Source organism: Pseudomonas sp. Irchel s3f7, assembly GCF_900187615.1.
GTDB lineage: Bacteria > Pseudomonadota > Gammaproteobacteria > Pseudomonadales > Pseudomonadaceae > Aquipseudomonas.
Genome location: NZ_FYDO01000002.1, coordinates 114,522 through 172,192, shown reverse-complemented (window position 1 = coordinate 172,192; position 57,671 = coordinate 114,522). Strand labels below are relative to the sequence as shown.

Annotated in this window: 48 protein-coding genes, 2 tRNA genes and 2 pseudogenes (2 of these 52 cut by a window edge); 39 read left to right on the top strand and 13 right to left on the bottom strand. The window is 59.9% G+C overall.

Going from position 1 to position 57,671, the window contains the following annotated elements; genetic code table 11:
- Positions 1-1,643, top strand: partial view of a phosphomethylpyrimidine synthase ThiC gene (thiC, locus tag CKW19_RS02335; RefSeq protein ID WP_095056397.1) — the 3' portion only. 247 nt of this gene lie to the left of the window's left edge; 1,643 of the gene's 1,890 nt are visible here — the last part of the coding sequence; the start codon falls outside the window, past its left edge; the stop codon is at positions 1,641-1,643.
- Between the two features lie 132 nt (positions 1,644-1,775).
- Positions 1,776-3,068, top strand: a complete 1,293-nt coding sequence (cytX, locus tag CKW19_RS02330) for a putative hydroxymethylpyrimidine transporter CytX (protein ID WP_095056396.1) — start codon at positions 1,776-1,778, stop codon at positions 3,066-3,068.
- On the opposite strand, the gene CKW19_RS02325 is transcribed toward cytX, so the two are convergent.
- Entirely contained in the window at positions 3,037-3,783 is a 747-nt protein-coding gene (locus CKW19_RS02325) for an RsiV family protein (protein WP_095056395.1), read from the bottom strand. The two genes, cytX and CKW19_RS02325, sit on opposite strands and share 32 nt — an antisense overlap.
- A 223-nt stretch (positions 3,784-4,006) precedes the next feature.
- On the opposite strand from CKW19_RS02325, the gene CKW19_RS02320 reads away from it, so the two are divergent.
- The 9 genes from CKW19_RS02320 to CKW19_RS02280 all read left to right on the top strand — a co-directional run bounded on the left by CKW19_RS02320 (position 4,007) and on the right by CKW19_RS02280 (position 13,386).
- Positions 4,007-4,624 carry an NUDIX domain-containing protein gene (locus CKW19_RS02320; protein ID WP_095056394.1) on the top strand — a complete coding sequence of 206 codons (618 nt, stop codon included), beginning with the start codon at positions 4,007-4,009 and terminating at the stop codon, positions 4,622-4,624.
- The gene (locus tag CKW19_RS02315) at positions 4,615-5,067 is read left to right on the top strand and encodes a DUF1249 domain-containing protein (RefSeq protein WP_045061863.1); all 453 of its coding nucleotides are present in this window, start codon (positions 4,615-4,617) and stop codon (positions 5,065-5,067) included. Before CKW19_RS02320 ends, CKW19_RS02315 begins: the two co-directional genes overlap by 10 nt.
- Before the next feature lie 112 nt (positions 5,068-5,179).
- Positions 5,180-5,995, top strand: a complete 816-nt coding sequence (gene cpdA, locus CKW19_RS02310; protein ID WP_095056393.1) for a 3',5'-cyclic-AMP phosphodiesterase — start codon at positions 5,180-5,182, stop codon at positions 5,993-5,995.
- Positions 5,996-6,141: 146 nt separating this feature from the next.
- Positions 6,142-6,750, top strand: a complete 609-nt coding sequence (locus CKW19_RS02305; protein WP_095056392.1) for a YqiA/YcfP family alpha/beta fold hydrolase — start codon at positions 6,142-6,144, stop codon at positions 6,748-6,750.
- 56 nt (positions 6,751-6,806) lie between these two features.
- Positions 6,807-8,711, top strand: a complete 1,905-nt coding sequence (gene parE, locus CKW19_RS02300) for a DNA topoisomerase IV subunit B (protein WP_095056391.1) — start codon at positions 6,807-6,809, stop codon at positions 8,709-8,711.
- Entirely contained in the window at positions 8,711-9,700 is a 990-nt protein-coding gene (locus CKW19_RS02295; RefSeq protein ID WP_095056390.1) for an esterase-like activity of phytase family protein, read from the top strand. The genes parE and CKW19_RS02295 overlap by 1 nt, the downstream gene beginning before the upstream one ends.
- On the top strand, positions 9,697-10,221 hold the full coding sequence (locus CKW19_RS02290) for a TIGR02281 family clan AA aspartic protease (protein WP_095056389.1): 525 nt from the start codon (positions 9,697-9,699) through the stop codon (positions 10,219-10,221). Before CKW19_RS02295 ends, CKW19_RS02290 begins: the two co-directional genes overlap by 4 nt.
- A 7-nt stretch (positions 10,222-10,228) precedes the next feature.
- Positions 10,229-12,496, top strand: coding sequence for a DNA topoisomerase IV subunit A (parC, locus tag CKW19_RS02285; protein ID WP_095056388.1), 2,268 nt, complete (start codon positions 10,229-10,231; stop codon positions 12,494-12,496).
- Between the two features lie 176 nt (positions 12,497-12,672).
- Complete coding sequence (locus CKW19_RS02280; RefSeq protein WP_095056387.1) at positions 12,673-13,386, top strand: membrane integrity-associated transporter subunit PqiC; 714 nt, start codon at positions 12,673-12,675, stop codon at positions 13,384-13,386.
- Positions 13,387-13,632: 246 nt separating this feature from the next.
- Here CKW19_RS02280 and CKW19_RS02275 read toward each other — a convergent pair whose 3' ends face one another.
- Positions 13,633-15,147, bottom strand: a complete 1,515-nt coding sequence (locus CKW19_RS02275) for an AhpA/YtjB family protein (protein ID WP_095056386.1) — start codon at positions 15,145-15,147, stop codon at positions 13,633-13,635.
- Positions 15,148-15,281: 134 nt separating this feature from the next.
- Here CKW19_RS02275 and serB point away from each other — a divergent pair, with 134 nt between their 5' ends.
- Complete coding sequence (gene serB / locus CKW19_RS02270) at positions 15,282-16,496, top strand: phosphoserine phosphatase SerB (protein WP_095056385.1); 1,215 nt, start codon at positions 15,282-15,284, stop codon at positions 16,494-16,496.
- 95 nt (positions 16,497-16,591) lie between these two features.
- Here the strand turns inward: serB and asd are convergent, their stop codons facing one another.
- The 3 genes from asd to CKW19_RS02255 are packed head-to-tail and all read right to left on the bottom strand — an operon-like array spanning position 16,592 to position 19,866.
- Entirely contained in the window at positions 16,592-17,452 is an 861-nt protein-coding gene (asd, locus tag CKW19_RS02265) for an archaetidylserine decarboxylase (RefSeq protein WP_095056384.1), read from the bottom strand.
- 18 nt (positions 17,453-17,470) lie between these two features.
- The gene (locus tag CKW19_RS02260; protein ID WP_095056383.1) at positions 17,471-18,286 is read right to left on the bottom strand and encodes a rhodanese-like domain-containing protein; all 816 of its coding nucleotides are present in this window, start codon (positions 18,284-18,286) and stop codon (positions 17,471-17,473) included.
- A gap of 41 nt (positions 18,287-18,327) precedes the next feature.
- Complete coding sequence (locus tag CKW19_RS02255) at positions 18,328-19,866, bottom strand: HDOD domain-containing protein (protein ID WP_095056382.1); 1,539 nt, start codon at positions 19,864-19,866, stop codon at positions 18,328-18,330.
- Between the two features lie 165 nt (positions 19,867-20,031).
- Here CKW19_RS02255 and motA point away from each other — a divergent pair, with 165 nt between their 5' ends.
- A complete protein-coding gene (gene motA / locus CKW19_RS02250) occupies positions 20,032-20,883 on the top strand; it encodes a flagellar motor stator protein MotA (RefSeq protein WP_095056381.1) in 852 nt (283 codons plus the stop codon).
- A gap of 162 nt (positions 20,884-21,045) precedes the next feature.
- Positions 21,046-22,074 (top strand): flagellar motor protein MotB, encoded by a 1,029-nt coding sequence (gene motB, locus CKW19_RS02240; protein WP_095056380.1) that lies wholly within the window; start codon positions 21,046-21,048, stop codon positions 22,072-22,074.
- Between the two features lie 219 nt (positions 22,075-22,293).
- On the opposite strand, the gene CKW19_RS02230 is transcribed toward motB, so the two are convergent.
- From CKW19_RS02230 to rsgA, 3 genes and pseudogenes are all read right to left on the bottom strand, one after another.
- Positions 22,294-22,785 carry a toll/interleukin-1 receptor domain-containing protein gene (locus CKW19_RS02230; RefSeq protein WP_095056378.1) on the bottom strand — a complete coding sequence of 164 codons (492 nt, stop codon included), beginning with the start codon at positions 22,783-22,785 and terminating at the stop codon, positions 22,294-22,296.
- Positions 22,785-23,306: pseudogene (locus CKW19_RS02225) on the bottom strand (caspase family protein); the annotation flags it as partial. The gene CKW19_RS02230 and the pseudogene CKW19_RS02225, both read right to left, overlap by 1 nt.
- Positions 23,307-23,548: 242 nt before the next feature.
- Positions 23,549-24,580 carry a small ribosomal subunit biogenesis GTPase RsgA gene (gene rsgA, locus CKW19_RS02220; RefSeq protein ID WP_095056377.1) on the bottom strand — a complete coding sequence of 344 codons (1,032 nt, stop codon included), beginning with the start codon at positions 24,578-24,580 and terminating at the stop codon, positions 23,549-23,551.
- 107 nt (positions 24,581-24,687) lie between these two features.
- On the opposite strand from rsgA, the gene orn reads away from it, so the two are divergent.
- From orn to CKW19_RS02205, 5 genes and pseudogenes are all read left to right on the top strand, one after another.
- Entirely contained in the window at positions 24,688-25,230 is a 543-nt protein-coding gene (orn, locus tag CKW19_RS02215; protein WP_095056376.1) for an oligoribonuclease, read from the top strand.
- Between the two features lie 154 nt (positions 25,231-25,384).
- A complete protein-coding gene (locus CKW19_RS02210; RefSeq protein ID WP_095056375.1) occupies positions 25,385-25,996 on the top strand; it encodes a trimeric intracellular cation channel family protein in 612 nt (203 codons plus the stop codon).
- A gap of 110 nt (positions 25,997-26,106) precedes the next feature.
- Positions 26,107-28,188 carry a dermonecrotic toxin domain-containing protein gene (locus tag CKW19_RS28970; RefSeq protein ID WP_256580286.1) on the top strand — a complete coding sequence of 694 codons (2,082 nt, stop codon included), beginning with the start codon at positions 26,107-26,109 and terminating at the stop codon, positions 28,186-28,188.
- Between the two features lie 5 nt (positions 28,189-28,193).
- Positions 28,194-28,286 (top strand): annotated as a pseudogene (locus CKW19_RS28965) (hypothetical protein); the annotation flags it as partial.
- Positions 28,287-29,159, top strand: a complete 873-nt coding sequence (locus CKW19_RS02205; protein WP_256580290.1) for a hypothetical protein — start codon at positions 28,287-28,289, stop codon at positions 29,157-29,159.
- Between the two features lie 33 nt (positions 29,160-29,192).
- Here the strand turns inward: CKW19_RS02205 and queG are convergent, their stop codons facing one another.
- A complete protein-coding gene (gene queG, locus CKW19_RS02200; RefSeq protein ID WP_095056512.1) occupies positions 29,193-30,263 on the bottom strand; it encodes a tRNA epoxyqueuosine(34) reductase QueG in 1,071 nt (356 codons plus the stop codon).
- A 63-nt stretch (positions 30,264-30,326) separates the two neighbouring features.
- On the opposite strand from queG, the gene CKW19_RS02195 reads away from it, so the two are divergent.
- The 12 genes from CKW19_RS02195 (at position 30,327) to CKW19_RS02140 (ending at position 45,329) form a co-directional block, all read left to right on the top strand.
- A complete protein-coding gene (locus CKW19_RS02195; protein WP_095056373.1) occupies positions 30,327-31,826 on the top strand; it encodes an NAD(P)H-hydrate dehydratase in 1,500 nt (499 codons plus the stop codon).
- Positions 31,814-32,284: a tRNA (adenosine(37)-N6)-threonylcarbamoyltransferase complex ATPase subunit type 1 TsaE gene (gene tsaE / locus CKW19_RS02190; protein WP_095056372.1), complete on the top strand. Its 471-nt coding sequence runs from the start codon at positions 31,814-31,816 to the stop codon at positions 32,282-32,284. The genes CKW19_RS02195 and tsaE overlap by 13 nt, the downstream gene beginning before the upstream one ends.
- Before the next feature lie 48 nt (positions 32,285-32,332).
- Positions 32,333-33,715, top strand: coding sequence for an N-acetylmuramoyl-L-alanine amidase (locus tag CKW19_RS02185; RefSeq protein ID WP_371856323.1), 1,383 nt, complete (start codon positions 32,333-32,335; stop codon positions 33,713-33,715).
- Positions 33,712-35,622: a DNA mismatch repair endonuclease MutL gene (gene mutL, locus CKW19_RS02180; protein ID WP_095056370.1), complete on the top strand. Its 1,911-nt coding sequence runs from the start codon at positions 33,712-33,714 to the stop codon at positions 35,620-35,622. Before CKW19_RS02185 ends, mutL begins: the two co-directional genes overlap by 4 nt.
- Positions 35,622-36,593 (top strand): tRNA (adenosine(37)-N6)-dimethylallyltransferase MiaA, encoded by a 972-nt coding sequence (miaA, locus tag CKW19_RS02175; RefSeq protein WP_095056369.1) that lies wholly within the window; start codon positions 35,622-35,624, stop codon positions 36,591-36,593. Before mutL ends, miaA begins: the two co-directional genes overlap by 1 nt.
- Before the next feature lie 93 nt (positions 36,594-36,686).
- Complete coding sequence (gene hfq / locus CKW19_RS02170; RefSeq protein ID WP_007902656.1) at positions 36,687-36,947, top strand: RNA chaperone Hfq; 261 nt, start codon at positions 36,687-36,689, stop codon at positions 36,945-36,947.
- Between the two features lie 12 nt (positions 36,948-36,959).
- The gene (hflX, locus tag CKW19_RS02165; RefSeq protein WP_095056368.1) at positions 36,960-38,261 is read left to right on the top strand and encodes a ribosome rescue GTPase HflX; all 1,302 of its coding nucleotides are present in this window, start codon (positions 36,960-36,962) and stop codon (positions 38,259-38,261) included.
- A 96-nt stretch (positions 38,262-38,357) separates the two neighbouring features.
- The gene (gene hflK, locus CKW19_RS02160; RefSeq protein ID WP_095056367.1) at positions 38,358-39,533 is read left to right on the top strand and encodes an FtsH protease activity modulator HflK; all 1,176 of its coding nucleotides are present in this window, start codon (positions 38,358-38,360) and stop codon (positions 39,531-39,533) included.
- Positions 39,533-40,402 (top strand): protease modulator HflC, encoded by an 870-nt coding sequence (gene hflC / locus CKW19_RS02155; protein WP_095056366.1) that lies wholly within the window; start codon positions 39,533-39,535, stop codon positions 40,400-40,402. The genes hflK and hflC overlap by 1 nt, the downstream gene beginning before the upstream one ends.
- Before the next feature lie 311 nt (positions 40,403-40,713).
- Positions 40,714-41,901, top strand: coding sequence for an ATP phosphoribosyltransferase regulatory subunit (locus tag CKW19_RS02150; RefSeq protein WP_095056365.1), 1,188 nt, complete (start codon positions 40,714-40,716; stop codon positions 41,899-41,901).
- Between the two features lie 54 nt (positions 41,902-41,955).
- The gene (locus CKW19_RS02145) at positions 41,956-43,245 is read left to right on the top strand and encodes an adenylosuccinate synthase (protein ID WP_095056364.1); all 1,290 of its coding nucleotides are present in this window, start codon (positions 41,956-41,958) and stop codon (positions 43,243-43,245) included.
- A gap of 149 nt (positions 43,246-43,394) precedes the next feature.
- On the top strand, positions 43,395-45,329 hold the full coding sequence (locus CKW19_RS02140) for a methyl-accepting chemotaxis protein (RefSeq protein WP_095056363.1): 1,935 nt from the start codon (positions 43,395-43,397) through the stop codon (positions 45,327-45,329).
- Positions 45,330-45,360: 31 nt separating this feature from the next.
- Here CKW19_RS02140 and CKW19_RS02135 read toward each other — a convergent pair whose 3' ends face one another.
- From CKW19_RS02135 to CKW19_RS02120, 4 genes are all read right to left on the bottom strand, one after another.
- The gene (locus tag CKW19_RS02135) at positions 45,361-46,917 is read right to left on the bottom strand and encodes an iron ABC transporter permease (RefSeq protein ID WP_095056362.1); all 1,557 of its coding nucleotides are present in this window, start codon (positions 46,915-46,917) and stop codon (positions 45,361-45,363) included.
- The gene (locus tag CKW19_RS02130; RefSeq protein WP_095056361.1) at positions 46,917-47,927 is read right to left on the bottom strand and encodes an extracellular solute-binding protein; all 1,011 of its coding nucleotides are present in this window, start codon (positions 47,925-47,927) and stop codon (positions 46,917-46,919) included. Before CKW19_RS02130 ends, CKW19_RS02135 begins: the two co-directional genes overlap by 1 nt.
- Positions 47,928-48,202: 275 nt before the next feature.
- Positions 48,203-48,289 (bottom strand) — tRNA-Leu (locus CKW19_RS02125).
- 168 nt (positions 48,290-48,457) lie between these two features.
- Positions 48,458-48,544: transfer RNA gene (locus tag CKW19_RS02120), tRNA-Leu, on the bottom strand.
- Between the two features lie 224 nt (positions 48,545-48,768).
- Between CKW19_RS02120 and rnr the strand changes: the two genes are divergently transcribed.
- From rnr to CKW19_RS02080, 8 genes are all read left to right on the top strand, one after another.
- Entirely contained in the window at positions 48,769-51,396 is a 2,628-nt protein-coding gene (gene rnr, locus CKW19_RS02115; RefSeq protein ID WP_095056360.1) for a ribonuclease R, read from the top strand.
- Complete coding sequence (rlmB, locus tag CKW19_RS02110; protein WP_095056359.1) at positions 51,393-52,160, top strand: 23S rRNA (guanosine(2251)-2'-O)-methyltransferase RlmB; 768 nt, start codon at positions 51,393-51,395, stop codon at positions 52,158-52,160. Before rnr ends, rlmB begins: the two co-directional genes overlap by 4 nt.
- Positions 52,161-52,444: 284 nt before the next feature.
- Positions 52,445-52,867 (top strand): 30S ribosomal protein S6, encoded by a 423-nt coding sequence (rpsF, locus tag CKW19_RS02105; protein ID WP_003217491.1) that lies wholly within the window; start codon positions 52,445-52,447, stop codon positions 52,865-52,867.
- Between the two features lie 28 nt (positions 52,868-52,895).
- Positions 52,896-53,126, top strand: coding sequence for a 30S ribosomal protein S18 (rpsR, locus tag CKW19_RS02100; protein WP_002551829.1), 231 nt, complete (start codon positions 52,896-52,898; stop codon positions 53,124-53,126).
- Positions 53,127-53,162: 36 nt separating this feature from the next.
- Positions 53,163-54,056: a hypothetical protein gene (locus CKW19_RS02095; protein WP_053153717.1), complete on the top strand. Its 894-nt coding sequence runs from the start codon at positions 53,163-53,165 to the stop codon at positions 54,054-54,056.
- A 19-nt stretch (positions 54,057-54,075) separates the two neighbouring features.
- On the top strand, positions 54,076-54,522 hold the full coding sequence (gene rplI / locus CKW19_RS02090) for a 50S ribosomal protein L9 (RefSeq protein WP_034149636.1): 447 nt from the start codon (positions 54,076-54,078) through the stop codon (positions 54,520-54,522).
- Positions 54,523-54,630: 108 nt separating this feature from the next.
- The gene (dnaB, locus tag CKW19_RS02085) at positions 54,631-56,028 is read left to right on the top strand and encodes a replicative DNA helicase (protein ID WP_095056358.1); all 1,398 of its coding nucleotides are present in this window, start codon (positions 54,631-54,633) and stop codon (positions 56,026-56,028) included.
- A gap of 190 nt (positions 56,029-56,218) precedes the next feature.
- On the top strand, positions 56,219-57,671 hold the 5' portion of the coding sequence (locus CKW19_RS02080; protein WP_095056357.1) for a YgiQ family radical SAM protein. 851 nt of this gene lie beyond the right edge of the window; only the first 1,453 of its 2,304 coding nucleotides appear in the window; it begins with the start codon at positions 56,219-56,221; the stop codon falls past the right edge of the window.

The window sequence follows — 57,671 nt, the reverse complement described above, 5'->3', positions numbered from 1 at the left end:
GCAAAGGCCTGGCCGACGTGCGTTCGCCATGGATCGAGTCCCGCGGCGACACCGAGCGCCTGAGCGGTCTGAGCTCGAACTTCGGCCAGGAACGCCTCGCCGATGCCGAGCTGACCAAGCTGCGCTTCGCCCACGTCAACAACCCGCGCCGCGCCAAGCCGGGTGCCAACGTCAGCCAGATGCACTACGCGCGCCAGGGCATCATCACCGCCGAGATGGAATACGTCGCCATCCGCGAAAACATGAAGCTGGAAGTGGCCCGCGCTGCCGGCCTGCTGGACCAGCAACATGCCGGCCACAGCTTCGGTGCCAGCGTGCCGAAAATCATTACCCCTGAATTTGTCCGTGACGAAATCGCCCGTGGCCGCGCGATCATTCCGGCCAACATCAACCACACCGAACTGGAACCGATGATCATCGGCCGTAACTTCCTGGTGAAGATCAACGGCAACATCGGCAACAGCGCTCTGGGTTCGTCCATTGAAGAAGAAGTGGCGAAACTGACCTGGGGCATTCGCTGGGGTTCGGACACGGTCATGGACCTGTCCACCGGCAAACACATCCACGAAACCCGCGAGTGGATCATCCGTAACTCGCCGGTGCCGATCGGTACCGTGCCGATCTACCAGGCCCTGGAAAAAGTCGGCGGTGCGGCCGAAGACCTGACCTGGGAACTGTTCCGCGACACGCTGATCGAGCAGGCCGAGCAGGGCGTCGACTACTTCACCATCCACGCCGGCGTGCTGTTGCGCTACGTGCCGATGACCGCCAAGCGTGTGACCGGCATCGTCTCCCGTGGCGGTTCGATCATGGCCAAGTGGTGCCTGGCGCACCACAAAGAGAACTTCCTCTATACCCATTTCGAAGACATCTGCGAAATCATGAAGGCCTACGACGTCAGCTTCTCGCTGGGCGATGGCCTGCGTCCGGGCTCGATTGCCGACGCCAACGACGAAGCGCAGTTCGGCGAGCTGGAAACCCTCGGCGAGCTGACCAAGATTGCGTGGAAGCATGACGTGCAGTGCATGATCGAAGGCCCTGGCCACGTGCCGATGCAGTTGATCAAAGAGAACATGGACAAGCAGCTGGAATGCTGTGACGAGGCGCCGTTCTACACCCTCGGCCCGCTGACCACCGACATCGCGCCGGGCTACGACCACATCACCTCCGGCATTGGTGCGGCGATGATCGGCTGGTTCGGTTGCGCCATGCTTTGCTACGTCACGCCGAAGGAACACTTGGGCCTGCCGAACAAGGATGACGTGAAGACCGGCATCATCACCTACAAGATTGCCGCCCACGCCGCCGATCTGGCGAAGGGGCATCCGGGCGCGCAAATCCGCGACAATGCCTTGAGCAAGGCGCGTTTCGAATTCCGTTGGGAAGACCAGTTCAACCTGGGCCTCGATCCGGACACCGCCCGTTCGTATCACGATGAAACCCTGCCGAAGGATTCGGCCAAGGTCGCGCACTTCTGTTCCATGTGCGGGCCGAAATTCTGCTCGATGAAAATCACCCAGGAAGTCCGCGAATACGCGGCCAACCAGCGGATCGAAGCGGTCGACGTGGAGGTCGCCCAAGGCATGGCCGAACAGGCCGAGCGCTTCAAGCAGGAAGGCAGTCAGCTTTACCAGAAAGTTTGATGCCAACTGTAGGAGCCGGCTTGCTGGCGATTGCGGCGCCTCTGATGCACCGCGTCGCCTTTGATCCTGGCAAGCCAGCTCCTACAGGACTGTGCAGACCACAACAACAAATGTCCCTCTGAGATAACACCCTTGAGCATTCAACCCAGCACTTACTCCCCCGATATCGCGGTGCCGAGCGACAAACGCGTCTTCGGCGGGCGCGATCTGTTTTCCCTGTGGTTCTCCCTCGGCATCGGCCTGATGGTCCTGCAGACCGGCGCATTGCTCGCGCCGGGCCTTGGCCTGTCCGGCTCGTTGCTGGCAATTTTCCTCGGCACGCTGGTTGGCGTTCTGCTGTTGGCCGCGGTTGGCGTGATCGGCAGCGACACAGGCCTGTCGTCGATGGCGGCGCTCAAACTCAGCCTCGGGACCAAAGGTGCGAGCCTGCCGGCGGTGCTGAACCTGCTGCAACTGATCGGTTGGGGCTCGTTCGAAATCATCGTCATGCGCGATGCGGCCAGCCTGCTGGGTGCAAAGGCGTTCAGCGACGGTAGCTGGCTGTCCAGTCCGATCATGTGGGCGCTGTTCTTCGGTGCGCTGGCGACGCTGCTGGCGGTGAGCGGTCCGTTGACGTTCGTGCGCCAGATCCTGCGTAAATGGGGCATCTGGCTGCTGCTGGCCGCGTGTGTCTGGCTGACCTGGAACCTGTTCGCCAAGGCCGATCTGGCCACGTTGTGGGCTCAGGCCGGTGATGGTTCGATGCCGTTCGCCGTGGGCTTCGACATCGCGATTGCCATGCCGCTGTCGTGGTTGCCATTGATTGCTGACTACTCGCGTTTCGGCAAACGGGCGAAAAACGTCTTCGGCGGCACGGCCATCGGCTTCTTTATCGGTAATTTCTGGCTGATGAGCCTGGGCGTGGCCTACACCCTGGCGTTTGCGCCGAGCGGTGAAGTCAATGCGTTGCTGTTGGCGCTGGCGGGTGCCGGCCTGGGGATTCCGTTGCTGCTGATTCTGCTGGATGAGTCGGAAAACGCCTTTGCCGATATTCATTCGGCGGCGGTGTCGAGCGGGATTCTGTTGCGCTTGAAAGTCGAGCACCTGGCGTTGGTCATCGGTGTGATCTGCACCTTGATCGCCTTGCTGGCGCCATTGGCCCAGTACCAGAACTTCCTGCTGTTGATCGGTTCGGTGTTTGCGCCGTTGTTCGGCGTGGTGCTGGTGGATCACTTCATCCTGCGCAAACGCAGCGGCCAGGTGGCGTCAGCCGCGTTGCGCTGGCCGGCGCTGCTCGCCTGGCTGGGCGGGGTCAGCACCTATCATCTGCTGGCCAACCTGTATCCGGACGTCGGCGCAACCCTGCCGGCGTTGGTCCTGGCAGGGTTGCTGCAACTCGTGCTGGGCCGGGCCTTCAGTTACGGCCGGGAAACAGCTCGGGCTTGATGATGCCGTTGAGGCGAGGGTAGGGGATCTTCAGTTCGACATGGCCCAGCGCGTAAGGCGCGATGCTGCTGGTTTCGTACTTGAGGATCACCCCGCCATAGGTCAGCGCCACGTTCTGGGTTTTCTGGAACGGCCAGCTCTTCACGAACTCCGGTTCCTGATCGAGCTTGGTGCTGATCAACCAGCTGTTGTGCGCGACCTGCGCCGCTTTCCAGAACGCGTCTTCCTGACCCGGAACCAGCATGTCCGACAGCGTCAGCACTTTCTGCTGCTGGCGTGAATAGTTGATGAAGCCGCGACCCGGCGTGCCATGGGCACCGCCTGTGTCCAGGTAGCTGGACAATTCGATGATCACCAAGCCGTCATGCTGCTCACGTACTTTCGCTTGCAGGTAGATGCTGTTGCGCGGACCGGCGGTGCGCAAAAACTGTTCGCGATAGGCCGCCAGCGTCGGTGCTACCGGCGCGTCGGGCGAGGTGCGGGTCATCTGCAACAGGCGCTTTTCGACGATGCCGTCCAGCGCAGGCTCGTCCGGAAAGTGCAGGGTGTCGATGTTGACCAGCGGGCAATCCGCGTTGGCGCAACCCGGTTGCAGTTGTTCCGACGCGTCGCGGGTAGTTTCCAGCGGCGCCCGGTAGTTGGGTTGGAACAGGCTCTGGCAGGCGCCCAGGGTCAGGGCGATGGCGGCCACGGAGGCAGTTTTGAAAAGCGACATGGACGTCCTTTCTGAAACAAGGGAAGACAAAAAGTTACCGCTTCGACTCTAAACGAAGCAGTCAGTTCGCCACTAAGCTAATTAGAGTGGGTTTCGCCCTCACCGTCCATCCCGATGACGGTAAAGGGGCTGCATCAAACGTCACGGGCGCGTTAGGATGGCGCGAAGTCGAGGCTCCAGGAAAAAAAGGAACCTCGTATAGGATTGCAGCAAGAGGATAGTCATGACCGATTTCACCACCGCCATTCCGACCGCCGTAGAGATCGTTCGGCGCGAAAAGTGCTTCGAGGGCTTCTACAAACTCGACCGCGTGCACTTGCGCCACGAATTGTTCGCCGGGGGCATGAGTCGGGAAATCAATCGTGAATTGTTCGTACGCCACGATGCGGTGTGCATGCTGCCGTACGATCCACAGCGTGACGAAGTGGTGTTGATCGAGCAGTTCCGCGTCGGCGCCCTGGGCAAGACCGAAAACCCTTGGCTGATCGAACTGGTCGCTGGTCTGATCGACAAGGATGAACAACCGGAAGAAGTTGCTCACCGCGAAGCGCAGGAGGAAGCTGGGCTTGAAATCGGGGCGCTCTGGCCGATGACCAAATACTTTCCATCGCCGGGCGGCAGCAACGAATTCGTGCATCTATACCTGGGGCGTTGCGACACCACCGGCGTTGGCGGCCTGCATGGGCTGGAGGAAGAGGCAGAAGATATCCGCGTCACGGTCTGGGCCTTCGAAGATGCTCTGCAAGCCGTACGCGACGGACGTATTGCCAACGCGGCCACCATCATTGCCTTGCAATGGCTGGCTTTGAACCGCGTTGAAGTGAGGGGGTTATGGTCGTAAACAAGCTGCGCGATCGCTATCGGGTAGACCTGGCAGGGCTGCAAGCGTCCTGCGAGGCCAACTATGCACGCCTGATGCGACTGCTGCCGGACATGCGCAGCGAGCCGGCCGCCAGGCGCATCGCCGTGACCCATGGCGACCAGATGCTTGGCGTCCTGGCGCTGGAAGTGCTGCAGGTCTGTCCCTACACCACCACCTTGCAAGTGCGGCAGGAGCACAGTCTGCCGTGGCTGCCGGTGCCGCAACTGGAAGTGCAGGTCTATCATGATGCCTGCATGGCCGAAGTGGTCAGCGCCGAACATGCACGACGCTTTCGCGGCATCTATCCTTACCCGAACGCCTCGATGCATCAGCCGGACGAAAAGGCCCAGCTGAATATGTTTCTGGGCGAATGGCTGAGCCATTGCCTGGCGCTGGGGCATGAGTACGAAGTGGTACGGTAACTCTGATCAGCAGTTGTGAACTGCGTCAGGTTCACAGATTTCCTCTTTCGATCGTCCCCCAGCATAATTGCGCCACCTATCCATTCCCGTGATCACGCCCTGGGAGATTACCTTGCCGAGCGTATCTACCTTGACCACCGCCGATCCGGCGCTGCTGGTGCAACTCTCCGACAGTCATCTGTTCGCCGAAGCGGACGGGACGTTGTTGGGCATGAACACCCGCGACAGCCTGCAAAAGGTCATTGAGCTGGTGCGCACGCAACAGCCGCGAGTCGATTTGATCATCGCCAGCGGTGATCTGTCCCAGGACGGTACGCTGGAGTCTTACCAGCAGTTTCGCGACATGACGCGCCAGCTCGATGCCCCGGCACGCTGGATCCCCGGCAATCACGATGAGCCGCTGATCATGGCCGAAGCGGCGGTGCAGAGCGCTTTGCTCGAACCGGTGGTGGATATCGGCAACTGGCGCATTACATTGCTCGATTCGGCGGTGCCAGGCTCGGTGCCGGGGTATTTGCAGGATGAACAGTTGCAGTTGCTGGCCCGTTCGTTGAGCGAAGCGCCCGAGCGCCATCATCTGGTGTGTTTCCATCATCATCCGGTGTCCATCGGCTGTGCCTGGATGGAACCCATTGGCTTGCGCAATCCCGACGCGCTGTTTGCCGTGCTGGATCGTTTTGAGCAGGTGCGAGCCGTGTTGTGGGGGCATGTGCACCAGGAAATCGATCAGTCGCGCAACGGCGTGCGCTTGATCGCCTCGCCGTCGACCTGCATTCAGTTCGAACCCCGGAGCGAGGATTTCAAAGTCGGGGAGCAGGCGCCGGGTTATCGCTGGCTGCGTTTGCTACCCGATGGGCGGCTGGAAACCGGGGTGGAACGGGTGACCGGGTTCGCATTTACCGTGGATTACGGCTCCAACGGCTACTGACAACGCCATTCCGCCGTAGGAGCTGCCGAAGGCTGCGATCTTTTGATTTCGTTTTATAAATGCAAGATCAAAAGATCGCAGCCTCGTTGCACTCGACAGCTCCTACAGTAAACTCCGCTTCTTTAGCCGACGCTCAGGGAGCTCAAATGTCCGGTTCGATCCTTTATATCCACGGCTTCAACAGCTCGCCATTGTCGAAAAAGGCCTGCCAGTTGATCTCTGTGATGGAGCGTCTGGGTCTGAGCGATTATCTGCGTGTGCCGGCCTTGCATCACCATCCCCGCGAGGCTATTGGCCAGCTGGAACAAGCGATTGCCGAGCTGGGTCGGCCGCTGCTGGTCGGCAGCTCGCTCGGCGGCTACTATGCGACTCACTTGGCCGAACGCCTTGGCCTGAAGGCATTGTTGATCAACCCAGCCGTCAGCCCGCACAAACTGTTCGACGGGTATCTGGGGACGCAGAAAAACCTGTATACCGATGAAGCCTGGGAACTGACCCACGACCACGTGACGGCCCTGGCCGAGCTGGAAGTGCCGGCCCCCCAGGACTCGCAGCGCTATCAGGTATGGTTGCAGACCGCTGACGAAACGCTGGACTATCGCCTCGCCCAGCAGTATTACCGGGCCTGCGCCTTGCGCATCCAGGCCGGTGGCGACCATAGTTTCCAGGGTTTTGCCGCGCAATTGCCGGCCATGTTGAGCTTTGCCGGTATCGGCGCAGATTTGTATCAGGCCATTGATTTCACCACATTGTGATTCATTGCCTTTTTTCGCAGATTTCCTTTTTCACTGAACACTGACGACGAGACCCCATGGCCACTCCCAGCGCTAGCTCTTATAACGCAGACGCCATCGAAGTCCTCTCGGGCCTCGACCCGGTGCGCAAACGCCCCGGCATGTACACCGACACCAGTCGGCCGAACCACCTTGCCCAGGAAGTCATCGACAACAGCGTCGACGAAGCCTTGGCCGGGCATGCCAAATCGGTACAGGTCATTCTGCATGCCGACCACTCCCTGGAAGTCAGCGACGATGGTCGCGGCATGCCGGTGGACATTCACCCCGAAGAAGGTGTTTCGGGCGTAGAGCTGATCCTCACCAAACTCCACGCGGGCGGCAAGTTTTCCAACAAGAACTACCAGTTCTCCGGCGGTTTGCACGGGGTAGGTATTTCGGTGGTCAACGCCTTGTCGACCGAAGTCCGGGTACGCGTCAAGCGTGACGGCAACGAATACCAGATGACCTTTGCCGATGGCTACAAGGCCACCGAGCTGGAAATCGTCGGCACCGTCGGCAAGCGCAACACCGGGACCAGCGTGTTCTTCGCGCCGGACCCGAAATACTTCGATTCACCGAAATTCTCCATCAGTCGCCTCAAGCACGTGCTCAAGGCCAAGGCCGTTCTGTGCCCGGGGTTGCTGGTCAGTTTTGAAGACAAGGCCACCGGCGAGAAAGTCGAATGGCACTACGAAGACGGCCTGCGCTCCTATCTGGTCGACGCGGTCACCGAATTCGAGCGCCTGCCGGACGAACCGTTCTGCGGTGCTTTTGCAGGTAACAAGGAAGCCGTGGACTGGGCGCTGCTGTGGTTGCCGGAAGGTGGCGACGCGGTGCAGGAAAGTTACGTCAACCTGATCCCGACTGCCCAGGGCGGTACTCACGTCAACGGCCTGCGCCAAGGCCTGCTCGACGCCATGCGCGAATTCTGCGAGTTCCGCAGTCTGCTGCCGCGGGGCGTGAAGCTGGCTCCGGAAGACGTCTGGGAGCGCATCGCCTTCGTCCTGTCGATGAAGATGCAGGAACCGCAATTCTCCGGCCAGACCAAAGAGCGCCTGTCGTCCCGTGAAGCGGCGGCGTTCGTCTCCGGCGTGGTCAAGGACGCGTTCAGCCTGTGGCTCAACGCCAACCCTGAAACCGGGATGCTCCTGGCGGAACTGGCGATCAACAACGCCGGCCGTCGCCTGAAGGCCAGCAAGAAGGTCGAGCGCAAGCGCATCACCCAGGGGCCGGCGCTGCCGGGCAAACTGGCTGACTGCGCCGGGCAGGACCCGATGCGTTCCGAGCTGTTCCTGGTGGAAGGTGACTCCGCTGGCGGTTCGGCCAAGCAGGCGCGGGACAAAGAGTTTCAGGCGATCCTGCCGTTGCGCGGCAAGATCCTGAACACCTGGGAAGTTGACGGCAGCGAAGTACTGGCCAGCCAGGAAGTGCACAACATCGCCGTGGCCATCGGTGTCGACCCGGGCGCGGCGGACATCAGCCAGCTGCGCTACGGCAAGATCTGCATCCTCGCCGACGCCGACTCCGACGGTCTGCACATCGCCACGTTGCTGTGTGCGTTGTTCGTCCAGCATTTCCGCGCGCTGGTGGATGCCGGTCACGTCTACGTCGCCATGCCGCCGCTGTACCGCATCGACTTGGGCAAAGAGATCTATTACGCCCTCGACGAAGCCGAGCGCGACGGCATCCTCGACCGACTGGTGGCCGAGAAGAAACGCGGCAAGCCGCAGGTCACCCGATTCAAAGGCCTGGGTGAAATGAACCCGCCGCAACTGCGTGAAACCACCATGGATCCAAACACCCGGCGCCTGGTGCAACTGACGCTGGATGATTTCGAAGCGACCTCGGAAATGATGGACATGCTGCTGGCGAAGAAACGCGCCGGCGACCGCAAGAGCTGGCTCGAATCCAAGGGCAACCTCGCCGAGGTGCTGGGCTGATGCGTCTGGGCTTTGCCCTGGCCTGTGCATTGCTGCTGACCTCGAACACGGTGTCTGCCGAGCCGGCACCGGAGTTGCGCCTGTTGTCCGGGCATGTCGTCGATGGCATGCGCGGCGGCAACCTCTCGGGGCTGGCCCGTTGTGGCGATGAATTGTGGACGGTGTCCGATCGCGATGACGATCAGATTTACCGTCTCGATACTCGCGAGAGCGTCTGGAAGGCCGAAGCCGTGGCTATCGATGTGCCGACGGTGCCTGAAAGCGGTTTGCCGTGGGGACTGAAGTCCCGCGTCTGGGGGGCGTCGTTCATACGTGGCGGCGATCTGGATTTCGAGGGCATCACGTGCGACAGCGTGGGCAATCGCTACGTGGTCAGCGAAGGTCATGCCGCGGTGCTGCAAATACCGCTCGTCGGGCCTGCAACCTGGTTGAAGATTTCGCCTCTGATGGTGCGCGAAGCGCGGGCCAGTGGTCTGTTACTGAACTTCAATGCCTTGTTCGAAGGGATTGCGATCAATCCGGCCGGTGATCAATTGTGGCTGGCGGCCGAGCGCGAACGCCGCGGTTTGTTGCTGATCAAGCGTCAGCAAACGGTCTGGGACTGCGATGGGGGCTGCGTGCTGTTGAGTGAAGGCGGTGTGGAAATGCAGCCGGAGCAATTCCCCAACGCCAGAGCGGTTTCCCGGGATTTTGCCGATGTTTCGCTGTTCAACGGCAAACTGTTCACGCTTGAGCGCAATGCCTACCAGATCTGTCGCCGTGATGCGCAGACGGCCAAGGTCGAGCGCTGCTGGTCGTACGCCGCCGAGTTACTGCGCAAAGAACGCCGTTACCCACAGAACTATGGACTTGAAGAGGGGCTGATCGTGGAGGCCGATGGCGCCTGGATCGGTGTCGATAACAACAATGGTGACCGCGCCGATGGCGAGGGACGGCCGGTTGTCTGGCGCTTTGCCGCGCCGGACGGTGGCTGGAGCGCCAAGCCATGAGTCAGCAAACGCCGGGGCGGCGCGCCGGTCGGGTGTTGATGATTTTGGCGTGGTGCGCTGGGTTGTTTCTGGCCACGCGATTTTTCGGCCAGTGGGAAGCGCGTCAGCAAAACCCGAACGTGGTGGTCAGCTCGGAGCAGGGCGCGGGTTTCGTAGAAGTGAAACTGGTCAGCAACGTGCAGGGGCATTTCGTCGCCAGCGGCCAGATCAACGGCCAGCCAGTGGAGTTCATGCTCGACACCGGCGCGACCGATGTGTCGATTCCGGCGGATCTGGCCAAACGATTGAAGCTGGAGGAAGGTTTTGGGGTAACCCTGAGCACGGCCAATGGCCTGAGCCAGGGCTATCGCACCCGTATCGAACGCCTGCAACTGGGTGACATTGTGCTGCGCGATGTGCGCGCACTGGTGGCGCCGGGGCTGCATGGCGATCAGGTGTTGCTCGGCATGAGCGCACTGAACAAACTTGAATTTACCCAGCGCGGTGGCACCATGCTGTTGCGCCAGACAACGAACCGATGAGGCCCGCATGAGCGACTCCCTTGATCTCAGCCTGGACGGTGTAGAACGCCGGTCACTGGCTGACTTCACCGAAAATGCCTACCTCAACTACTCCATGTACGTGATCATGGACCGAGCCTTGCCGCATATCGGCGACGGCCTGAAACCGGTACAGCGCCGCATCATTTATGCGATGAGCGAGTTGGGGCTGGACGCTGATTCCAAGCACAAGAAATCGGCGCGTACCGTCGGTGACGTGCTCGGCAAGTTTCACCCCCACGGCGACTCGGCCTGCTACGAAGCGATGGTGCTGATGGCCCAGCCGTTCAGCTACCGCTACACGCTGGTCGACGGCCAGGGTAACTGGGGTGCGCCGGACGATCCCAAGTCTTTCGCCGCCATGCGTTACACCGAAGCGCGGCTGTCGCGCTATTCCGAAGTGCTGCTCAGCGAGTTGGGCCAGGGCACGGCGGACTGGGGGCCGAACTTCGACGGTACGCTCGACGAGCCATTGGTGTTGCCGGCACGTTTGCCGAATATCCTGCTCAACGGCACCACCGGTATCGCCGTGGGCATGGCCACCGACGTGCCGCCACACAATCTGCGCGAAGTCGCCACGGCGTGCGTGCGTTTGCTCGATGAGCCAAAAGCCACGGTCGAACAGCTCTGTGAACACATTCAGGGCCCGGATTACCCGACCGAAGCGGAAATCATCACCCCGCGCGCCGATCTGCTGAAAATGTATGAAACCGGCAAGGGCTCGGTCCGCATGCGCGCCGTGTATCACATCGAAGACGGCGACATCATCGTTACCGCGCTACCGCATCAGGTTTCGGGCGCCAAGGTGCTGGAACAGATCGCGGCAATGATGCAGGCCAAGCCGTCCAAGGCCCCGCAAATCGCCGACCTGCGCGACGAATCCGACCACGAGAACCCATGCCGGATCGTGATCATTCCGGGCGCCCGCAAGAATTTTGACCACGACGCGCTGATGCAGCACCTGTTCGCCAGCACCGAGCTGGAGTCGAGCTACCGGGTCAACGTCAACATCATCGGCCTGGATGGCAAGCCGCAGCTGAAAAACCTGCGTGCGTTGCTGGTCGAATGGCTGGAATTCCGGGTTCAGACCGTTCGTCGTCGCCTGCAATTCCGCCTCGACAAGGTCGAGCGTCGTCTGCACCTGTTGGACGGCTTGTTGATCGCTTACCTCAACCTGGATGAAGTGATTCACATCATTCGTACCGAGGAGCATCCGAAAGCTGCGCTGATCGCGCGTTTCGCCCTGAGCGAAATCCAGGCCGACTACATCCTCGACACCCGTCTGCGTCAGTTGGCGCGACTGGAAGAAATGAAGCTGCGCGCCGAACAGGATGAACTGCTCAAGGAACAAGCCAAGCTGCAAGCCCTGCTGAGCAGCGAAGCCAAACTGAAGAAACTGGTGCGTAGCGAGCTGATCAAGGACGCTGAAACCTACGGCGATGACCGTCGTTCGCCTATCGTCGAGCGTACAGAGGCCAAGGCCCTGACCGAGCACGATCTGCTGCCGAACGAAAAAGTCACCGTCGTGCTGTCGGAAAAAGGCTGGATTCGCTCTGCCAAAGGGCATGAAATCGACGCCACCGGGCTTTCCTACAAGGCAGGGGACGGCTTCAAGGCCCTGGCGGCCGGGCGTTCCAACCAGTTTGCGGTGTTTATCGACTCCACCGGGCGCAGTTATTCGGTGGCCGCGCACACCTTGCCGTCGGCCCGTGGCCAGGGCGAACCGCTGACCGGTCGCTTGACGCCGCCGCCAGGTGCGACGTTCGAGTGCGTGTTGATGCCCGAGGACGATGCGCTGTACGTGATCGCATCCGACGCCGGTTACGGTTTCGTGGTCAAGGGTGAAGACCTGCAAGCCAAGAACAAGGCGGGCAAGGCGCTGTTGAGCCTGCCGAACAACGCCAAAGTGATCCTGCCGCGTCCGGTGGCCGACCGCGAGCAGAACTGGCTCGCCTCGGTGACGACCGAAGGTCGCCTGCTGATCTTCAAGATCAGCGACCTGCCACAATTAGGTAAGGGCAAAGGCAACAAGATCATCGGGATTTCCGGTGAGCGCGTGGCCAGTCGCGAAGAGTATGTGACGGACATCGCCGTGATCCCGGACGGTGCAACGCTGGTGTTGCAGGCCGGGAAACGTACCTTGTCCTTGAAGGCGGACGACCTCGAACACTACAAAGGTGAGCGTGGGCGTCGGGGTAACAAGCTGCCGCGGGGCTTCCAGAGGGTAGATGCGCTGCTCGTCGAAAACCTCAATTAAGCGTCCTAGAGCGCCAGGTCTACGATTTAACGCGTAGATCGGCGCTTTCGCGCTGGAGTCGGAGCGCATATTCACGGATGATATGCCCTTTCAAGCGCCGGCGTGGCCGCGCGTTCTTCATATTTATTGAGTATTTTCACTGTGATCAGCCTTGTGGCGATCACCTGGATGGGACGATGACTGCTCTGCGCCTTCCTTTTTTTCTGATGCTCGCCGGCTTTTTTGGCCTGACGGGCTGCAGCGTTCACCAGCCGGTGTCGCTGTATCAACTGGACAGCGGAAGTCCGGTTCAGCCTGCGCAAAGCGCAGGCATGGCTGTTTTGTTGGGCCCGGTCACCGTGGCCGACTATCTGCAACGCGAAACCCTGTTGCAGCGTCAGCCTGATGGCAGCCTGCAAGCCGCGACCGACGGTCGTTGGGCGGGCAGCCTGTCTTCGGACATCGATCAGCTGTTATTGCGTCGGGTCGCCGGTAATCTGGACAGCCAACGCGTGGTGTTGGCCCCGGCAACCGCTGGCTTCACCCCGGATGTTCAAGTATTGCTGACCATCACGCGCCTGGACTCGGGTGAAAAGCAGCCGGCGATCCTTGATGCGCAATGGCGCCTGATCGACCGACGTGGACAGGTGCGTGACAACCGCATCATTCATCTGCAGGAACAGCACGCCGGTACCACGGCGGCACAGGTTCACGCTCAGGGTGTGTTGTTGCAGAAACTGGCCGAACAGCTGTCGACGGCGCTCAAGCCGCTGGCCAACCAGCCACCGATCGCCGAAGCGCCGCGTAAAGCAGCCGCCAAGCCTGCTACGCCAGCAGCAGGGCAGGAAAAACAGCCGAAAATCCCGATGGCTTCGCCGATCCGGACCGATATGGAAGTGTTCCGCTTCTAAGATTGGATCGAGTCAAACCAAAGCCCGCCTTGTGCGGGCTTTGTTGTTTCTGCGGGATGGAGCGTTCTAGTGCCTGTCCTGGCCTCATCGCTGACAAGCCAGCTCCTACGAGGAATGCGTACACCTGCAGGAGCTGGCTTGCCAGCGATGAGGCCGGCACAGGCAACAAAAAGCCCGCAGACGATCGCTCATCTGCGGGCTTCAATGTTTAAAGGCTAAATCGCAGCCTTCGGCAGCTCCTGCGGCTTACGCCCGACGCTCATGCATCCGCGCCAGTTGCCGCTCCAGCATCGACGGGTAAGGCTCCATCAAGCGCTCCACGCAGCAAGCGCCTTCAGGGCTGGCAATCGGGCGGATCCGTGCACGCTGGCGGATCAGCGCGTCATCACTGATCTTGCGCTCAACCAGCAACAGGTTGCGGCTGTGCTGAGACAGGGCCAGTGCATCCTGAGCGGGGTCAGTCAGCAGCAGGTCGATCTGACTCAGGCCGAACAGTTCGTCGCCGAGGGTCAAACCCAATTGCAATTGCAGGGTGATGCCGCTGTCGGCGACTTCGATCTGCAACTGATGGCCCAGTGCTCGCAATAGTTCGCCGCAGCAGATCGCGTTGGTCAGGTAGTCGTCGCCGCTGTCTTCGGTGTGGAACAGCATCAAGGTGCTGCCGTCGTTCAAGGTCTGCACTTCGCCTTGATACAGCGAAGCGGCCTGGTCCAGGCAATCACGGTAGCGTTTGAGCAGTTCTTCCAGTCGAGTGCGCGGCAAGCGTCGCAGTTGTTCCTGGGAGCCCAGTTGCACGGCCAGTACGGCGCTGTGCTGCGGCACGTTGGATACCACGGGTTTGGCGACAGGTTTTGCTGCGCTGTCTGGCGAATCATCGAGCAAGTCGGCAAAGGCATCGTCGTCATCGTCTTCAGCGGTGCTGACAACGCGTCGTGGCGCAGCCTTCATCGCGGCCATCGGACGGCTTTCATCGAAGCTCGGATCGCGCAGGTTACGCACTTCGAACTCGGGCTCGGCATCGTCGTAATCGCTGTCATCAAGCTCGGGTTCAGGTTCCGGCTCGGCGGGTTCCGGTGCGAAACTGGCGTGCAGCTGGCGCGCCAGGTCACCGATCTCATCATTACGTTCGGTGGCCGGGGTGTGTTCATCGATATTGCGCAGCCATACCCGCAGTTGCAGCAGTGGCGTGGAGAGGTAGCGGCCCATGCGCAGGCTCAAGGCCAGGGACAAGGCCAGCAGGATCGCGCTCAGAATGCCCATGCTTTGCAGGCTGATGGTCATCGGCTGCTGGAACTGATCCATGTCCAGGCTGATGCGCAGTTGCCCGGCGGTCACGTCCTGGAAGGTGATCTTGCTCTGGTAGATGCCCTCGGCTTCGCCCAGCAGGCCATGTTTTGGACGCTGACCGGCTTCGGCGAGGATGCGGTTATCCATGCTGTAGATGGCAGCGTGGGCCACCAGCTTGTTCTTGGTCAGGTTGTTGAGCAGCACGTTGAGGCTGAGGATGTCATTGGACACCAACAGCTCGGTGGCCGAGGTGGCCGTCTGCGTCGTCAGGCTTTCGCCCAGCGCATCCGCCTGCTCGTGCATGGCCTGCTTGAACTGCAAACCCATCACACCGGCATAGATGACCAGGGCCAGGGCGACCAGGATCACGTTATGGCTGGCAATGCGTAATGCAATCGGTACACGGCGATGGCGCAGTGCCCGGAAGATCAGCAGAAAGAAGTTATCGGTTTTTACTGGCGTAGGCCGGTTCACTTGAGCTCGGCTCTTTGTCCGTGAAGTTGACGCGCAGTATAGCGACAGGCCCTAGGCCGTCAAAGCGCTCACGGTGCCCGATGGTCACTGAAAGTGGGTAGAATGCGGTTTTTTTCCACCTGCGGGGGTGCGCCTTGCGCGAAATCGTCCTGATAAACATCACGGGAGTCGACCGTCCGGGTCTGACTGCGGCCATTACCGGCGTTCTGGCCCAGGGTGGTGTGAACATTCTCGACATCGGTCAGGCGGTGATCCACGACACCTTGTCGTTCGGCATCCTGGTCGAAATTCCCGACACCGAACAAGGCAAGTCCGTGCTCAAGGACATCCTGTTCAAAGGCTATGAGCTCGACCAACAGGTGCGTTTCACGCCGGTGTCCGAAGAGGATTACCAGCAGTGGGTCGGCAATCAGGGCAAAAAACGCCACATCGTGACCCTGTTGACCCGCAAGGTAACGGCCGGTCAGTTGCAGGCCGTGAGTTCGATCACCGCCAAATATGGCCTGAACATCGACCACATCGATCGTCTGTCCGGGCGCATGCCGCTGGACACGCCGGCCGACAAGGGCAAGGGCTGCATCGAGTTTTCCGTGCGTGGCGAAGCGGCTGACCCCCAGGCGTTGCGGGCCGAATTCCTCAGCGTTGCTCAAGAATTGAACGTCGACATCGCCTTCCAGGAGGATTCGCTGTTCCGTCGTAACCGTCGTCTGGCGGTGTTCGACATGGATTCGACCCTGATCGAAGCCGAAGTCATCGATGAACTGGCCAAAGCGGCAGGTGTCGGCGACAAGGTCTCGGAAATCACCGAACGGGCGATGGCCGGTGAACTGGACTTCCGCGCCAGCTTCAAAGAGCGCCTGGCCTTGCTCAAAGGGCTGGACGTCAATGTGCTCGACTCTATCGGTGCCTCGTTGCGCCTGACCGAAGGTGCCGAAACCCTGTTCGCCGAACTCAAGCGCCTGGGTTACAAAACAGCGATCTTGTCGGGCGGCTTCACCTACTTCGCCAAGCAATTGCAGGCCAAGCTGGGGATCGACTATGTGTTCGCCAACGAACTGGAAGTGGTCGACGGCAAAGTCACCGGTGTCGCCATTGAGCCGATTGTCGATGCGCAGCGTAAAGCTGATTTGCTGAAAGAACTGGCACACAAGGAAGGGTTGCGTCTGGAGCAGACCATTGCGGTCGGTGACGGTGCGAACGATCTGCCGATGCTGGCGATTGCCGGGTTGGGTGTGGCGTTCCGTGCCAAGCCGCTGGTCAAGCAGTCGGCGAAACAGGCGATCTCCACCCTTGGGCTGGATGGCGTGCTGTATCTGCTGGGCTTCCGCGATCGCGACGGCCAGCTGTAACACGTAAATCCACTGTAGGAGCCGGCTTGCTGGCGATGGCGTCCTCAATGGCCCCATCGCCAGCAAGCCGGCTCCTACAGGTTTAGCGCATGGGTTTATGCTTTTGGCGAGCCCATGCCTTGGCCCATCTGCACCGCAGTGCCAGCGGTCATGTCTTCAGCCCACTTCACTTGATCCGGCCCGAACAGTACGACAGCGGTCGAACCCAACTTGAAACGACCCAGCTCTGCACCCTTTTCCAAATGGATCGGCGCGCGGGCGGCTTCGTCGTAGCGGAAGGTTTTCAGCTCGCGCTTCGGCGGCGTCACCAGGCCGGCCCACACGGTTTCGATCGAGGCAACGATCATCGCACCCACCAGCACCACGGCCATCGGCCCGCGCTCGGTGTCGAAAATGCACGCCACGCGCTCGTTGCGGGCGAACAGTTCCGGGACGTTTTCAGCCGTGGTCTGGTTGACCGAGAACAGGCGGCCAGGGATGTAGACCATCTCGCGCAGGGTGCCGGCCAGCGGCATGTGCACGCGATGGTAGTCCTTCGGCGACAGGTAGATAGTCGCGAAATCACCGCCCATGAACGGCGCAGCATTGGCGGTATCGCCACCCAGCAGTTCCAGCACGCTGAAGCTGTGGCCCTTGGCCTGGAACACGCGACCGTGTTCGATCGGGCCCAGTTGGCTGATGGCGCCATCGGCCGGGCTGAGGATTGCGCCCGGTGTTTCGTCCAGTGGGCGCGCACCGTCTTTCAAGGCACGGGTGAAAAACGCATTGAAGTGCTCGTAGGCAGTCAGGTCTTCGACCAGTGCCTGGGACATGTCCACCTGATAACGCTTGGCGAACCATGCAGTGAAGGCATTTTTGAACCAGCGCACGCGGCATTCGGCGATGCAGCCGGCCAGTCGCGAGAGCAAGTTGTGGGGCAGCAGGTACTGGCTGAGGATAAACAGACGCTTGTTCATTAACGGTCCTTAAAAATCTTAAATTTCTACCGGGGTGTCGGGGTGGTTGCCCCATTCGCCCCAAGAGCCGGCGTAGCCCTTGACCCGCGGATAACCGAGAGCCTTGGCCACCAGATAGGTGAAGCCAGAACGGTGGTGAGTCTGGCAGTGGGTAATCACTTCTTTGTCTTTGCTGATCCCGAGCTGTTCGAGAATCTGCGGCATGTCGGTGCGGATGCGCAGTTGGCGTGCCTGATCCATGCCGGCGGTCCATTCGAAATTGACCGCGCCGGGGATGTGCCCGCCCTTTGCTGCGAGGACTTTCTCGCCGGAATACTCCAGCGGCCCGCGTGCGTCCCAGATCGCCAGGTCGGTGGCGCCGAGTCGGCTTTGCAGGTATTCGCGGGTAGCGGTGGGTTCGTCGTGCAGGGTCAATGCAACCTGACCGCCAACGGGTGCCGGGACCTGGATCGACATAGGCAAACCTTCTGCCAGCCAGGCAGTCAGGCCACCGTCGACATAGTGGTATTTGCTGTGGCCGATGACATCCAGCAGCCAGATAAACCGCCCGGCCCAACCGCCGCCTTCGTCGTCATAAACAACGTAGACCGCATCGCGATTGTGCCCCAGCTCACCAAACAGGGCTTCCAGCGCCGCGTGCGGCGGCATCAGGCCCGGCGCGGGTGGCTGGCCGAGTTGCGTACGCTTGGGGTCGACAAAGCGCGCACCGGGAATATGCCCTTCGGTGTAGCGCGCACTGCTGGTCAGGTCCACCAGGATCAGTTCGCGGGAGTCGAGGCGAGGGAGCAAGTCGCTCGGTTCGATCACCAGCGGCAAGCCAGAGAAGTCAGACATGTGAGGTCTCCAGAGCACAAAAGGGAGGATTGTAACGCAGCTTATTGGCCACGGTGGCTAAAGCTGTGCAGCGCTTTTTCAATGCATTGCGCGGTTTTGCCGAAGGCCTGGACGGTGGTTTCCGAAAACGGCCCGCCACCCTGGTCTGCCACGACAATCATGATCACCCGACCATTATTGACCAGCGAACGCAGCAGCAAGTGTTCACCGCCGAAATGCGCGCGCAGGTTGCTGGGCAATAAGGCTGAAAATTGTGCATTGTTGACCGGTGTCAGGCGCACTTGGGCCTGCTGTGCGAGCAATCGTTGCAGCAGGTTGCTCTGACTGACCACAAAATTCAGTCCGGCCGCTTCTTTTGGTAAGCCTGCCGTCTGATGGACCCGTAAATTGGCGTGGGTGCGGTCGGCCATCAGGATCATCACCCGACGCATGCCGCAAGCCTGCAGGGCGTCCCGTGCGGCGATGGTCAGGTGCATGGCATTGGTAAAGCGACTGGGCTCGACCAGCAGTTCGGCGCATTGTTTGCGCCACTTTGCCAGGTCTTCGGCGCTGGGTGCCGCCGCCGGCAGCAAACCGGCGTGGACACGGTTCGTGCCCCACGGCCAGATCAGCGATTCGGCGGGATGCCAGAGGTCGGGCATCGAGTGATGGCGGGCGCTGTTGGCGGCCTGTTGGTGCAGCTGCTGCTGAACCTCGTCCATCGGCATCTGCAGGTAGAGACTGGTCAGGTATTGCCAGCGTTCACTGTGCGGGCTGTCCCAGGCGTGTTGCGCCGACAGCGCCAGACCATTGGCCAGCAATACGGTGTTGGCCGGCTGATTGAGCCAGCGGCGCAGGGTCGGATCGTCATCGAGGCGGTTTTGCTGGCGCAGTGGATGCTCACTGTCACGGGCGATACGCAGGACTTTCACCAGCTCCCGCTGCTCGGTCAGCAACAGCCGATAGCCCTGCTGGACCCAGATCGGCAGGCGCCAGACTTCGACCAGCGCCTGGCCGATTTCCAGCAGGCGCACGCCAAACAATTGCTTCTCGACGACGGGCGCCGACTCACCTTTGTGGATGACCCGCAGCTCCCATTCCTCAAGCAACTTAGGATGCGTCAGCGCCAAGGGCCACAGCGGTGACAGAAACAGCAGGCTGCCCCAATGAATGTCCTGCCACAGCCGCGCCAAGCGACTGGCAAATAAACCGTTGGCCTGTTGCGTGGCGTGCTGGCTGATCATCTGCACCTGACGCAAGGCCTTCGGGATCTCGGATGACGGCAGAGTGGGCAGGCGTTCGAGCAGTTCTTCGGTGCGTTTCAAACCGAGGCGGTTGATGGCGACTTCGAGGTTTTCTGCCGGCTCGGTCATGCTGCCATGGGTATGCCGGTTGGCTTCGCGAATCACGCTCAGGGCCAGGGCCGGGCTGTCCTGCATCAGGTCGGCAATGTCACGCAGCGAACGGCGATCATCGTTGATGGCCCTGCACACAAGGTCATGGCTGGCTTGCGGAACGGGCAGGCGCACACCATCGAGAAGCTTGACCCAGCCTTCAAGTGTCGTCGGTTTTGGTGTTGGAACGTTCGTTTCGTTAGCCATGATTGAAGGCGATCATCGTCAACATTCCCTAAGCCCGGAGTGGGTCAAATTGGCTTTTCGCCTGAACTGGCTATAGTCTGGCGCAGTTTTGCCGATAAGTAGAAGAAGAGATTTTTTAACTTCCGAATATGACCTTGAACCCGACTCAGTAAGTATCTCCTACCTATGGCTAAAATTATCGGCATCATCGTCGTATTCGCGAGCGTGCTCGGCGGATACGTGCTCTCCCACGGCAAGATTGCCGCCCTGATTCAGCCTTTCGAGGTCATGATTATCGGCGGTGCAGCCCTCGGCGCATTTCTGCAAGCCAACCCCGGCTACATGACGATGCACGTGCTCAAGAAGTCCCTGAGCATGTTCAGTTCGCGTTTCACCCACGCCTTCTATCTTGAAGTGCTGGGCCTGATCTACGAGATCCTCAACAAGAGTCGCCGCGAAGGCATGATGGCCATCGAGGGCGACATCGAAGATGCCGCCGCGAGCCCGATCTTCGCCAAGTACCCAACGGTCCTCAAGGACGAGCGCATGACCGCGTTCATCTGCGATTACCTGCGCATCATGTCCTCCGGCAACATGGCGCCCCATGAGCTGGAAGGCCTGTTCGACATGGAGTTGTACAGCCTCAAGGAAGACCTGGAGCACCCGTCCCATGCGGTGAACGGCATCGCCGACGCCATGCCTGGTTTCGGTATCGTTGCGGCGGTACTGGGTATCGTGGTGACCATGGCTTCGCTGGGCGAAGGCGACCAGAAATCCATCGGCCTGCACGTGGGTGCGGCCCTGGTCGGTACCTTCTTCGGTATTCTCGCCGCCTACGGTTTCTTCGGTCCGCTGGCCCATTCCCTGGCCCACGATGCCAAGGAAGAACTGAACGTCTACGAAGCCATCAAGGCCTCGCTGGTGGCTTCGGCTTCCGGCATGCCGCCATCGCTGGCCGTGGAATTCGGGCGCAAGGTGCTGTACCCGGCGCACCGTCCAAGCTTCGCCGAGCTGGAACAAGCGGTTCGCGGTCGATAGTGCTTTGTTTCGCAAATACGTTCCTTTTTTGGCGAGTGACTGTTGTTGCCAGACAAGGCGCCGCGACGAGTCATAGCCCGCTATGGCGAGGAGCGGCAACGCCGTATGGCGACAACAGGCACCGTCAAAAAGGAACAGTATTTGTGAGACAGAGCACTCTGTATGGAAAATAATCAGCCGATAATCATCAAGCGCGTCAAGCGCATCGCCGGCGGGCATCACGGGGGCGCCTGGAAAATCGCCTTCGCCGACTTTGCCACGGCGATGATGGCGTTCTTCCTGGTGTTGTGGCTGCTGTCCACCGCCACGCCGGAACAGAAGATCGCCATCGCCGGTTATTTCAAGGACCCGATCGGCTTTTCCGAAAGCGGCACGCCGTACATCATCGACCTGGGGGGCTCGCCGACCCTGGCGCCGGAAAACACCCTCAACCCCGAGGTGAAGTCCCAACCTCAGCCGGACAAAGTCACCGTCGACGCCGAACAGGTCGAAGGCATGGCCGAAATGGTCGAGAGGGAGCGCCTCGAATTGTTGCTGCAAGAGTTGCAGAACAAGGTCGAAGAGAATCCTCAGCTGCAGAAATTCAAGGACCAGATCCTGTTCGAGATCACCCAGGACGGCCTGCGTATCCAGATCATGGATGCGGAAAACCGCCCGATGTTCGACTCTGGCTCCGCTCGCTTGAAACCGTATTTCGAAGACATCCTGCTGGCCATGGCCGACACCATCAAAGCGGTGCCGAACAAAATCAGTATCAGCGGTCACACCGATGCCAAGCCGTACACCGGGACCGGTGATTTCGGTAACTGGGAACTGTCGGCCAACCGCGCCAACGCCGCACGCCGTGCGCTGGTCGCGGGCAGTTATCCGGATGCGCAGGTGGCGCGGGTGGTCGGTTATGCCTCGTCGGCGTTGTTTGACCGCGAGAATCCGTTCAACCCGGTCAACCGCCGAATCGACATCGTGGTGCTGACCAAGAAAGCCCAGCGTGCCATCGAAGGCTCGCAAGGGACGGAACCGGCACCCAAGGCGCCGCAAGGTTCGGCTGCCCCAGGCGCAGCGCCGGCCACGCCCGTCGACCCGAACGCGTTGCCCGCGGACAAGCAGCCGTTACCGGCTCATGAAGTGCGAGAGCGTCTGAACCTGTTTGATGATCCGGCACCGAAGCCGGGTGAACCGCCCAAGCAGTAGTCCACAAAAGCCGACAGCGATGTCGGCTTTTTTGTGCGTTTTGTCCTGGTTTGGAGGTCGCTTCATTGTAGGAGCCGGCTTGCTGGCGATGGATTCAAGTGCGCCGAGTGAATTCAGGCAACACGCGTTACCGTTAACGACCATCGCCAGCAAGCCGGCTCCTACAATGTTGGGCGAGAGTAAATCCAGCCTTTCAAGGCAAGAGGATGGACCTGCACGTCAGAAGCCACGAATAATTCTGGACTTGAGATCCGTATGGAATCGATCGGCATTCGTCCTGTTGACGCTATGCACCGACTCACTGCCGGTCATCGATTCCAGTGACATCGAGCGCTTGAGCATCGACTCGTTGCGATAGGCATCGATGAAGAACTCGATGTCCCGGTCGCTGGTCAGCTTCGGCCATTTGTCCAGGTACAGCGGCAGCTCTGTCGGGCCGGTCTTGAACGAGCAGATGCGTCGGTTGGTGATGGTCGCCTCGCCGATTTCGAACGGCACCCACCAGGACCGTGCCGTTTGCTCCGACACCACCGCCAGCAGATGTGTGCACTCCCTGATGTTGCGGGTGATTACGCCGGTGATGTCGTCGGTGGTTTGGGATTCGGCATCCAGTACGTCGAGGTAGGTCTTGATGTTGGCCTGCATCAGGCGCGTGTTGATGTTGATCGCGTAGGCGCGGTCCATGTGGCGGTAGCTGATAAACACTGGCATCAGAAATGTCCCTTGATGGCGAGTTCGCGGTAATAGGCACCGAGCGCGGTGAGGCGGCAGCCGGTGGAGTGGATGGCGGCGTAGTACATGTGTTCGGCATCCACCGGTTCGACGAGGCTGTGGCGGTTGCACTTTTGCAGTTGGGAGAAGACTTCGCCGTGCTCCGGATTGAATTCGGGCTCGGTGGGTTCGAAGCTGGGGGCGAGGGGGTAAATCGACTCCGCTTCGGCAAACCATTCGGGGAGTTTGCGCAGGATTTCCTTGGGGATAAGCGGTGACACTTCGCGAAGGGAGATGAACTGCGAGACGTTGGTCTTGAACACCGGGCGCTGCTCCCAGGCATCGAGGGCGTTGTCGACGAATGCATAGAGGCTGCCGGGCGTGATCTTGCCCAGAATATTCGCCGCGCCGCCGTGCAAGGCCTGGAGCAGCAATCCGGTGAACACGCCGTGGTGCGCGCCCTCCATGGCCGGTTCATCCTTCTTGCAGGCCGTCAGAATCGTCATGCCTTCGCCCACCACGAGTGGCTGTTGGACAAATGACAGGTTTGCATGGGTGACCCTCGATGTCGCAGGCGTGCGAAGAGGGTTTGAACTTAGGCAATTTGACGACAGCCACAAGGGACTGGGACTTAAAGAGAAATGCCCTACAAGGGGGTGTGCAGGCGCCTACAGAAAGGTCTGACGTTCCAGTGGAGAGGGGAGGTTGCAGCAGAACCGCCGACCCACTGCCCGGTTAGGTTCCGGGCGGTGGGTGCAGCTGTTTAGTAGCCGTTTTCCGGCAGGCTGGCGATGATCGAGCGGTAGCTGTTCATCCGTTGTTGCTGAACGCGGCCATCTTCCAGGGCCTTGAGCAGGGCGCAACCGGGTTCGCGGTCGTGCTTGCAGTCGCGGAAGCGGCAGGTGCCGAGCAGGTCGTTGAACTCGATGAAGCCGGCCTCGACATCGGCGCGGCTGACGTGGCCCAGGCCGAATTCGCGGATACCCGGGGAGTCGATCAGCTCACCGCCACCGGGGAAGTGGAACAGGCGCGCGGTCGTCGTGGTGTGAGTGCCCTGGCCGGACAGCTCGGACAACGGACCGACGCGGGTTTCGACTTCCGGCAGCAGGCTGTTGACCAGCGACGACTTGCCGACGCCGGACTGACCGACGAACACGCTGATGCGACCGTCCAATTGCTTCTGCAATTGCTCCATGCCGTTGCCGTGGTGGGCCGACACTTCGAGCACCGGGTAACCCAGCGTGCGGTAAACCGCGAGCAAGGCATTCAGCGCTGGCGCGTTGTTTTCATCGATCAGGTCGAATTTGTTCAGCAGCAACAGCGGCTTGATGCCTGCGTGCTCGGCAGCCACGAGGTAGCGGTCGATCAGGTTGGCATGGGGCTCGGGCAGCGGCGCGAAGACAATGACGATCATGTCGACGTTGGCCGCCACCGGCTTGAGCTGACCACGGCTGTCCGGGCGACACAGCTCGGTGTTACGCGGTAATTGCGCCACGATCACGCCGATGCCCTGGTTGCCGGCACGCCAGACCACCTGGTCACCGGTCACCAGTGCCGGGAGGTTGGCACGCAGGTGACAACGGAACACATGGCCGGCCAGCTCACCGTCGCGAGCCTCGACTTCGACCTGCACACCGAAGTGCGCGATCACCAGACCGTGCTGTTCCGGGCCCAGATCGCCGCCCTCAAGCGCCTCGACAGCCGAGGACTCGCGTTTGGCGGCGCGGGCAGCGCGTTCGCCCTGAATCTTTTCGATGCGCCAGTTTTGACGACGATTGAGTTGGCGTTTGGCCATGGGTGTTCCGTATAAAGAATGCAGCGATTAGGTAAAACGGCCGCGAGTTTAGCACGCCCGGGCACTGGCCTAGGCTAAACTGCGCAGCATTGCCTAGGAGCCGACACATGCAAAATTCGCAGAATCTGATCTGGATCGACCTGGAAATGACCGGTCTGAACCCGGACACCGACGTCATCATCGAAATGGCCACTATCGTCACCGACAGTAACCTGAACACCTTGGCCGAAGGTCCTGTGATCGCCATTCACCACAGCGATGCAGTGCTGGCCACCATGGACGAGTGGAACACCCGCACTCACGGTAACTCGGGCCTGACCCAGCGAGTGCGCGACAGCCGCATCAGCATGGCCGAAGCCGAAGCGGAAACCATCGCCTTTCTGGAAAAGTGGGTGCCCAAGGGCAAGTCGCCGATCTGCGGCAACAGCATCTGCCAGGACCGTCGCTTCCTCTATACACACATGAAATCCCTGGAAAGCTACTTCCACTATCGCAACCTTGACGTGTCTACGCTCAAGGAACTGGCCGCGCGCTGGGCGCCGGACGTGCGTGACAGCTTCAAGAAGGGCAGTACCCACCTGGCGCTGGACGACATCCGCGAATCGATCGCCGAGTTGCAGCATTACCGCCAGCATTTCATCAAGTTCTAAGCCTGGAATCCGATCTGTAGGAGCCGGCTTGCTGGCGATGGCGCCATTGAGGACGCCATCGCCAGCAAGCCGGCTCCTACAAATGATGTCGCCCTCTTTTGGTGCTTGGGTGAAGTGAGTAGACTGCGCGCCTTTTCTGCAAGGACCGCCCCCCATGTTACTGATGCTCTACCTGATCGCCATTACCGCCGAAGCCATGACCGGCGCCCTGTCTGCCGGGCGTCGGGGCATGGACTGGTTTGGCGTGGTGTTGATCGCCTGCGTCACGGCGTTAGGCGGCGGTTCGGTACGCGATGTGCTGCTCGGTCACTATCCGCTGACCTGGGTCAAACACCCGGAATACCTGGTCCTGACAACCATCGCGGCGATGTTCACAGTCTTCACTGCTCGCTGGATGCGTCATCTGCGCTCACTGTTTCTGGTGCTTGATGCCGTTGGCTTGGTGGCATTCACCCTGATCGGCTGCATGACTGCCCTGGAAATGGGGCATGGCATGTTGGTCGCCTCAGTCAGCGGTGTGATCACCGGTGTGTTCGGCGGCATCTTGCGGGATATCTTCTGCAACGATATCCCGCTGATCTTCCGACGAGAGCTGTACGCCAGCGTCTCGTTCGCGGCGGCGTGGTGTTACATGCTTTGTCTTTACCTGAACTTGCCGGGTGAACAGGCGATTCTGATCACACTGTTCGGCGGCTTCCTGTTGCGCTTGCTGGCGATCCGTTTCCACTGGGAAATGCCCAAGTTTGTTTACAATGACGAGCATTAAAACTTGTCGCGTTGTCATTGTTTTCAGGGCGCGTGCGGTAGTTATGTAGTGCCTTGATGAGTAGTTGTTTTTATAAGCTGATTTTTTACTTCGGCTTATAGGCAATTCCCATGGCAATTCATGAAAAGTTCATAGAAGAAAGAATACCTGGCTGGCTGACCCACGCGTCGCCAGCCCGGCGCCAGGCGTTGCGACGTGTTGCGGTCAAGATTCCTGAATGGAGCCGAAACGCCGCTGCGGCGGCTCATGCGGAGCTGGCGCAAGCGGTCAAGGCCCGTTGGTCCTCGCAGGCGAAGGTAGATCGCTTGTTCGAGCGGTTGAGCGATGTCCGTCGGTTTGCCGACCCATTGCTTCGACAGGCGCTAAAAAACCGTTTTGGCGTTGAGGTTGATGTCAACCGAACTTACCTGCGGCTCTATCTACCCACCGGTATCGCCGTGGGCTATCAAACTAAAACCCTTTCCTTGCTTGATGCGGCCTTGCATAACTTCGAGAGCAAGGAATCGGGCGCTCACTACTTTGATAGCGCGTCCTGCTTTATCGATGAGCCCAGTACGCTTGGCCACTTCAACGTGCTGGCAATTAATGACCGCATCAGCGTCAGTGCATTTGTTTCCCTGTGCCGCGAGCTGGATATCGGCGGCCAATACGCACAGCAACTTGAAACATTGTTGCTGCCTACGGATGCCTTGGCCAAAGCGGTCTTGGCGTCCAAGGTCAAGACCAGTCAACAGGATGCATTCAGGGCCGCGGTGCTGCTTGCGCGGATGAAAGGGGATATCGGCTCTGATTGCCAGGCCTCGCTTTTGCAGTTACTCGATGACTCTGGCTCTGGGCCAACGCAGTGCTGCCAGTTGCAGATCTTTGAGGCGAGGCTGACGGGGATCATGGTGCTGGCGGGGGATTTTGAGCGTGCTTCCACGGTTATGCCGTTGGTCGTATACATCCCGGACGATCCGCAGCACCCGGTCAAGGAATATCCGTCGACGCTGGCGTTCAAGTCAGCTTTGACGGAGCGATTGCGCTCAACGGACTACCAGCGTTTTTTTGCCCGGTTTGTCGCACATGAGCATCGCGGTTCATTTTTTGCCGCCCTCGACCAGCATTTGCATGTTGTGATGTGGCATCCACCGCAACCTGGTGACCCGCGGCCTGCCTGGCGGCGTGCGCGAGTGGACAATCCCGCACTGCGATTTGATATGCACAGGATTCAGGGTGATCCGTGGCAATGGTTGTATCAGGAGAGCCTCAACAAGATTCTCAATGATGCTCGCGCCATTGCCGTGCCCACGGCGGACGCCGACCGCAAGTCGCGTTGGGCGCTGTGGGACGGCATTGTGAACGTGGCCTCTATCGTGCTGCAGGTGGCCAGTCTGGTCGCGATGCCGTTTGTGCCCTTGATGGGCGAATTGATGTTGGCCTACGCCGCGTATCAACTGCTGGACGAAACGTTTACCGGCATTCTCGATTGGGCTGAAGGACAGGTCACCGAAGCCGCCGATCATCTGCTGGCCATCGCGGAAAATCTGGCTCAACTGGCGACCTTCGGAGCGGCGGGAGCTGTGGCGGGGAAAATGCTGGCGATCAAACCTTCAGGATTTGTCGAAGGGCTCAAACCGGTGGCGCTTCATGATGGCCGCACACGGTTGTGGAATCCGGATTTACAACCTTACGAAGCACCCCTCTCGCCACCTTCGGAAGGTGCACAGGACGCATTGGGTCTTCGGCTCCACGCCGGCAAGACTGTCCTCACGCTTGAAAATCGCACCTACGAAGTAGCTGCCAATCCTGAAAGCGGCGCCTACCACGTACGCCACCCGAAACGGCCGAACGCCTACCGACCTCGCCTGACCCACAACGGAGCCGGCGCCTGGGCGCATGAGGTCGAGCGACCAATGGAATGGCAGGGCGCGCAATTGTTCCGGCGGTTGGGCCATTCGGTCGCGGAGTTTTCCGACGAGACGGCACGCCGCATCCTCGCCGCCAGCGGTGTCGACGACGCCATGTTGCGGCATTTGCACGTTCACGCCCGGCGCCCACCGGCCTTGCTGGAAGACACGATTCGCCGGTTCAAACTCGATCAGCGCATCCAGGTTTTTCGCGAACAAATGCTCAGCCCCGATCCGGGCGTTTATGCCAAGGCCGATGTTCAACTGCAAAAACACCTGTTGCAGAACCGTTTGATCCGCTGACAGGGTTGTATCTATTGGGAAATGGATATCGCGCTTACAGTCCAGCCTTGATGCGCTTTCATAGTCCGGACAGCTTGAGTCCCTTCGGTGCCGGGGGGTTGAATCCCTACGCATATTGCCTGAGTGATCCGATCAATCGTATCGATCCCACAGGTCACTTTTCCTGGCAGAGCATTCTGGGTATTGCTCTGTCTATCGTGGGGGTAGTAGCCAGCTTTGCCACTTTCGGCGCCGCGACACCACTTGCCATTCTCGGGATTGGACTGGGTACGGTTTCTGCTTTGACCGGGATCGCCGGCATGGTTGCAACGGAGGTGATGCCATCCTCCGTCGTGGGAGAAGTGTTGGGCTGGGTCAGTGTCTGGACCGGGCTGGGCGCTTTCACCTCAGGTGGGCTCGCGGCCAGTAAGGCATTCACCCAGTGGGGGAGTAAGTTACTCACTTCTCCCCCTACCAGAGTTTCTCAATTCGGCTATCGACCTGGGGCCCTTGCTGGCGGTGGACGAAGTTCAGCAAAAAGCGCAAAGGGCGCAGGTCGGGGTTCGCAAGCACCGTCCACCTCTGCACAAGCGGCTCGGCCTGAGAGGTGGACACTGATTGATGAGATTGGTGGAAGCGATTTAACGCCGAACGGAAAACCCGGAAATGTTGCCCGTGGCAAATTTGCTGATTTCAAAAGTGGGATAGAGAGCGGTATGAGCCCCCATGAGTCGTCAAGAGCTCATTTGGGCAACAGTTACGACCCGTATCCGGGTTACAGCGGTTACAACCGGATTGTCAGTGACATCAAGGCGCAAAACCAGGCTGCCGTGAGTGCCGCGAAAAAGGCCAAGGAAGTCCCGACGCTGATTTCCGAGCCCGCTCATGTCCATGCACGCCTGGGTGGATTCGATCGCGTTTTTTTTCTGGAATACAGAACTGAAATGAGAGTGGTCATAAAGCAGATAGGAGGGCACGATCCTCAATGGTAAAAGTCGGACTGGCAGGGTGACGAGCAACAGGCGCTAAACTTCACGCAATGCATGCTGCTTCAGCGCCCACTCCACATGCTCTCTAACCACCTGCGACGGAGAGTCCCGTCGCGCCTTCAGCGCTTCCAGCACCGGAATCGTTGAAGGCGCATTTCCCAAGCCCACCGCCAGGTTGCGCAACCAGTTTTCATAACCCGTCCGGCGCAGCGGCGAACCTTCGGTGCTGCTCAGGAACTTCTCTTCATCCCACATGAACAGATCCGCCAACTGCGCGTTGTCCAGGTTGTGCCGTGGCTTGAAATCGCTTTCATCGGTCGGTCGGGCGAAACGGTTCCACGGGCAGACGATCTGGCAGTCATCGCAACCAAACACCCGGTTACCGATCAGCGGCCGCAGATCTTCGGGAATGGCACCTTTCAATTCGATGGTCAGGTAGGAAATGCAACGCCGGGCGTCGAGCACGTAAGGGCCGACGAAGGCGTTGGTCGGGCAGATGTCGAGGCACGCGCTGCAGCGACCGCAGTGTTCGGTGGTGTGGGGTGGGTCCACCGGCAGCGGTAAGTCGACGAACAGTTCGGCGAGGAAAAAATAGCTGCCGGCCTTGCGGTTCAAGACCAGGGTGTTTTTACCGATCCAGCCGAGGCCCGCCTGTTCGGCGATGGCTTTTTCCAGCACCGGCGCACTGTCAACGAAGGCGCGGTAGCCAAACGGACCGATCTGCGCCTGAATTTTTTCTGCCAATTGTTGCACGCGCTTACGGATTAGCTTGTGATAGTCGCGGCCCAGGGCATAACGCGAGACGTAGGCCTTTTCCGGTTGAGCCAGCACTTTCGCCATTTGGGTGTCGCCAGCCAGGTAGTCCATGCGCAGCGAAACCACGCGCAACGTGCCGGGCACCAGTTCTTCGGGGTGCGAGCGTTTGCTGCCGTGGGCGCCCATATAGTCCATTTCGCCGTGGTAGCCAGCGGCGAGCCAGCGCTCCAGGTGCTGCTCATGCTCGGCCAGGTCGAGGCCGCTGATGCCGACTTGCTGGAAACCCAGCTCACGGCCCCAATCCTTGATGGATTGGGCGAGGGCGGGCAGGTCTGGGGTAATTGCGGGCATGAGGCGAGAGAAACCGGAGCTGAGGTGCGTATAATTCTGCCAGACATCGGAGCCCATAGACGCATGCCGCACACTAAAGATGAATTACCCGACGCGCTGTACAGCGCTGCGCAGGTGCGAGCGCTCGATGCGAGCCTGATCGCGGCCGGTACTCCGGGCTTCGAATTGATGCAGCGTGCGGCCCGGGCGATGTGGCGGGCGCTGGTGCGCCAGTGGCCGACAGCGAGCGAACTGAGCGTGCTGACCGGTCACGGCAACAATGCCGGGGACGGCTATCTGGTGGCGGTGCTGGCTCAGCGGGCCGGGTGGTCAGTCCGGGTGCTGGCGGTCGGCGATCCACAGCGCTTGCAAGGCGATGCAGCGTTGGCCCATGCCGAGGCAGTGTCCGAAAAGGTGTCCATTGAGTCCTGGGCGGCGCAGTCCGAATTGCGTGGCATCGTGGTGGATGCACTGCTTGGCACTGGCCTGACTGGCGATGTGCGCGATCCGTACGCTTGTGCCATTGCCTCGATCAATGCCAGCGAACTGCCGGTGGCTGCGGTGGATATTCCTTCCGGGCTGTGCACCGATACGGGCCGCATTCTCGGTTGCGCAGTGCGGGCCGATCTGACGGTCACGTTCATCGGTTTGAAATTGGGGATGCTCACTGGCGATGCCGCGGATGTCGTGGGTGAGCTGGTATTCAATGACTTGCACGCCGACCCTCAGCTACTGCTGGGAACGCCGAGCAGTGCCCGGCGCCTGTCGGCCGGCAACCTGCCGCGCCTGCCTTCCCGGGCGCCGACGGCCCACAAAGGCACGTTCGGCCATGTGTTGCTGATTGGCGGTGATCGTGGTTTCGGTGGCGCGATTTTGCTGAGTGCGCAAAGTGCGCTGCGCAGCGGTGCCGGTATGGTGTCGGTGGCGACCCGTAGTGAACACGTCTCGGCTGTGTTGACCAGGATTCCCGAAACGATGGTGCTGGGCACTTCGTCGGCGAATCAGTTGATGGGATTGCTTCAAAAAGTTTCCGTATTGGTCGCCGGGCCTGGCCTGGGGCAAGCTGCCTGGGGGCGCAGTCTGCTGTCGGCGGCCGCCAACGCCCCGCTACCGCAAGTATGGGACGCCGATGCGTTGAATCTGTTGGCTGCGGAGCGTGTCAGTCTGCCCAAGGATTGCGTGATCACCCCGCATCCGGGTGAAGCCGCGCGGTTGCTCGGGACCAGCACGGCCGAAGTGCAAGCCAATCGCCCGGCGGCGGCCCATGCGCTGAGCAAAAAATATACAGCGGTCGTGATTTTGAAGGGTGCCGGCAGCCTGATCGCCCATCCCGACGGGCGGCTCGCGCTGTGTCATCAAGGCCACCCGGCCATGGCCACTGCGGGTTTGGGCGATGTGCTGGCCGGGCTGGTCGGCGCACTGTTGGCCCAAGGCATGGAAGCGTTCGACGCGGCCTGTCTGGCGGTCTGGCTGCACGCCAATGCCGGTGAGCAACAAGGTAAATCGGGCCGTGGGCTGGCGGCCAGTGATCTGATTCCAGCCATTCGTCAGTTGTTGGAGGAGCAAGCACCGTGTCTGAAGTAACCCTGTACCTGGCCGATGAACAGGCCATGAGCGACTTTGGCGCGCGTATTGCCCGTATCACCGAAGGCCACGGCCTGATCTTCCTCGAGGGCAACCTGGGGATGGGGAAAACCACGCTGTCCCGGGGCATTATTCGCGGGCTGGGGCATGTCGGGGCGGTAAAAAGTCCGACGTTTACCTTGGTGGAGCCCTACGAGATCGGCGACATTCGCGCCTTCCATTTTGATCTGTATCGACTGGTCGATCCGGAAGAGCTGGAATATCTCGGCATCCGCGACTACTTCGAGGATGATGCCTTGTGCCTGATCGAGTGGCCCGATAAGGGTGCAGGCTTTTTGCCAAAGCCCGACCTGACCATTACCATTAGCCCGCAAGACAGCGGACGTTCGCTGAAAATTTTATCCCAGGGCTCGCGTGGCGAGATCTGGTGTGCCGCTTTGGCATTGGAATCCAATTAGATGATGGGGTTAGGTATGCGCTTTCGCGCGTTGGTGGCTGCCGTAGGAATGTTGTTTTTGGCGGTGACCGTCGACGCTGTGGCCGATTCGAAGGTCAACAGCGTTCGCCTGTGGCGGGCGCCGGACAACACACGACTGGTGTTTGACCTGACCGGCCCGGTGCAGCACAGCGTCTTTACCCTGACGGCCCCGGACCGCCTGGTCATCGACATCAATGGTGCGACCCTCGGCGCGCCGCTGAACGTCAACACCTCGAACACCCCGATCACCGCCATGCGCTCGGCCCAACGCACGCCGACGGATTTGCGTGTGGTCATCGACCTGAAAAAAGCGGTCACGCCGAAAAGCTTCTCCCTGGCGCCAAATGCTCAGTACGGCAACCGACTGGTGGTCGACTTGTTCGATAATCCGGCCGATGCCGCGCCGCCTCCAGCGCCGACGCCGTCGGTCGCCACGGTGCCGGCTGTACCGGTCACGCCGACAAAACCTGAAATCAAGTTGCCGCCGGCCCCGGCAGGCAAGCGCGACATCGTTGTGGTGATCGATGCCGGTCATGGCGGTGAAGACCCGGGTGCTTCCGGCTCTCGCGGTCAGCGCGAAAAAGACGTGGTGTTGCAGATTGCTCGCGAAACGCAGCGTCAGGTCAACGGCATGAAAGGCTTCCGCGCCGAACTGACCCGTACCGGTGACTACTTCATTCCATTGCGTGGCCGAACCGAAATCGCCCGCAAGAAGGGCGCCGACCTGTTCGTCTCGATCCACGCTGACGCTGCACCTTCGGCTGCCGCGTTCGGTGCCTCGGTGTTCGCTTTGTCGGATCGTGGCGCGACTTCGGAAACTGCCCGTTGGCTGGCCGACAGTGAAAACCGTTCCGACTTGATCGGTGGTGCCGGCAACGTCAGCCTCGATGACAAAGACCGCATGCTCGCAGGCGTATTGCTCGATTTGTCGATGACGGCGTCCCTGACGTCCAGCCTGAACGTCGGCCAGAAAGTCTTGAGCAACATTGGCCGCGTCACGCCATTGCACAAACAACGCGTTGAGCAAGCCGGGTTCATGGTACTGAAATCGCCGGATATTCCGTCGATTCTCGTGGAAACCGGGTTTATCTCCAACGCCAACGAAGCGTCCAAGCTCGCAGCGTCGGGTCACCAGCAGGCGCTGGCGCGTTCCATCAGCAGCGGCGTGCGCCAGTTCTTCCAGCAGAACCCGCCACCGGGCACTTACATTGCCTGGCTGCGTGATTCCGGCAAAATCGCCCAGGGTCCTCGTGACCATCGGGTAAACCCGGGCGAGACATTGGCGATGATTGCCGTGCGTTACCAGGTTTCGCCGGCCATCTTGCGCAGCGCCAACAAACTATCGGGTGATGAACTCAAGGTGGGTCAACACTTGACCATTCCAGGCACCGAACTGGCGGCCAAAGAATGAATGAGGTGGTGAACAGCAGCGCTCGCATCGAGCTGCTCAGCCCGCGCCTGGCGAACCAGATTGCCGCGGGTGAGGTGGTTGAGCGCCCGGCTTCGGTGATCAAGGAACTGTTGGAAAACAGCCTTGACTCCGGCGCCAGACGCATCGATGTCGATGTGGAGCAGGGCGGCGTCAAGCTGCTGCGGGTTCGTGACGACGGCAGCGGCATTTCCGCCGACGACCTGCCACTGGCCTTGGCGCGTCACGCCACCAGCAAGATTCGCAACCTGGAAGACCTTGAGCAAGTCATGAGTCTGGGCTTCCGGGGAGAGGCACTGGCGTCGATCAGCTCCGTTGCGCGCCTGACCCTGACCTCCCGCACCCGCGACGCCGATCAGGCCTGGCAGGTGGAAACCGAGGGCCGTGACATGGTGCCGCGTGTGCAGCCCGCGGCCCATCCGGTGGGTACCTCGGTGGAAGTGCGCGACCTGTTCTTCAACACCCCGGCTCGGCGCAAGTTTCTCAAGACCGAAAAAACCGAATTCGATCACCTGCAAGAAGTGATCAGGCGTCTGGCCTTGGCGCGTTTCGATGTGGCGTTCCATCTACGCCACAACGGCAAGACTATCCTCAGCCTGCATGAGGCCCATGATGATGCGGCCCGTGCCCGGCGTGTGGCGGCAATCTGTGGCCCGGGTTTCCTGGAGCAGGCGCTGCCGATTGAAATCGAGCGCAACGGCTTGCACCTGTGGGGCTGGGTCGGTTTGCCGACGTTCAACCGCAGCCAGGCGGATTTGCAGTATTTCTTCGTCAACGGCCGTGCCGTGCGCGACAAACTGGTGGCCCACGCGGTACGCCAGGCTTATCGCGACGTACTGTTCAATGGTCGGCATCCGACCTTTGTGCTGTTTTTCGAGGTCGATCCGACAGGCGTCGACGTCAACGTGCACCCGACCAAGCACGAAGTGCGGTTCCGTGAGGGGCGCATGGTTCACGATTTCCTTTACGGCACCTTGCACCGTGCCTTGGGCGATGTGCGGCCGGACGATCATCTGGCAGCTCCGGTGGCAACGGCGATTGTCCGGCCCACCGGGCTTGATGCGGGCGAGTTCGGTCCTCAGGGCGAAATGCGTCTGGCAGCCAATGCGCTGCTGGAGCAGCCTCAGGCTCAGCCGTCGTTCAATGCACCGGCCGGTACCGGTGCGGGTGCCGGTTATCAATACCAATACACCCCGCGTCAGCAGTCGGCTGTTCCGGCGGCTGAAGCGCAGGCGGCGTATCGCGAGTTTTTTGCGCCGTTGCCAGAAGCCAACGCGGTCGCGCTGCCGGCAGGGCAAGACGACATCCCGCCGCTGGGTTATGCGCTGGCACAACTCAAGGGTATCTACATTCTTTCGGAAAATGCCCAGGGCCTGGTGTTGGTGGACATGCATGCCGCCCACGAGCGCATCATGTATGAACGCCTCAAGGTTGCCATGGCGAGCGAAGGCCTGAGCGGCCAGCCGCTGTTGGTGCCGGAGTCCCTGGCGGTCAGTCAGCGCGAAGCCGACTGCGCCGAGGAACACGTCGCCTGGTTCCAGCGCCTGGGCTTTGAATTACAACGACTGGGGCCGGAAACCCTGGCGATCCGGCAGATCCCTGCGCTGCTCAAGCAGGCCGAAGCCAACCGACTGGTCGCGGATGTGTTGGCTGACCTGATGGAGTACGGCACCAGCGATCGCATTCAGGCGCACATCAACGAATTGCTCGGGACCATGGCCTGCCACGGCGCGGTTCGGGCGAATCGACGCCTGGCCTTGCCGGAAATGAACGGTCTGCTGCGTGACATGGAAAACACCGAGCGCAGCGGTCAATGCAACCATGGCCGACCGACCTGGACCCAATTGGGCCTGGACGATCTGGACAAACTGTTCTTGCGCGGTCGTTGATGAGCCAGCTCCCACCTGCGATTTTCCTGATGGGCCCGACCGCCGCCGGCAAGACCGACCTGGCAATCGAACTGACCAAGGTCCTGCCTTGCGAGCTGATCAGTGTCGATTCGGCATTGGTTTACCGAGGCATGGACATCGGCACGGCCAAACCGTCCAAAGATCTGTTGGCGCAGTATCCCCATCGTTTGATCGATATTCTCGACCCGGCCGAGAGCTATTCGGCTGCGGATTTTCGCCGCGACGCCCTCGAAGCCATGGCCGAGATCACCGCACGGGGAAAAATTCCGCTGCTTGTAGGCGGCACGATGCTCTACTACAAGGCTCTGGTCGAAGGCCTGGCAGAAATGCCCGCAGCCGATCCAGAGGTCCGCGCGCAAATCGAAGAAGAGGCTGCGCGCCTTGGCTGGCAAGCCTTGCACGATCAGTTGGCGTTGATCGATCCGGTTTCCGCGGCGCGTATTCACCCGAACGATCCACAGCGTCTGAGTCGAGCGCTGGAAGTTTATCGTGTCAGCGGTCAAAGCATGACTGAGCTGCGTTTGAAACAATCTACGCAAAGTACTGAAGCAGCGGCTTCGGGGCGGCAACAATTGCCCTATACTGTCGCGAACTTGGCCATTGCTCCGGCAAATCGGCAGGTACTTCACGAGCGAATTAAACAAAGATTCACTTTAATGTTGGAACAGGGATTCATTGACGAGGTCGTAGCCCTGCGTAAGAGAAGTGACCTGCATGCCGGGTTGCCGTCTATACGTGCGGTAGGTTACCGACAAGTCTGGGACTACCTGGATGGCAAGCTGACGTCAGCCGAGATGCAGGAGCGTGGAATCATTGCCACGCGCCAGTTGGCGAAACGCCAGTTCACCTGGCTGCGCAGTTGGGCTGATTTACACTGGCTGGACAGCCTGGATTGCGACAATCTGCCGCGCGCCTTGAAATACCTTGGGACCATCTCCATATTGAAGTGAGTCCTTGCAATTGCCGTCTATCCTTGGGGGTGTGACGGCTAAAGCCATCTGATTACCTATTTTTTATATTGAATCCTTAAAGGAGTGCGGCACATGTCAAAAGGGCATTCGCTACAAGACCCTTACTTGAATACTTTACGTAAAGAGAAAGTTGGGGTGTCTATCTACCTGGTCAACGGTATCAAACTGCAAGGCACGATCGAGTCTTTCGACCAGTTCGTAATCCTGCTGAAAAACACCGTCAGCCAAATGGTTTACAAACACGCTATCTCTACAGTGGTGCCGGTTCGTCCAATTCGTCTGCCTAGCGCAACCGAATCCGAAGCAGGTGACGCTGAGCCAGGTAACGCCTGATAGGAGTCTCCTTTGTTCTTTGAGCGCCACGGTGGTGGTGAACGAGTCATCCTCGTTCACTTGGATGGACAGGACCCTGAGGCGCGCGAAGATCCGCAGGAGTTTCAGGAGTTGGCTAATTCGGCCGGCGCCGAGACCGTTGCGTTTTTTAACGTGCCGCGTCATCGGCCAACCGCCAAATTCCTGATCGGCAGCGGCAAGGTCGAGGAGCTGCGCGACCTGGTCAAGGCCGAAGAAGCCGATCTGGTGATCTTCAATCACATCCTCACGCCCAGTCAGGAACGTAACCTCGAACGTGTTTTCGAGTGTCGCGTGATCGACCGTACCGGTCTGATTCTCGATATTTTCGCCCAGCGCGCCCGTACCCATGAAGGCAAGCTCCAGGTCGAACTGGCCCAGCTTGACCACATGAGCACCCGGCTGGTTCGCGGCTGGACTCACCTTGAGCGTCAGGGCGGCGGCATCGGCATGCGTGGCCCGGGTGAAACCCAGCTGGAAACCGACCGCCGTTTGCTGCGGGTTCGCCTGCGCCAGATCAAGGGCCGACTGGAAAAGGTACGCAGCCAGCGCGAGCAGTCGCGACGCGGTCGCTCGCGTGCGGATATTCCTACCGTATCCCTGGTGGGGTACACCAACGCCGGTAAATCCACGCTCTTCAACAACGTGACGAAGTCCGACGTGTACGCGGCTGATCAGTTGTTTGCCACGCTGGACCCGACCTTGCGTCGTCTGGAACTGGACGACCTGGGGCCGATTGTCCTGGCGGACACTGTGGGCTTCATTCGTCACTTGCCCCACAAGCTGGTTGAGGCATTTCGGTCTACCCTCGAAGAGTCGAGCAACTCCGACCTGTTGTTGCACGTGATCGATGCGGCCGAACCGGATCGCATGTTGCAGATCGAGCAGGTGATGGTGGTGCTGGGCGAGATTGGTGCCCAGGACTTGCCGATCCTCGAGGTCTATAACAAACTCGATTTGCTTGAAGGCGTTGAGCCACAAATCCAGCGCGACGAAAACGGCAAACCCCAGCGGGTCTGGTTGTCGGCACGTGATGGCTCGGGGCTGGAATTGCTTGAGCAAGCCATTGCCGAGTTACTTGGCAGTGATTTGTTTATCGGTACCCTGCGCTTGCCGCAACGATTCGCTCGACTGCGTGCGCAGTTTTTCGAACTCGGTGCGGTGCAGAAAGAAGAGCACGACGAAGAAGGCATCAGTTTGCTGGCCGTTCGTTTGCCCCGGGTCGAGTTGAATCGACTGGTAAGCCGCGAAGGATTGCAGCCGATGGAATTCATCGAGCAACACACTTTGCAATAAAAGCCTGAGAAAGCGGTTGTGCCGTGGTGACAGGCATTCTGTAGCATTGGTCGGCGCGCCGTGGGTGCGTCTTTGCTTTATCAGATGGAGAGCGCTATGGCTTGGAATGAGCCGGGTGGCAACTCGAATAATCAGGACCCTTGGGGTGGCAAACGTCGTAATAACGGCGACCGCAAGGGACCACCGGATCTCGACGAGGCCTTCCGAAAGCTGCAGGAAAGCCTGAACGGGTTGTTCGGTGGTGGTAAGAAACGTGGCGGTGACGACGGCGGTAGTTCGGGCAAGAGTGGCGGCTTTGGCGGCCTGCTCGGCATCGGCCTGGTCGTCCTGGCGGCCGTATGGCTGTACAGCGCGGTCTATGTCGTCGACGAGCAGGAGCAAGCCGTGGTGCTGCGCTTCGGCAAGTACTACGAAACCGTCGGTCCCGGCCTGAATATCTACTTCCCGCCGATCGACAAGAAGTACATGGAAAACGTTACGCGTGAGCGTGCGTACACCAAGCAGGGCCAGATGCTGACTGAAGACGAGAACATCGTCGAAGTGCCGCTGACCGTGCAGTACAAGATCAGCAACCTGCAGGACTTCGTGCTGAGCGTCGATCAGCCGGAAATCAGCCTGCAGCACGCGACCGACAGTGCCTTGCGCCACGTGGTGGGTTCCACCGCAATGGACCAGGTGCTGACCGAAGGTCGTGAATTGATGGCCAGCGAGATCAAGGAGCGTCTGCAACGCTTCATGGATACCTATCGCACCGGCATCACCGTTACCCAAGTCAACGTTCAGAGCGCAGCGGCACCGCGTGAAGTCCAGGAAGCCTTCGATGACGTGATCCGTGCCCGTGAAGACGAGCAGCGTTCGCGTAACCAGGCTGAAACCTATGCCAACGGCGTCGTGCCGGAAGCTCGTGGTCAGGCTCAGCGTATTCTCGAAGACGCCAACGGCTACCGTGACGAAACCGTCTCGCGTGCCAAGGGTGAGGCTGATCGCTTCACCAAACTGGTCGCCGAGTACCGCAAGGCACCTGAAGTCACCCGCCAGCGTCTGTACCTGGACACCATGCAGGAAGTCTTCAGCAACACCAGCAAGGTGCTCGTGACCGGCAACAAAAATGGCCAGAGCAACCTGTTGTACCTGCCGCTGGACAAAATGGTCGAAAGTGGCCGCAGCACCAGCACTCCGGTGAACAGTGCGGCAGCCACCAGCAATGAAGCGAATGCGCGTGCCGCAGCTGATCTGCAGCAACAGCAAGCACGTACCAGGGAGAGTCGCTGATGAGCAATAAATCGCTGATCGCCCTTATTGTCGGCGTCGTCGTGGCGATCGCTGCCTGGAACTGCTTCTACATCGTGGCTCAGACCGAGCGCGCGGTGTTGCTGCAGTTTGGTCGCGTGGTTCAGGCCGATGTTCAGCCGGGCCTGCATGTGAAAGTGCCTTACGTTAACCAGGTGCGTAAATTCGACGCACGCCTGATGACGCTGGATGCACCGACGCAGCGCTTCCTGACGCTGGAAAAGAAAGCCGTGATGGTCGATGCCTACGCCAAGTGGCGTGTGAAGGACGCAGAGCGTTTCTACACCGCAACTTCCGGCCTCAAGCAGATTGCCGACGAGCGTTTGTCCCGTCGTCTGGAATCGGGCCTGCGTGACCAGTTCGGTAAGCGCACCTTGCACGAAGTGGTGTCCGGTGAGCGTGATGCGCTGATGGCGGATATCACGGCTTCGCTGAACAAGATGGCTGAAAAAGAACTGGGTATCGAAGTTGTCGATGTCCGGGTCAAGACCATCGACCTGCCGAAGGAAGTGAACCGCAGCGTGTTCGAGCGTATGAGCACCGAGCGTGAGCGTGAAGCTCGTGAGCACCGCGCCAAGGGTAACGAGCTGTCCGAAGGCATCCGTGCCGACGCCGATCGTCAGCGCCGCGTTCTGCTGGCTGAAGCCTATCGTGAATCTGAAGAGGTTCGCGGTGACGGTGATGCCCAGGCCGCAGCGATTTACTCCAAGGCGTACGGTCAGGACCAGGAGTTCTACGCGTTCTACCGTAGCCTGCGTGCTTACCGTGAAAGCTTTGCAAGCAAATCCGACGTCCTGGTCCTCGACCCAAGCAGTGACTTCTTCCACTACCTGGAAAAAGCCAAGCCTTGACACGGCGTTAGCCTGAATTATCCCGCCGGGCGGCTAAAGCCTCTGGCGGGGTGATCCTTTGGGAAAACGTGTGTATGATGCGGCAGCCGGGAAATTCCCGGCTTTTTTGCGTCTGCATGTTTGATTGCGGTTTTTTGAGCAGGCGACGGGCTGAATGGCCCGACAGTTTTTCGAGGAAAGTGATTGGCGAAGCCGGTTAGAGGGCTTTTCGCTCCGTCGCTCATGCGCGTGGTTTGTGCGCAAGCTGATCATTTTCTGCTTCACTCAAGGCTCGCCGACAGGCTGGTCGCCCGGAGATAGGGGAAGGCGTAATGGCAACGGTAGACCGCTGGCTTCTGCCAGATGGCATCGAAGAAGTACTGCCACCGGAAGCTGCGCGCATTGAAGTTGCGCGTCGTCAGGTGTTGGATCTGTTCCAGAGCTGGGGTTACGAGTTTGTCGTGACTCCCCATATCGAGTACCTGGAATCCCTGCTGACCGGCGCGGGCCAGGATCTGGATCTGCGCACCTTCAAGGTCATCGACCCGCAATCGGGCCGGCAGATGGGTTTCCGTGCTGACATCACGCCGCAAGTGGCGCGCATCGACGCGCACACCTTGCGTCGCGAAGGCCCAAGCCGTCTGTGCTATGCCGGTAGTGTTCTGCACGCTCAGCCTCGCGCCTTGTCGTCCTCGCGCAGCCCGATTCAACTGGGTGCCGAGTTGTACGGCGACGCGAGTCCGAGCAGCGACGTAGAAGTCATCAGCCTGATGCTGGCCATGCTGCAACTGGCCGATGTGCCGGATGTGCACATGGACCTCGGTCATGTTGGTATCTACCGTGGCCTGGCCCGTGCCGCCGGTTTGTCCGGTGAGGTCGAGCAGCAGTTGTTCGATGCGCTGCAACGCAAGGCCATCGACGAGGTCATTACCTTGACCGAAGGTTTGCCTGCCGATCTGTCGGGCATGCTGCGTGCGCTGGTCGACCTGTGTGGCGGTCGTGAAGTGCTGAGCGCTGCCCGCGAGCGTCTGGCCAAGGCGCCGGCTCCGGTATTGGCTGCGCTGGATGACTTGCTGGCAATTGCCGAGCGTTTGTCCGTGCGTTTCCCGCAATTGCCGCTGTACTTCGACCTGGGCGAGTTGCGCGGCTATCACTACCACACCGGCGTCGTGTTCGCGGTGTTTGTACCGGGTGTTGGCCAGTCCATTGCCCAGGGCGGTCGTTACGACGACATCGGCGCCGACTTCGGTCGCGCTCGTCCGGCTACCGGCTTCTCCACCGATTTGAAAACCCTGGTGACCCTGGGGCGTGCTGAGATCGAGCTACCGTCTGGCGGTATCTGGATGCCTGACAGTACGGATGCGGCACTCTGGCAGCAGGTTTGCCAGTTGCGCAGTGAGGGTCAGCGTGTCGTTCAGGCATTGCCTGGGCAGCCATTGGCCGCCGCCCGTGAAGCGGACTGCGACCGGCAATTGATCCAGCAGAACGGGCTTTGGCAAGTATCGCCACTGGCTTCTTGAGTTTTCCTGCCGGCTGCCGCCGGCACCAAGTTTGCGCGAATGAGGACAAGTGTTATGGGTAAGAATGTCGTAGTCCTGGGCACCCAATGGGGTGATGAGGGCAAAGGCAAGATCGTTGATCTGCTGACCGAACATGCTGCCGCCGTAGTGCGCTACCAGGGTGGCCACAACGCTGGCCACACGCTGGTGATCGACGGCGAAAAAACCGTCTTGCACCTGATCCCGTCGGGCGTGCTGCGCGAAGGCGTGCAGTGCCTGATCGGCAACGGCGTGGTGGTTGCACCTGACGCCCTGCTGCGCGAGATCATCAAGCTGGAAGAAAAAGGTGTGCCGGTGCGCGAGCGTCTGCGCATCAGCCCGTCCTGCCCGCTGATCCTGTCCTTCCACGTTGCGCTGGACCAGGCCCGTGAAAAGGCCCGTGGCGAGCTGAAGATCGGTACTACCGGTCGCGGCATCGGCCCGGCCTACGAAGACAAGGTTGCACGTCGTGGCCTGCGTGTGGGCGACCTGCTCAACATGCCGCGCTTTGAAGACAAGCTGCGTGAACTGGTGGATTACCACAACTTCATGCTGGTGGGTTACTACAAAGAGCCGGCCATCGAATTCGACAAGACCCTGGCCGAATGCAAAGAATACGCTGAGCTGCTCAAGCCGCTGATGCTGGACGTGACTGCCGAGCTGCACGACCTGCGTCGCGCTGGCAAAGACATCATGTTCGAAGGCGCTCAAGGTTCGCTGCTGGATATCGACCACGGCACCTACCCGTACGTGACCAGCTCTAACACCACCGCTGGCGGCGTTGCTACCGGTTCGGGTGTTGGCCCGATGTTCCTGGACTACATCCTGGGCATCACCAAGGCTTACACCACGCGTGTAGGTTCGGGTCCATTCCCGACTGAGCTGTTCGACGAAGTCGGTGCGCACCTGGCCAAACAAGGTCACGAGTTCGGCGCGACGACCGGCCGTGCTCGTCGTTGTGGCTGGTTCGACGCCGTCATCCTGCGTCGCGCTATCGATGTGAACAGCATCTCGGGCATCTGCCTGACCAAGCTGGACGTGCTCGACGGTCTGGAAACCATCAACATCTGCGTCGGCTACAAAGATGCAGAAGGCAATGCGGTTGCCCCGACTGACGCTGACAGCTACGTGGGCCTGCTGCCTGTGTACGAAGAAGTGCCGGGCTGGACCGAGTCGACCGTGGGTGCCAAGACCCTGGAAGAGCTGCCGGCTAATGCCCGTGCTTACATCAAGCGCGTCGAAGAGTTGATCGGCGCGCCGATCGACATTATTTCGACGGGCCCTGACCGCAACGAAACCATCGTTCTGCGCCATCCGTTCGCTTGATAAGCTGTTGATGTAAAACACAAAGGCCCCTTAATCGGGGCCTTTGTCGTTTATGCCTGTCGGGCGGCATGACCTTTGCTGTTAGCTTTGCCTAAACGTCACTTTTGGCGTGCCATCAATTTAATGGCGTTTAAGCAGAGGGATATCAAGTGTCGGCCGTTCTCTCATTGTTACAGAGCCGTTTGTTGCGGCCCGTGTTCGTTACCCTTGGTATCGCCCTTTTGGTGCAGGTGCTGGTCGCTGTTGCGCTGACCCGGAGCACGGTGACGGCGCTTGAAGCCGATCTGGGCATGCGCCTGGGCGCCGATAGCCAAAAACTTTCCGGGGAGCTTGAGCAGGCGGGGCGCGAAGTCACGTCGAGCCTCGACAGCCTCTCCACCAGTACGCGTCAACGCCTGACGACCGGCTTGTCCGCGCGACTGAAGGACGAGCAGGCGCAGTTGCGCGCAACGCTGGAAAAAGACCTGAAGGACTCCGCCAACGACATGGCGCAGCTGTTGGCCTCTGTCGCGCCTCGCGCCATGTGGGACAACGACGTTCCGACCCTGTCCGAATTCGCTCGACGCGCCCAGCGCAATCCGAACGTGCTGTTCGTGGTCTACGACGACGCCACCGGCCAGCATCTGACGCGCTACCTCAACCGGGAAAACCCGATCAACAAGGCCCTTTTGGAAAAAGGCCAGGGCGAGCGTGCGTTGGACAAGGTGCTGGATGCGGCGAAAAACGACCCGTCGGTTTTCTATATCGAGGCCTCGATCAATCCTAACGGCGTGGAAATCGGCAAGGTCTTGATGGGTGTCTCGACCGCCTCGGTGGAAACCGATCTGGCGGCGCTGGACAAGCGTTTCTCCGCGTTGATTGCCAGCAGCGACCAGCTCGTGGGCGACAGCCTGAAAGGCGCGGCAGCTGACAGTGCGGCGGCCATGGGCGCGCGTCTGCAATCGGCTCAGGCCACGGCATCTGAAATGAAGGTCAATACCACCAGTACCGTGCAGGAGGCTGCGGCCACCTTGCGTTGGCGCATTGGTTTGAGCCTGGCGCTGGTCGGCTGTGGCGTGCTGTTGTTGCTGGCAGTAGTGCTCGGTCGTCGAGTGGTCAATCGCCTGAAAATGCTGATTGTGGCCATGGATGATCTGGCGGCGGGCGAGGGTGATCTCACCAAGCGTGTGCAGATCAGCAGCAAAGATGAAATCGGCGACATGGCATCGGCAGTCAATCGCTTTGTGGATAAGTTGCAGCCGATCGTGCGCGAGGCGGGTGATGTGGCCCAGCGCACCGGTGTGGAAATCGGTGCCATGACCTTGCGCAATGCCGGAGCCGATGCGGCGGCGGGCATGCAGCGCGATGAAGTCGCTGAAAGTCTGCGTGCGTTGTCGCAAATGGCCGATGAGGCCCAATCTGAAAGTCATGCGATGCAGGCTGCGTTGAAGCAGGTTGTCGAAATCCGCCAGGCCACCGATGAAAACACTCGGACTGCGGCGAAAGTCGGCGGTCTGATCGAAGCGCTGGCGGGTCAGGTCGGTACCGGGGCGCAAGTCATCGAGCGTCTGGCGCAACAAAGTGAGCAAATTGAAGTGGTGCTGACGGTGATCCACGGCATCGCCGAGCAGACCAATCTGCTGGCGTTGAACGCGGCCATCGAAGCGGCGCGGGCGGGTGAGACCGGGCGCGGATTTGCCGTGGTGGCGGATGAGGTGCGGGCGTTGGCGAGCAAGACCCAAAGCTCTACGGGTGATATTCAGGCGCACATCGTGGCGTTGCAGCAAGGTGCGCGGGAAGCGGTGGCGGCGATTGGTCAGGCTGGGCGTCAGGCTAACGAAGGGTTGCTGGTGTTGCGTGACAGTGCGCGGTTGCAGCAGTCGGTGCAGGCGTCGGTCGAGCAGGTTCACGCGGCGATAGGCCTGGCGACTCAGGCAGCCGAGCATCAGGCAAGAGGGGCGCAAGCTGTGCGCGGTCGGGTCCAGACCATTCATGCGCAGGCCGAGAAGGCCGCTCAGGCAGTGGTGGAAACCACGGTCAGCGGCAAGGTGCTCGATGGCTTGGCGGCGCAACTTAAAGCCAGTCTGGGGCAGTTCAGGGCTTAAAAGATCAAAGATCGCAGGCTGCGATCTTTTACTAGCGACTCAAATACATCCGGGTTGTCAGCAAATAAACCGGCAACCCTGACACCAAAATCAACAACGCCGCATAAGGCGCCGCCGCCGCAAACTCCACATTTGCGGTATGCGCCCACACTTCCGTTGCCAGTGTATTCAGCCCTGTCGGACTCAACAGCAGCGTCGCCGTCAGCTCCTTCATTGCATCCAGAAACACCAGCGCGAACGCCGCACCCAGCGCCGGAAAAATGATCGGCAGCGTCACTCGGCAAAAAGCGCTGAACGACGAAGCGCCCAGCGTTCGCGCGGCTTCTTCCAGTTGCGGCGCGGCCTTGGTCAGGGCGGTGCGAATCGGCGCCTGCGCCAGCGGCAGAAACAGCAACGCATAAGCGATCAGCAGCAGCGCCGAAGTCTGGTACAGCGCCGGCACATAATGCAGGGCGAAATACACCAGGGTCAGCGCGATCACCAGTCCCGGCAGCGCATGCAGCAGGTAGGGCAGGCGTTCGGCCCAGATCGCCAGTTGGCCTTTGTAGCGCACCACCAGCAATCCTACTGGCACCGCCAGCACCAGGCACAACGCAGCGCCGCCCAGAGACAGCGCGAGGGATGAAAGCAATGCTTCGCTGATTGCTGCCACCGGAAACGCCGCCGATGAACCCACAGCCAACCAGTAAGCCAGCATGCCCAGCGGAATCCCGCTGCCGATGATTGCCAAAAACAGGCAGTAAAGTTGTCCGGCGACCACCCACGGCCCCAATTGAACCTGCTCCGCCTGTCGCGCCGCGCCCTGGCCAGTACGTACATGCCGACCCTTGCCGCGAACGCGCAGCTCCAGCCACAACAACATCAGGCACAGCGCCAGCAGGACCGCTGACAACATGGCTGCGTTGGCGTTGCTGAATTCCAGCTCGAACTGTTGATAGATCGCCGTGGTGAAAGTTTGCAGGCCGATGATCGACAGCGCGCCAAACTCCACCAGCATGTGCAGCGCAATCAGCAGTGAACCGGCGAGTAACGAAGGCCAGAGCAGGGGCAGAGTAACCTTGAAGAATACGCCCCAACGATTCTGCCCCAGCGTACGCGCGGACTCTTCGAGAGCTGGGTCGAGGTTGCGCAGGGTGGCCGCCACCGGCAGGAAAATCAGCGGGTATTTGGACAGGCTCATCACCAGGATGGCCCCGCCGAGTCCCTCGAAATGTGCGCTCAGTGAAACCCAGGTGAAGCTGCTGACAAAAGCCGGCACGGCGAACGGCAGGCAGAGAATCACGCCCCACAATCGTCGGCCCGGCAGATTGCTGCGCTCCAGTAGCCAGGCCAGCGACAAACCGATTACCCCGCAAGTAACGGTGACACCGATCATCAAGGCGAGGGTGTTGCGCAACAAGCCGAAGACATAAGGTCGCCACAGCAAGTGCAGCGCTTCTGCCCAGCCGGCTTGCCAAGCCTTAAGGCCGACATACAGCAGAGGCAGCAAGCTAAGCGCAACCAGCAGCAGTACGGGCAACATCAGCCAGATAGAAGGCCGCTTGCGGCGCGGTACATATCCCGTGTGCGTAGAAAGTGAAGCGCCCATCAATTCAGGCCAACGTCGCGTTCCAGATCCAGCGCCTCTTCAGCATTGCCGAGATCGGCGGGGGTGACTTTCGGTGCTTCCAGTTCGCTGAACGGCTTGAGCCCACGATCCGACTCCATGCCTTTGTGCAAAGGATATTCGGCGGTGGTCTGGGTGATTACGCGCTGGCCTTCTTCACTGGCCATGTAGGCGAGCAATTGCTGGGCTTCTTTTGGGTGTTTGCTGGATTTCAGGACGGCAGCGCTGGACACGGTGATCAACCCGCCGACGTCGCCGCCGGTGAAGTAATGCAGTTTCGAATCGAGCTGGCCTTTTTCCCGTTGCAGGGCAAACCAGTAGTAGTTGTTCACCAGTACAGTGGCCACTTCGCCATTTTCCACGGCTTTGAGCGCGACCATGTTGTTGCTGTAAGTCTTGCCGAAAGCGCGCAGGCCGGTCAGCCATTCTTCGGCTGCATCCATGCCGTGCACTTTGATGATTGCCACGGCTTGTTCCTGGAAGGCGCCGCTGGTGGGTACGAAGCCGACCTTGCCTTGCCATTTTGGATCGGAGAACTCCATCACCGATTTTGGCAGGTCTTTTTCGTCGATCAGTTTGGGGTTGAATGCCACGACGCGAACCCGGGCGGTGACGCCAATCCAGGTACCGTTGCCGGCTACGTATTCTTTGGGCAGAACCGCCAGGGTGGCGTCATCGGTCTTGGCCAGCAAGCCTTGCTCGCCGAGTTTATTCAGTGGTGGCGATTCTTCGGTGTAGATCACGTCGGCGGGGGAGCGGTCGCCCTCTTCGACAACCTGGCTGGCGAGTTGATTGCTGCTGCCTTTGCGGACATTGACGTGAATGCCGGTTTTGGCTTCGAAAGCTTTGGCGACTGCGTCGCCGACTTCTTTGTGCTGACCGTTGTAGAGCGTCAGGGCAACCGGGTCGGCGGCTTGGGTGAAGGGAGTGGCGAGTGCCAGGCCGAGGAGGGTGGTGATCAGGCCGCGGCGCAGGGTATTTCGAAACATCATTCGCAGGGTTCCTCGCTGTCACATTGCAAAAACTTGTAACAATGATAAACGATATTGTTTCTCAAATGCGCATTGCAAGGCGAGGCAGGCTCATTGTAGGAGCTGCCGAAGGCTGCGATTTTTTGACGTTGATTTTAAAAGTCAAAAGATCGCAGCCTCGTTTCACTCGGCAGCTCCTACAGGTCCTGCGGGGGGAGGGGATTTTAGGCCAGAAACGCAAAAACCCGCTTTCGCGGGTTTTTGTGAAATCCAAGGCCGTAACCTTGAATTTGAATTGGTGCCCAGAAGAAGACTCGAACTTCCACGACCTTGCGGTCACCAGCACCTGAAGCTGGCGTGTCTACCAATTTCACCATCTGGGCATTCATCTTCAGCGTTGCCGCTGTTGATGTGGCGCACTATACGGAGCGTGTTTTGATCTGTAAACCCCTGATTTTAAAATTAATAAATCAGAGCTCCAGAATGCAAAAAACCCGCTTTCGCGGGTTTTTGTGTGAGCCTTGAAATTGATCTAATCTCAAGCTCGAAATTGGTGCCCAGAAGAAGACTCGAACTTCCACGACCTTGCGGTCACCAGCACCTGAAGCTGGCGTGTCTACCAATTTCACCATCTGGGCAGTATCGGCAACGTCTCCGTCGTCGATGGCGCGCACTATACGGAGCGTCTTTTTAACTGTAAACCCCCAGGCTCAAAAAAAACTGGAAAATTTCGCCAGCGGTCTTCAAAACAGCTTTGCGGTGTCGATATGGGGCTTTAGATGGGGTGTCTTAGCCTGAAATTTCCCGTTTCATTACGCCTATGCCAAACTAACCCGTATATAGACAAGGTGAAAACTCTCTAATGGCCGATTGGCAGTCCCTCGATCCCGAGGCCGCTCGTGAAGCGGAAAAATACGAAAACCCTATTCCTAGCCGCGAACTGATCCTTCAGCACCTTGCTGATCGGGGTTCGCCTGCTAACCGCGAGCAGCTGGTCGAAGAGTTTGGTCTGACCACAGAAGACCAGATCGAAGCCCTGCGCCGCCGCCTGCGCGCCATGGAGCGCGATGCTCAACTCATCTATACCCGTCGCGGCACGTATGCGCCGGTGGACAAGCTTGACCTGATCCTGGGCCGCATCAGCGGTCACCGTGACGGTTTCGGCTTCCTGGTGCCGGACGACGGCAGCGACGACCTGTTCATGAGCCCGGCGCAAATGCGTCTGGTGTTCGACGGTGACCGTGCGCTGGCCCGAGTGTCTGGCCTGGATCGTCGCGGTCGCCGCGAAGGCATGATCGTCGAAGTGGTGTCCCGCGCTCACGAAACCATCGTCGGCCGCTACTTCGAAGAGGGCGGCATCGGTTTTGTCGTTGCCGACAATCCGAAGATCCAGCAAGAAGTGCTGGTGACGCCGGGTCGTAACGCCAACGCACAGGTAGGTCAGTTCGTCGAAGTGAAGATCACTCACTGGCCGACACCACGCTTCCAGCCGCAAGGTGACGTGGTCGAAGTCGTGGGCAACTACATGGCGCCGGGCATGGAGATTGATGTCGCCCTGCGCACCTACGACATTCCTCACGTCTGGCCTGAAGCCGTACTCAAGGAAGCCGCCAAGCTCAAGCCGGAAGTCGAAGAGAAAGACAAAGAGAAGCGCATCGACCTGCGCCATCTGCCGTTCGTCACCATCGACGGCGAAGATGCTCGCGACTTCGATGACGCGGTCTACTGCGAAGCCCGTCCGGGCAAGCTGCGCCTGTTCTCCGGCGGCTGGAAGTTGTACGTGGCGATTGCCGACGTTTCCAGCTACGTGAAACTCGGTTCGGCGCTGGATGCCGAAGCCCAGGTTCGCGGCAACTCGGTGTACTTTCCCGAGCGCGTGATCCCGATGCTGCCTGAGCAGCTGTCCAACGGTCTGTGCTCGCTGAATCCGCAAGTCGATCGCCTGGCCATGGTTTGCGAGATGACCATCTCCAAATCCGGCGAAATGACTGACTACTGCTTCTACGAAGCGGTGATCCACTCCCATGCCCGCCTGACCTACAACAAAGTCAGCGCGATGCTGGAAACGCCGAAAGCCACCGAAGGGCGCAAACTGCGTGGCGAATACACCGACGTGGTGCCGCACCTCAAACAGTTGTACTCGCTGTACAAGGTGTTGCTGGCGGCCCGTCACGTGCGTGGTGCGATCGATTTCGAAACTCAGGAAACCCGGATCATCTTCGGTTCCGAGCGCAAGATCGCCGAAATCCGTCCGACCGTGCGCAACGATGCGCACAAGCTGATCGAGGAATGCATGCTGGCGGCCAACGTGGCCACCGCCGAATTCCTGAAAAAGCACGAAATCCCGGCGCTGTACCGCGTTCACGATGGTCCGCCACCGGAGCGTCTGGAAAAACTGCGCGCGTTCCTCGGTGAGCTCGGTCTTTCCTTGCACAAAGGCAAGGACGGCCCGTCGCCGAAGGATTACCAGGCATTGCTGGCTGGTATCAAGGATCGTCCGGATTTCCACCTGATCCAGACCGTCATGCTGCGTTCGTTGAGCCAGGCGGTGTACAGCGCTGATAACCAGGGCCACTTCGGCCTGAATTACGAGGCGTACACCCACTTCACCTCGCCGATCCGCCGCTACCCGGACTTGCTCACGCACCGGGCGATCCGCAGCGTGATCCATTCGAAGCAGGACACCCCGCACGTTCGCCGTGCTGGTGCGATGACCATTCCGAAGGCGCGCATCTATCCGTACGACGAAGCGGCCCTGGAACAGCTCGGCGAGCAGTGCTCGATGAGCGAGCGCCGTGCCGACGAAGCGACCCGCGACGTAGTGAACTGGCTCAAGTGTGAGTTCATGAAAGACCGCGTGGGCGAATCGTTCCCGGGTGTGATCACCGCAGTAACCGGTTTTGGCCTGTTCGTCGAGCTGACCGACATCTACGTCGAAGGCCTGGTGCACGTCACTGCGCTGCCGGGCGATTACTACCACTTCGATCCTGTGCACCACCGCTTGGCCGGTGAGCGTACCGGTCGCAGCTTCCGCCTTGGCGATACCGTAGAAGTGCGGGTCATGCGCGTCGATCTCGACGAGCGCAAGATCGACTTCGAGATGGCTGAAAACACCATCAACGCGCCAATCGGTCGCAAGAAGCGTGGCGCCGAAACTGCGGCACCTGCCTCCAAGTCCGCCGCAGAACCGGCGCCGGCGAAAACCGGTCGTCGTCCTGCAAAGGAAAAGACTGCCGAAGCCTATCGCCCAAGCGATGCAGCGGCAAAAAACGCCGAAGTGCGCAAAAGCCGTGAAATGAAGCAGGCGTTGCTCGCCGGTGCGAAAAGCGGCGGTAAAGCGGCGTCTGGGGGAAAGACCAGTCGGTCGGCGGCTGACAACGCTGTCGGCGGCAAGCCAGCCAAACCGAGCAAACATCGTAAAGGCCCGCCAAAAGCGGGCTCGGCCCCAGCCAAAAGCGGCGGGGCGCGTAAACCTAAGGCCAAGTCATGAGTCAGTTGGAAAAGATCTACGGCGTGCATGCTGTAGAAGCGTTGCTGCGCCACCACCCGAAACGCGTCAAGCAGATCTGGCTGGCTGAAGGTCGCAGTGATCCGCGGGTTCAGACCCTGATCGAACTGGCCAACGAAAATCGTGTTCAGGTCGGCCAGGCCGAACGTCGCGAAATGGATGCCTGGGTCGAAGGCGTGCACCAGGGCGTGGTTGCGGACGTCAGTCCGAGCCAGGTCTGGGGCGAGGCAATGCTCGACGAGCTGCTGGATCGCACCGATGGCGCACCGCTGCTGTTGGTGCTCGACGGCGTGACCGATCCGCACAACCTCGGCGCCTGCCTGCGCTCTGCTGATGCGGCAGGTGCGCTGGCGGTGATTGTGCCGAAAGACAAGTCAGCAACCCTGACACCGGTTGTACGAAAAGTCGCCTGCGGTGCGGCGGAAGTGATTCCGTTGGTTGCCGTCACCAACCTGGCGCGCACTCTGGAAAAACTCCAGCAGCGCGGTTTGTGGGTAGTGGGCACGGCGGGTGAGGCCGAGGTCAGCATTTATGACCAGGACCTGACCGGCCCGACGATCCTGATCATGGGCGCCGAAGGCAAGGGCATGCGTCGTTTGACCCGCGAGCATTGCGACTACCTGGTGAACCTGCCGATGGCCGGTAGCGTCAGCAGTCTCAACGTTTCCGTGGCGACTGGCGTATGCCTGTTCGAGGCGCAGCGTCAGCGCAGTGCCAAAGCCAAGGCTGCCACCAAGAAGTCCTGATCCAGCCTGTAGGAGCCGGCTTGCTGGCGATTCATGCGCCTCGGTGTGTCTGACATGCCCGGTCGCATGGATCGCCAGCAAGCCGGCTCCTACGGGTGTGTGGTAAATGGTGGCTGTTCAAATAATCACCAATTACCTTGCGCCTCTCTCGCCCCTTCTCTACAATTGCGCCCCTTGCTGTGATGGCAGGCACCTACGTGTCTAGCGTCCGCAAGTCCATAAGTGTCATTCACTCCTTGTCTGACCGCTTTTGAGCGGCAGGCTACAACCCGTAAGGAGCATTCATGCGTCATTACGAAATCATCTTTTTGGTCCACCCGGATCAAAGCGAGCAAGTCGGCGGCATGGTTGAGCGTTACACCAAGCTGATCGAAGAAGACGGCGGCAAAATCCACCGTCTGGAAGATTGGGGCCGTCGTCAACTGGCCTACGCAATCAACAATGTTCACAAGGCTCACTACGTGATGCTGAACGTTGAGTGCACTGGCAAGGCCCTGGCCGAGCTGGAAGACAACTTCCGCTACAACGATGCAGTGATCCGTAACCTGGTCATCCGTCGCGAAGAAGCCGTTACCGGCCAATCCGAGATGCTCAAGGCTGAAGAAAACCGCAGTGAGCGCCGTGAGCGTCGCGACCGTCCTGAGCACGAAGGCGCTGAAAGCGCTGATAGTGATGACAGCGACAACAGCGATAACGCTGACGAGTAATCCACGGACCTTTTAAGGAGCCTATCAAATGGCACGTTTCTTCCGTCGTCGTAAATTCTGCCGCTTCACCGCTGAAGACGTGAAAGAGATCGATTACAAAGATCTCAACACTCTGAAAGCTTACGTATCCGAGACCGGCAAAATTGTTCCAAGCCGCATCACCGGTACCAAAGCTCGTTATCAGCGTCAGCTGGCCACCGCTATCAAGCGCGCCCGCTTCCTGGCCCTGCTGGCCTACACCGACAGCCACGGCCGCTGAGACCGGGCAGTCGACACGTAGCAAAGGATTGAATGCATGCGTGCCATAGCTGAGTTCATCATGCGCGGCCGTATGCAGGCCACTCTCGTAGTGGCTGGATGCGCGGCATTGCCGTTGTTGTATTGGTTGGGTGCTGCCGCTGGATGCCTTGTGCTCCTGCGGCGCGGATTGAAGGACGCCATAGGCGTTCTTGCTCTGGGAATGCTGCCGGCCTTGGCCTGGTGGCTCTACTCCGACGACCCACGGGCACTTCTGGTGCTGCTGGGGTCTGCGAGCCTTGCGTTGGTTTTGCGCGCAAGCGAGTCCTGGAACCGCGTGCTGCTGGTCAGCATAGCGATGGGAGTGGTGTTTTCAGTGGTGCTGGGGACGGCTTTTGGTCCCCAGATCGAGATGCTGGCGCAGGCTTTGATCAAAGTCATGCCGTCGCTACTCGGTGATGTCTACCAGAAGTTGTCGGTAGACGAGCAAGCGCGTTTCGCGTCCCTGATTGCACCAGTCCTGACCGGCCTGATTGCGGCCTTGTTGCAAATCGTCAGTGTGCTGAGCCTGCTTGCCGGGCGCTACTGGCAGGCGTTGTTGTACAACCCGGGCGGTTTTGGTCGCGAGTTTCGCGCCATCCGCTTCCCGCTTTTGCCGGCGATGTTACTGCTGGCGTGCATGCTTCTGGGGCCGAATCTCGGTTCGCAGATGGCCATGTTGACGCCGTTGTGCAGTGTACCGCTGATGTTTGCCGGGCTGGCCCTGATTCACGGGCTGGTGGCGCAAAAGCGACTGGCCAGGTTCTGGTTGGTGGGGTTGTACGTCACGCTGTTGCTGTTCATGCAGCTGATCTATCCGTTGCTGGTGGTCCTGGCCATCGTCGACAGCCTGATTGATTTTCGCGGTCGTTCGGCACCGAAAGATGCCGATAGCGCGAACGGTGAAGGTTAAAAGTTAAGAGGATTTTCACATGCAACTGATCCTTCTGGAAAAAGTCACCAACCTGGGCAACCTGGGTGACAAAGTGAACGTTAAGGCTGGTTACGGTCGTAACTACCTGCTGCCTTACGGCAAAGCTACCGCTGCGACCCCAGCCAACCTGGCTGCGTTCGAAGAGCGTCGTGCTGAGCTGGAAAAAGCAGCAGCAGATCGTAAATCGTCGGCTGAAAGCCGCGCTGCCCAACTGGCCGAGCTGGAAGTGACTATCACTGCCACCGCTGGCGACGAAGGCAAGCTGTTCGGTTCGATCGGTACTCACGACATCGCTGACGCACTGACCGCCTCCGGCGTTGAAGTGCAGAAGAGCGAAGTTCGTCTGCCGAACGGCACCATCCGCAACGTAGGCGAATTCGACGTAGCCGTGCACCTGCACGCCGAAGTTGAAGCCACCGTACGCGTTGTTGTGGTAGCAGCTTAAGCAGCACTTGTCGGCTGGCACCCTTGGGTGCTTGCCGGTAACATCGGGCACGATCCTGTTTACAGGTCGTGCCCTTTGTCTTTCTGATTCCTCCAATTTCAAGTGGCCATGAACGATATCTCCGCTCCTGAGCAATACGATCTGCAAACCGCCGCGCTGAAAGTGCCGCCGCATTCCATCGAAGCCGAACAGGCTGTACTCGGTGGTCTGATGCTGGACAACAACGCCTGGGAGCGTGTGCTCGATCAAGTCTCCGACGGCGATTTCTATCGACATGACCACCGCCTGATCTTCCGTGCGATCGCCAAACTGGCCGATCAGAACTCCCCGATTGACGTCGTGACCCTTGCCGAACAACTGGACAAGGAAGGTCAGACGTCTCAAGTGGGTGGCCTCGGTTATCTTGGTGAACTGGCGAAAAACACGCCGTCCGTCGCCAACATCAAGGCCTATGCGCAGATCGTCCGTCAGCGCGCGACGTTGCGCCAACTGATCGGCATCAGCACCGAGATCGCCGACAGCGCCTTCAACCCGGAAGGTCGCACTGCTGAAGAGATCCTCGACGAAGCGGAACGCCAGATCTTCGCGATTGCCGAGGCCCGGCCGAAAACCGGTGGCCCGGTGGGTGTGAATGATTTGCTGACCAAGGCCATCGATCGCATCGACACGCTGTTCAACACAGACAACGCCATTACCGGCCTGTCCACTGGTTACACCGACCTTGATGAAAAGACCAGCGGCCTGCAGCCGGCTGACTTGATCATCGTCGCCGGTCGTCCGTCGATGGGTAAAACCACCTTCGCGATGAACCTGGTGGAAAACGCCGTACTGCGTAGCGACAAAGCTGTTCTGGTGTATTCCCTCGAGATGCCAGGCGAATCGCTGATCATGCGTATGCTGTCGTCCCTCGGTCGGATCGACCAGACCAAGGTGCGCTCCGGTCAGTTGGAAGATGACGACTGGCCGCGCCTGACTTCGGCGGTGAACCTGCTCAATGACCGCAAGCTGTTCATCGACGACACCGCCGGGATCAGCCCGTCGGAAATGCGTGCGCGTACCCGGCGCCTGGCGCGTGAGCACGGTGAGATCGGCCTGATCATGATCGACTACCTTCAGTTGATGCAGATTCCAGGTTCCGGCGGCGACAACCGAACCAACGAGATTTCGGAAATCTCGCGTTCCTTGAAAGCCTTGGCCAAGGAGTTCAACTGCCCGGTGGTGGCGCTGTCCCAGCTCAACCGTTCCCTCGAGCAGCGGCCGAACAAACGGCCGATCAACTCCGACCTCCGGGAATCCGGAGCGATCGAGCAGGACGCCGACGTGATCATGTTCGTTTACCGCGACGAGGTGTATCACCCGGAAACCGAGCACAAAGGCATCGCCGAAATCATTATCGGCAAGCAGCGTAACGGGCCTATCGGCTTTATTCGTCTGGCCTTTATCGGTAAATACACCCGCTTCGAGAACCTGGCGCCGGGTAGCTACAATTTCGATGATGACGAGTAAGGTATTTAGTGTCCTGAAAGGCCCCATCGCCGGCAAGCCAGCTCCTACAGGGGGGGCGTCGTACCTGTAGGAGCAAGCTTGCTCGCGATAGGGGCGACGCAATTTCCGACCATAGCCGTCGGAATTGGTCAAAAAATGTGCTATATTCCGCGCCCGCGAAATTCAATGAAAGCCAACACCGGTTATCGACATGCAAGCAGCCAAGCCGTTATTTGACTATCCCAAGTACTGGGCCGAATGTTTCGGGCCAGCGCCGTTCCTGCCCATGAGCAGGGAGGAGATGGATCAGCTCGGCTGGGATTCCTGCGACATCATCATCGTGACCGGTGATGCGTACGTCGACCACCCGTCGTTCGGCATGGCGATCATCGGCCGGCTGCTGGAGTCCCAGGGCTTCCGCGTCGGGATCATCGCCCAGCCTAACTGGCAGTCCAAAGACGACTTCATGAAACTCGGCGAGCCGAACCTGTTCTTCGGCGTCGCGGCCGGCAACATGGATTCGATGATCAACCGCTACACCGCCGACAAAAAAGTCCGCTCCGATGACGCCTACACTCCGGGCGGCATGGCGGGCAAGCGTCCGGACCGCGCCAGCCTGGTTTACAGCCAGCGCTGCAAGGAAGCCTACAAGCACGTGCCAATCGTGCTCGGCGGCATTGAAGCGTCCCTGCGCCGCATTGCACATTACGATTACTGGCAGGACCGGGTTCGCAACTCGATCCTGATCGATGCCTGCGCCGACATCCTGCTTTACGGCAACGCCGAGCGTGCGATTGTTGAAGTCGCCCAGCGCCTGTCGTTCGGTCACAAGATCGAAGACATCACCGACGTGCGCGGCACCGCGTTCATCCGCCGTGATACGCCAAAAGACTGGTACGAAGTCGACTCCACGCGCATCGACCGTCCGGGCAAGATCGACAAGATCATCAACCCGTACGTGAACACCCAGGACACCCAGGCCTGCGCCATCGAGCAGGAAAAAGGTCCGGTTGAAGATCCGCAGGAAGCCAAGGTCGTGCAGATTCTGGCGAGCCCGCGCATGACTCGCGACAAGACCGTGATCCGTTTGCCGTCGGTGGAAAAAGTCCGTGGCGACGCTGTTCTCTACGCCCACGCCAACCGTGTGTTGCACCTGGAAACCAACCCGGGCAACGCCCGTGCGCTGGTGCAGAAGCACGGCGAAGTCGACGTCTGGTTCAACCCGCCGCCGATTCCGATGACCACCGAAGAAATGGACTACGTGTTCGGCATGCCTTACGCGCGCATTCCGCACCCGGCGTACGGCAAGGAGAAAATCCCGGCCTACGACATGATCCGCTTCTCGGTGAACATCATGCGTGGCTGCTTCGGCGGCTGCACTTTCTGCTCGATCACCGAGCATGAAGGCCGGATCATCCAGAACCGTTCCCACGAATCGATCATTCGCGAAATCGAAGAGATTCGCGACAAGGTCCCGGGTTTTACCGGCGTGATCTCCGACCTCGGCGGCCCGACCGCGAACATGTACCGCATCGCCTGCAAGAGCCCGGAAATCGAATCCGCGTGCCGCAAGCCATCCTGCGTGTTCCCCGGTATCTGCCCGAACCTGAACACCGACCACTCGGCGCTGATCCAGTTGTACCGCAGCGCTCGTGAGTTGCCGG

Bases quoted from the DNA above. Each gene is read 5' to 3' on its own strand.
- CKW19_RS02325 (WP_095056395.1), bottom strand. From the start codon at position 3,783: ATGTCGCTTTTCAAAACTGCCTCCGTGGCCGCCATCGCCCTGACCCTG.
- CKW19_RS02320 (WP_095056394.1), top strand. From the start codon at position 4,007: ATGACCGATTTCACCACCGCCATTCCGACCGCCGTAGAGATCGTTCGG.
- CKW19_RS02315 (WP_045061863.1), top strand. From the start codon at position 4,615: ATGGTCGTAAACAAGCTGCGCGATCGCTATCGGGTAGACCTGGCAGGG.
- CKW19_RS02305 (WP_095056392.1), top strand. From the start codon at position 6,142: ATGTCCGGTTCGATCCTTTATATCCACGGCTTCAACAGCTCGCCATTG.
- parE (WP_095056391.1), top strand. From the start codon at position 6,807: ATGGCCACTCCCAGCGCTAGCTCTTATAACGCAGACGCCATCGAAGTC.
- CKW19_RS02295 (WP_095056390.1), top strand. From the start codon at position 8,711: ATGCGTCTGGGCTTTGCCCTGGCCTGTGCATTGCTGCTGACCTCGAAC.
- CKW19_RS02290 (WP_095056389.1), top strand. From the start codon at position 9,697: ATGAGTCAGCAAACGCCGGGGCGGCGCGCCGGTCGGGTGTTGATGATT.
- parC (WP_095056388.1), top strand. From the start codon at position 10,229: ATGAGCGACTCCCTTGATCTCAGCCTGGACGGTGTAGAACGCCGGTCA.
- CKW19_RS02280 (WP_095056387.1), top strand. From the start codon at position 12,673: ATGACTGCTCTGCGCCTTCCTTTTTTTCTGATGCTCGCCGGCTTTTTT.
- asd (WP_095056384.1), bottom strand. From the start codon at position 17,452: ATGAACAAGCGTCTGTTTATCCTCAGCCAGTACCTGCTGCCCCACAAC.
- CKW19_RS02260 (WP_095056383.1), bottom strand. From the start codon at position 18,286: ATGTCTGACTTCTCTGGCTTGCCGCTGGTGATCGAACCGAGCGACTTG.
- CKW19_RS02255 (WP_095056382.1), bottom strand. From the start codon at position 19,866: ATGGCTAACGAAACGAACGTTCCAACACCAAAACCGACGACACTTGAA.
- motA (WP_095056381.1), top strand. From the start codon at position 20,032: ATGGCTAAAATTATCGGCATCATCGTCGTATTCGCGAGCGTGCTCGGC.
- motB (WP_095056380.1), top strand. From the start codon at position 21,046: ATGGAAAATAATCAGCCGATAATCATCAAGCGCGTCAAGCGCATCGCC.
- CKW19_RS02230 (WP_095056378.1), bottom strand. From the start codon at position 22,785: ATGCCAGTGTTTATCAGCTACCGCCACATGGACCGCGCCTACGCGATC.
- rsgA (WP_095056377.1), bottom strand. From the start codon at position 24,580: ATGGCCAAACGCCAACTCAATCGTCGTCAAAACTGGCGCATCGAAAAG.
- orn (WP_095056376.1), top strand. From the start codon at position 24,688: ATGCAAAATTCGCAGAATCTGATCTGGATCGACCTGGAAATGACCGGT.
- CKW19_RS02210 (WP_095056375.1), top strand. From the start codon at position 25,385: ATGTTACTGATGCTCTACCTGATCGCCATTACCGCCGAAGCCATGACC.
- CKW19_RS28970 (WP_256580286.1), top strand. From the start codon at position 26,107: ATGGCAATTCATGAAAAGTTCATAGAAGAAAGAATACCTGGCTGGCTG.
- queG (WP_095056512.1), bottom strand. From the start codon at position 30,263: ATGCCCGCAATTACCCCAGACCTGCCCGCCCTCGCCCAATCCATCAAG.
- CKW19_RS02195 (WP_095056373.1), top strand. From the start codon at position 30,327: ATGCCGCACACTAAAGATGAATTACCCGACGCGCTGTACAGCGCTGCG.
- CKW19_RS02185 (WP_371856323.1), top strand. From the start codon at position 32,333: ATGTTGTTTTTGGCGGTGACCGTCGACGCTGTGGCCGATTCGAAGGTC.
- mutL (WP_095056370.1), top strand. From the start codon at position 33,712: ATGAATGAGGTGGTGAACAGCAGCGCTCGCATCGAGCTGCTCAGCCCG.
- miaA (WP_095056369.1), top strand. From the start codon at position 35,622: ATGAGCCAGCTCCCACCTGCGATTTTCCTGATGGGCCCGACCGCCGCC.
- hfq (WP_007902656.1), top strand. From the start codon at position 36,687: ATGTCAAAAGGGCATTCGCTACAAGACCCTTACTTGAATACTTTACGT.
- hflK (WP_095056367.1), top strand. From the start codon at position 38,358: ATGGCTTGGAATGAGCCGGGTGGCAACTCGAATAATCAGGACCCTTGG.
- hflC (WP_095056366.1), top strand. From the start codon at position 39,533: ATGAGCAATAAATCGCTGATCGCCCTTATTGTCGGCGTCGTCGTGGCG.
- CKW19_RS02150 (WP_095056365.1), top strand. From the start codon at position 40,714: ATGGCAACGGTAGACCGCTGGCTTCTGCCAGATGGCATCGAAGAAGTA.
- CKW19_RS02145 (WP_095056364.1), top strand. From the start codon at position 41,956: ATGGGTAAGAATGTCGTAGTCCTGGGCACCCAATGGGGTGATGAGGGC.
- CKW19_RS02135 (WP_095056362.1), bottom strand. From the start codon at position 46,917: ATGGGCGCTTCACTTTCTACGCACACGGGATATGTACCGCGCCGCAAG.
- CKW19_RS02130 (WP_095056361.1), bottom strand. From the start codon at position 47,927: ATGATGTTTCGAAATACCCTGCGCCGCGGCCTGATCACCACCCTCCTC.
- rnr (WP_095056360.1), top strand. From the start codon at position 48,769: ATGGCCGATTGGCAGTCCCTCGATCCCGAGGCCGCTCGTGAAGCGGAA.
- rlmB (WP_095056359.1), top strand. From the start codon at position 51,393: ATGAGTCAGTTGGAAAAGATCTACGGCGTGCATGCTGTAGAAGCGTTG.
- rpsF (WP_003217491.1), top strand. From the start codon at position 52,445: ATGCGTCATTACGAAATCATCTTTTTGGTCCACCCGGATCAAAGCGAG.
- rpsR (WP_002551829.1), top strand. From the start codon at position 52,896: ATGGCACGTTTCTTCCGTCGTCGTAAATTCTGCCGCTTCACCGCTGAA.
- CKW19_RS02095 (WP_053153717.1), top strand. From the start codon at position 53,163: ATGCGTGCCATAGCTGAGTTCATCATGCGCGGCCGTATGCAGGCCACT.
- rplI (WP_034149636.1), top strand. From the start codon at position 54,076: ATGCAACTGATCCTTCTGGAAAAAGTCACCAACCTGGGCAACCTGGGT.
- dnaB (WP_095056358.1), top strand. From the start codon at position 54,631: ATGAACGATATCTCCGCTCCTGAGCAATACGATCTGCAAACCGCCGCG.